The organism is Streptomyces fragilis (genome assembly GCF_003112515.1).
GTDB classification, from domain to species: Bacteria; Actinomycetota; Actinomycetes; order Streptomycetales; family Streptomycetaceae; genus Streptomyces; species Streptomyces fragilis.
In genome coordinates this window covers 115,344-172,296 of the sequence record NZ_BEVZ01000004.1, presented here as the reverse complement: position 1 = coordinate 172,296, position 56,953 = coordinate 115,344, and the positions used below count along the sequence as shown (strand labels likewise).

General features: G+C 74.1%; 49 protein-coding genes and 1 pseudogene (2 of these 50 only partly in view). 35 read left to right on the top strand and 15 right to left on the bottom strand.

Annotated elements, in window-relative coordinates; genetic code table 11:
• From Sfr03f_RS13985 to Sfr03f_RS13955, 7 genes are all read left to right on the top strand, one after another.
• Positions 1 to 345, top strand: the 3' portion of a protein-coding gene (locus Sfr03f_RS13985; protein ID WP_108954228.1) for a lysophospholipid acyltransferase family protein. Its footprint begins 450 nt before the window's first position; the window shows 345 of its 795 coding nt (coding positions 451–795); its start codon lies beyond the left edge, outside the window; its stop codon occupies positions 343 to 345.
• A gap of 23 nt (positions 346 to 368) precedes the next feature.
• A complete protein-coding gene (locus tag Sfr03f_RS13980; RefSeq protein WP_108954968.1) occupies positions 369 to 1,397 on the top strand; it encodes an NAD(P)H-dependent glycerol-3-phosphate dehydrogenase in 1,029 nt (342 codons plus the stop codon).
• A 180-nt stretch (positions 1,398 to 1,577) separates the two neighbouring features.
• Entirely contained in the window at positions 1,578 to 2,747 is a 1,170-nt protein-coding gene (locus tag Sfr03f_RS13975; RefSeq protein ID WP_108954227.1) for a D-alanine--D-alanine ligase family protein, read from the top strand.
• A 293-nt stretch (positions 2,748 to 3,040) separates the two neighbouring features.
• Positions 3,041 to 4,192, top strand: a complete 1,152-nt coding sequence (locus Sfr03f_RS13970; protein ID WP_245967613.1) for a polyprenyl synthetase family protein — start codon at positions 3,041 to 3,043, stop codon at positions 4,190 to 4,192.
• On the top strand, positions 4,189 to 5,760 hold the full coding sequence (gene crtI, locus Sfr03f_RS13965) for a phytoene desaturase family protein (RefSeq protein ID WP_108954225.1): 1,572 nt from the start codon (positions 4,189 to 4,191) through the stop codon (positions 5,758 to 5,760). The genes Sfr03f_RS13970 and crtI overlap by 4 nt, the downstream gene beginning before the upstream one ends.
• Positions 5,747 to 6,754 (top strand): phytoene/squalene synthase family protein, encoded by a 1,008-nt coding sequence (locus tag Sfr03f_RS13960; protein ID WP_108954224.1) that lies wholly within the window; start codon positions 5,747 to 5,749, stop codon positions 6,752 to 6,754. The genes crtI and Sfr03f_RS13960 overlap by 14 nt, the downstream gene beginning before the upstream one ends.
• On the top strand, positions 6,751 to 7,758 hold the full coding sequence (locus Sfr03f_RS13955) for a DUF5914 domain-containing protein (RefSeq protein WP_108954223.1): 1,008 nt from the start codon (positions 6,751 to 6,753) through the stop codon (positions 7,756 to 7,758). Before Sfr03f_RS13960 ends, Sfr03f_RS13955 begins: the two co-directional genes overlap by 4 nt.
• 58 nt (positions 7,759 to 7,816) lie before the next feature.
• Here Sfr03f_RS13955 and Sfr03f_RS13950 read toward each other — a convergent pair whose 3' ends face one another.
• From Sfr03f_RS13950 to Sfr03f_RS13935, 4 genes are all read right to left on the bottom strand, one after another.
• Complete coding sequence (locus Sfr03f_RS13950; RefSeq protein WP_174721605.1) at positions 7,817 to 9,313, bottom strand: FAD-dependent oxidoreductase; 1,497 nt, start codon at positions 9,311 to 9,313, stop codon at positions 7,817 to 7,819.
• 131 nt (positions 9,314 to 9,444) lie between these two features.
• Complete coding sequence (locus tag Sfr03f_RS13945; RefSeq protein ID WP_245967560.1) at positions 9,445 to 10,776, bottom strand: lycopene cyclase family protein; 1,332 nt, start codon at positions 10,774 to 10,776, stop codon at positions 9,445 to 9,447.
• Positions 10,777 to 10,879: 103 nt separating this feature from the next.
• Entirely contained in the window at positions 10,880 to 12,136 is a 1,257-nt protein-coding gene (locus Sfr03f_RS13940) for an NAD(P)/FAD-dependent oxidoreductase (RefSeq protein ID WP_108954221.1), read from the bottom strand.
• Between the two features lie 214 nt (positions 12,137 to 12,350).
• Entirely contained in the window at positions 12,351 to 13,445 is a 1,095-nt protein-coding gene (locus Sfr03f_RS13935; RefSeq protein ID WP_108954220.1) for a MerR family transcriptional regulator, read from the bottom strand.
• A 180-nt stretch (positions 13,446 to 13,625) separates the two neighbouring features.
• Between Sfr03f_RS13935 and Sfr03f_RS13930 the strand changes: the two genes are divergently transcribed.
• From Sfr03f_RS13930 to Sfr03f_RS13915, 4 genes are all read left to right on the top strand, one after another.
• Positions 13,626 to 14,258, top strand: a complete 633-nt coding sequence (locus tag Sfr03f_RS13930; protein ID WP_108954219.1) for an RNA polymerase sigma factor — start codon at positions 13,626 to 13,628, stop codon at positions 14,256 to 14,258.
• Between the two features lie 111 nt (positions 14,259 to 14,369).
• Positions 14,370 to 15,218 (top strand): DUF4397 domain-containing protein, encoded by an 849-nt coding sequence (locus tag Sfr03f_RS13925; RefSeq protein ID WP_108954218.1) that lies wholly within the window; start codon positions 14,370 to 14,372, stop codon positions 15,216 to 15,218.
• Complete coding sequence (locus tag Sfr03f_RS31235; protein ID WP_245967559.1) at positions 15,211 to 15,933, top strand: class F sortase; 723 nt, start codon at positions 15,211 to 15,213, stop codon at positions 15,931 to 15,933. The genes Sfr03f_RS13925 and Sfr03f_RS31235 overlap by 8 nt, the downstream gene beginning before the upstream one ends.
• Positions 15,934 to 15,994: 61 nt before the next feature.
• Positions 15,995 to 16,333, top strand: coding sequence for a hypothetical protein (locus Sfr03f_RS13915; RefSeq protein WP_108954217.1), 339 nt, complete (start codon positions 15,995 to 15,997; stop codon positions 16,331 to 16,333).
• A gap of 18 nt (positions 16,334 to 16,351) precedes the next feature.
• Here the strand turns inward: Sfr03f_RS13915 and Sfr03f_RS13910 are convergent, their stop codons facing one another.
• Complete coding sequence (locus Sfr03f_RS13910; protein WP_108954216.1) at positions 16,352 to 16,870, bottom strand: DUF3515 domain-containing protein; 519 nt, start codon at positions 16,868 to 16,870, stop codon at positions 16,352 to 16,354.
• A gap of 20 nt (positions 16,871 to 16,890) precedes the next feature.
• Positions 16,891 to 17,124 carry an Lrp/AsnC family transcriptional regulator gene (locus Sfr03f_RS13905; RefSeq protein ID WP_108954215.1) on the bottom strand — a complete coding sequence of 78 codons (234 nt, stop codon included), beginning with the start codon at positions 17,122 to 17,124 and terminating at the stop codon, positions 16,891 to 16,893.
• A gap of 274 nt (positions 17,125 to 17,398) precedes the next feature.
• On the opposite strand from Sfr03f_RS13905, the gene Sfr03f_RS13900 reads away from it, so the two are divergent.
• Complete coding sequence (locus tag Sfr03f_RS13900; protein WP_108954214.1) at positions 17,399 to 18,364, top strand: thiamine-phosphate kinase; 966 nt, start codon at positions 17,399 to 17,401, stop codon at positions 18,362 to 18,364.
• A 7-nt stretch (positions 18,365 to 18,371) separates the two neighbouring features.
• Positions 18,372 to 19,190, top strand: coding sequence for a bifunctional hydroxymethylpyrimidine kinase/phosphomethylpyrimidine kinase (gene thiD, locus Sfr03f_RS13895; RefSeq protein WP_108954213.1), 819 nt, complete (start codon positions 18,372 to 18,374; stop codon positions 19,188 to 19,190).
• A 150-nt stretch (positions 19,191 to 19,340) separates the two neighbouring features.
• On the opposite strand, the gene rpmB is transcribed toward thiD, so the two are convergent.
• Positions 19,341 to 19,526 (bottom strand): 50S ribosomal protein L28, encoded by a 186-nt coding sequence (gene rpmB / locus Sfr03f_RS13890; RefSeq protein WP_108954212.1) that lies wholly within the window; start codon positions 19,524 to 19,526, stop codon positions 19,341 to 19,343.
• Positions 19,527 to 19,821: 295 nt separating this feature from the next.
• On the opposite strand from rpmB, the gene Sfr03f_RS13885 reads away from it, so the two are divergent.
• Positions 19,822 to 21,543, top strand: a complete 1,722-nt coding sequence (locus Sfr03f_RS13885) for a DAK2 domain-containing protein (RefSeq protein ID WP_108954211.1) — start codon at positions 19,822 to 19,824, stop codon at positions 21,541 to 21,543.
• 38 nt (positions 21,544 to 21,581) lie between these two features.
• Here the strand turns inward: Sfr03f_RS13885 and Sfr03f_RS13880 are convergent, their stop codons facing one another.
• The 3 genes from Sfr03f_RS13880 to Sfr03f_RS13870 all read right to left on the bottom strand — a co-directional run bounded on the left by Sfr03f_RS13880 (position 21,582) and on the right by Sfr03f_RS13870 (position 27,434).
• A complete protein-coding gene (locus Sfr03f_RS13880) occupies positions 21,582 to 22,271 on the bottom strand; it encodes a DUF4328 domain-containing protein (RefSeq protein ID WP_108954210.1) in 690 nt (229 codons plus the stop codon).
• 139 nt (positions 22,272 to 22,410) lie between these two features.
• A complete protein-coding gene (locus Sfr03f_RS31230; RefSeq protein WP_245967558.1) occupies positions 22,411 to 25,563 on the bottom strand; it encodes a tetratricopeptide repeat protein in 3,153 nt (1,050 codons plus the stop codon).
• Positions 25,560 to 27,434 carry an HSP90 family protein gene (locus tag Sfr03f_RS13870; protein ID WP_108954209.1) on the bottom strand — a complete coding sequence of 625 codons (1,875 nt, stop codon included), beginning with the start codon at positions 27,432 to 27,434 and terminating at the stop codon, positions 25,560 to 25,562. Before Sfr03f_RS13870 ends, Sfr03f_RS31230 begins: the two co-directional genes overlap by 4 nt.
• A gap of 172 nt (positions 27,435 to 27,606) precedes the next feature.
• On the opposite strand from Sfr03f_RS13870, the gene recG reads away from it, so the two are divergent.
• From recG to Sfr03f_RS13825, 9 genes are all read left to right on the top strand, one after another.
• Positions 27,607 to 29,817, top strand: a complete 2,211-nt coding sequence (gene recG / locus Sfr03f_RS13865) for an ATP-dependent DNA helicase RecG (RefSeq protein ID WP_108954208.1) — start codon at positions 27,607 to 27,609, stop codon at positions 29,815 to 29,817.
• 59 nt (positions 29,818 to 29,876) lie between these two features.
• Positions 29,877 to 30,464 carry a 16S rRNA (guanine(966)-N(2))-methyltransferase RsmD gene (rsmD, locus tag Sfr03f_RS13860; RefSeq protein ID WP_108954207.1) on the top strand — a complete coding sequence of 196 codons (588 nt, stop codon included), beginning with the start codon at positions 29,877 to 29,879 and terminating at the stop codon, positions 30,462 to 30,464.
• Positions 30,461 to 30,970: a pantetheine-phosphate adenylyltransferase gene (gene coaD / locus Sfr03f_RS13855; protein WP_108954206.1), complete on the top strand. Its 510-nt coding sequence runs from the start codon at positions 30,461 to 30,463 to the stop codon at positions 30,968 to 30,970. Before rsmD ends, coaD begins: the two co-directional genes overlap by 4 nt.
• Before the next feature lie 122 nt (positions 30,971 to 31,092).
• The gene (locus tag Sfr03f_RS13850; RefSeq protein WP_108954205.1) at positions 31,093 to 32,256 is read left to right on the top strand and encodes a F0F1 ATP synthase subunit B family protein; all 1,164 of its coding nucleotides are present in this window, start codon (positions 31,093 to 31,095) and stop codon (positions 32,254 to 32,256) included.
• Positions 32,257 to 32,386: 130 nt separating this feature from the next.
• The gene (locus Sfr03f_RS13845; RefSeq protein ID WP_108954204.1) at positions 32,387 to 33,040 is read left to right on the top strand and encodes a YceD family protein; all 654 of its coding nucleotides are present in this window, start codon (positions 32,387 to 32,389) and stop codon (positions 33,038 to 33,040) included.
• A 2-nt stretch (positions 33,041 to 33,042) separates the two neighbouring features.
• The gene (gene rpmF, locus Sfr03f_RS13840) at positions 33,043 to 33,216 is read left to right on the top strand and encodes a 50S ribosomal protein L32 (RefSeq protein ID WP_052859918.1); all 174 of its coding nucleotides are present in this window, start codon (positions 33,043 to 33,045) and stop codon (positions 33,214 to 33,216) included.
• Between the two features lie 19 nt (positions 33,217 to 33,235).
• Positions 33,236 to 34,129 carry a ribonuclease III gene (gene rnc, locus Sfr03f_RS13835; protein WP_108954203.1) on the top strand — a complete coding sequence of 298 codons (894 nt, stop codon included), beginning with the start codon at positions 33,236 to 33,238 and terminating at the stop codon, positions 34,127 to 34,129.
• A gap of 150 nt (positions 34,130 to 34,279) precedes the next feature.
• Positions 34,280 to 35,137 carry a bifunctional DNA-formamidopyrimidine glycosylase/DNA-(apurinic or apyrimidinic site) lyase gene (mutM, locus tag Sfr03f_RS13830; protein ID WP_108954202.1) on the top strand — a complete coding sequence of 286 codons (858 nt, stop codon included), beginning with the start codon at positions 34,280 to 34,282 and terminating at the stop codon, positions 35,135 to 35,137.
• Between the two features lie 122 nt (positions 35,138 to 35,259).
• Positions 35,260 to 36,069, top strand: a complete 810-nt coding sequence (locus Sfr03f_RS13825; protein ID WP_108954201.1) for a hypothetical protein — start codon at positions 35,260 to 35,262, stop codon at positions 36,067 to 36,069.
• A 64-nt stretch (positions 36,070 to 36,133) separates the two neighbouring features.
• Here Sfr03f_RS13825 and Sfr03f_RS13820 read toward each other — a convergent pair whose 3' ends face one another.
• Positions 36,134 to 36,577, bottom strand: coding sequence for a VOC family protein (locus Sfr03f_RS13820; RefSeq protein ID WP_108954200.1), 444 nt, complete (start codon positions 36,575 to 36,577; stop codon positions 36,134 to 36,136).
• A gap of 604 nt (positions 36,578 to 37,181) precedes the next feature.
• On the opposite strand from Sfr03f_RS13820, the gene Sfr03f_RS13815 reads away from it, so the two are divergent.
• Positions 37,182 to 37,616 (top strand): type II toxin-antitoxin system HicB family antitoxin, encoded by a 435-nt coding sequence (locus Sfr03f_RS13815; protein ID WP_108954199.1) that lies wholly within the window; start codon positions 37,182 to 37,184, stop codon positions 37,614 to 37,616.
• 531 nt (positions 37,617 to 38,147) lie between these two features.
• On the opposite strand, the gene Sfr03f_RS13810 is transcribed toward Sfr03f_RS13815, so the two are convergent.
• Positions 38,148 to 38,486 (bottom strand): hypothetical protein, encoded by a 339-nt coding sequence (locus Sfr03f_RS13810; RefSeq protein ID WP_108954198.1) that lies wholly within the window; start codon positions 38,484 to 38,486, stop codon positions 38,148 to 38,150.
• Positions 38,487 to 38,849: 363 nt separating this feature from the next.
• Between Sfr03f_RS13810 and Sfr03f_RS30280 the strand changes: the two genes are divergently transcribed.
• Positions 38,850 to 39,311, top strand: a complete 462-nt coding sequence (locus Sfr03f_RS30280) for a hypothetical protein (protein ID WP_159105645.1) — start codon at positions 38,850 to 38,852, stop codon at positions 39,309 to 39,311.
• Positions 39,312 to 39,738: 427 nt separating this feature from the next.
• Here Sfr03f_RS30280 and Sfr03f_RS13805 read toward each other — a convergent pair whose 3' ends face one another.
• The gene (locus tag Sfr03f_RS13805; RefSeq protein ID WP_245967557.1) at positions 39,739 to 40,332 is read right to left on the bottom strand and encodes a hypothetical protein; all 594 of its coding nucleotides are present in this window, start codon (positions 40,330 to 40,332) and stop codon (positions 39,739 to 39,741) included.
• A gap of 44 nt (positions 40,333 to 40,376) precedes the next feature.
• On the opposite strand from Sfr03f_RS13805, the pseudogene Sfr03f_RS31225 reads away from it, so the two are divergent.
• Positions 40,377 to 40,672, top strand: a pseudogene (locus tag Sfr03f_RS31225) (tyrosine-type recombinase/integrase); the annotation flags it as partial.
• 20 nt (positions 40,673 to 40,692) lie between these two features.
• Here the strand turns inward: Sfr03f_RS31225 and Sfr03f_RS13795 are convergent.
• Entirely contained in the window at positions 40,693 to 41,907 is a 1,215-nt protein-coding gene (locus Sfr03f_RS13795) for a CAP domain-containing protein (RefSeq protein WP_108954197.1), read from the bottom strand.
• 141 nt (positions 41,908 to 42,048) lie between these two features.
• Between Sfr03f_RS13795 and Sfr03f_RS13790 the strand changes: the two genes are divergently transcribed.
• The 4 genes from Sfr03f_RS13790 (at position 42,049) to ftsY (ending at position 48,154) form a co-directional block, all read left to right on the top strand.
• Entirely contained in the window at positions 42,049 to 42,333 is a 285-nt protein-coding gene (locus Sfr03f_RS13790) for an acylphosphatase (protein WP_108954196.1), read from the top strand.
• Positions 42,334 to 42,723: 390 nt separating this feature from the next.
• Entirely contained in the window at positions 42,724 to 42,936 is a 213-nt protein-coding gene (locus Sfr03f_RS13785) for a hypothetical protein (RefSeq protein ID WP_108954195.1), read from the top strand.
• 276 nt (positions 42,937 to 43,212) lie between these two features.
• The gene (gene smc / locus Sfr03f_RS13780; protein WP_108954964.1) at positions 43,213 to 46,767 is read left to right on the top strand and encodes a chromosome segregation protein SMC; all 3,555 of its coding nucleotides are present in this window, start codon (positions 43,213 to 43,215) and stop codon (positions 46,765 to 46,767) included.
• A gap of 181 nt (positions 46,768 to 46,948) precedes the next feature.
• Entirely contained in the window at positions 46,949 to 48,154 is a 1,206-nt protein-coding gene (ftsY, locus tag Sfr03f_RS13775; RefSeq protein WP_108954194.1) for a signal recognition particle-docking protein FtsY, read from the top strand.
• A gap of 243 nt (positions 48,155 to 48,397) precedes the next feature.
• Here the strand turns inward: ftsY and Sfr03f_RS13770 are convergent, their stop codons facing one another.
• A complete protein-coding gene (locus Sfr03f_RS13770) occupies positions 48,398 to 49,078 on the bottom strand; it encodes a bifunctional DNA primase/polymerase (protein WP_108954193.1) in 681 nt (226 codons plus the stop codon).
• Between the two features lie 574 nt (positions 49,079 to 49,652).
• Here Sfr03f_RS13770 and nsdA point away from each other — a divergent pair.
• From nsdA to ffh, 5 genes are all read left to right on the top strand, one after another.
• Positions 49,653 to 51,122 (top strand): transcriptional repressor NsdA, encoded by a 1,470-nt coding sequence (gene nsdA, locus Sfr03f_RS13765; RefSeq protein ID WP_108954192.1) that lies wholly within the window; start codon positions 49,653 to 49,655, stop codon positions 51,120 to 51,122.
• 289 nt (positions 51,123 to 51,411) lie between these two features.
• On the top strand, positions 51,412 to 52,737 hold the full coding sequence (locus Sfr03f_RS13760) for an ammonium transporter (protein WP_108954191.1): 1,326 nt from the start codon (positions 51,412 to 51,414) through the stop codon (positions 52,735 to 52,737).
• Positions 52,734 to 53,072 carry a P-II family nitrogen regulator gene (locus Sfr03f_RS13755; RefSeq protein WP_108954190.1) on the top strand — a complete coding sequence of 113 codons (339 nt, stop codon included), beginning with the start codon at positions 52,734 to 52,736 and terminating at the stop codon, positions 53,070 to 53,072. Before Sfr03f_RS13760 ends, Sfr03f_RS13755 begins: the two co-directional genes overlap by 4 nt.
• A 48-nt stretch (positions 53,073 to 53,120) precedes the next feature.
• Positions 53,121 to 55,670: a [protein-PII] uridylyltransferase gene (locus Sfr03f_RS13750; RefSeq protein WP_108954189.1), complete on the top strand. Its 2,550-nt coding sequence runs from the start codon at positions 53,121 to 53,123 to the stop codon at positions 55,668 to 55,670.
• 147 nt (positions 55,671 to 55,817) lie between these two features.
• Positions 55,818 to 56,953, top strand: the 5' portion of a protein-coding gene (gene ffh / locus Sfr03f_RS13745) for a signal recognition particle protein (protein WP_108954188.1). It continues 418 nt past the right edge of the window; 1,136 of the gene's 1,554 nt are visible here — the first part of the coding sequence; the start codon lies at positions 55,818 to 55,820; its stop codon lies beyond the right edge, outside the window.

Genomic DNA, 56,953 nt, shown 5'->3' with positions numbered 1-56,953 from the left:
GTGATCCCGGTCGCCCAGTGGGGCGCCAACGAGCTGCTGCCGCCCTACAGCAAGAAGCCCAGCCCCTTCCCGCGCAAGACCGCCCGCGTGGTGGCCGGCCCGCCCATCGACCTCTCCCGCTTCCACGACCGTGAGATGACGCCCGAACTCCTCAAGGAGTGCACCGAGGCGATCATGGACGCCATCACCCGCGAGCTGGAGCAGATCCGCGGCGAGAAGGCGCCCGAGCGCCGTTACGACCCGCGCGAGGTCCGCCTCGAGCAGCGCCGCCGGGCCGCCGCCCGTCAGGCCGCCGAGCGGACGGGCGGGCCCGCCGCCACGGCGGGGGAGGGGAACGGCAAGTGACCGACCCCGCCGCGAACGACCCCGTGGGCAGCGAGGCCCGCCCGGCCGGACCCGTCCGGGCCGCCGTCTTCGGCGCCGGCTCCTGGGGCACCGCCTTCGCCGTCGTGCTCGCCGACGCGGGCTGTGAGGTGACCCTCTGGGCGCGCCGCCCGGAAGTGGCCGAGGCGATCAACTCCACCCGGGTGAACGCCGACTACCTGCCCGGCGTCGAGCTGCCCGCGGGGATCCGGGCCACCGCCGACCCCGCCGAGGCGGCCCGCGACGCGGACTTCACCGTCCTGTCGGTCCCCTCCCAGACCCTGCGCGGCAACCTGGCCGCCTGGACGCCCCTGCTCGCCCCCGGCACCGTGCTGGTCTCGCTGATGAAGGGCGTCGAGCTCGGCTCCGCGATGCGGATGAGCGAGGTGGTCGCCGAGGTCGCCAAGGTCGGCCCCGAGCGGGTCGCCGTGGTCACCGGGCCCAACCTGGCGCGCGAGGTGGCCTCCCGGCTGCCCACCACCGCGGTGGTGGCCTGCGCCGAGGAGCCGGTCGCCCGCCGCCTCCAGGCCGCCTGCCACACCCCGTACTTCCGCCCCTACACCAACACCGACGTGGTGGGCTGCGAACTCGGCGGCGCGGTCAAGAACGTCATCGGTCTCGCGGTCGGCATCGCCGACGGCATGGGCCTCGGCGACAACGCCAAGGGCTCGCTGATCACCCGGGGCCTCGCCGAGACCACCCGGCTCGGGCTCGCCATGGGCGCCGACCCGCTGACCTTCGCCGGCCTGGCCGGCCTCGGCGACCTGGTCGCCACCTGCTCCTCGCCGCTGTCGCGCAACCACACCTTCGGCACCAACCTCGGCAAGGGGATGACGCTGGAGGAGACCATCGCCGTCACCCGGCAGACCGCCGAGGGCGTCAAGTCCTGCGAGTCGGTGCGCGACCTCGCCCACCGGCACGGGGTGGACATGCCGATCACCGAGATGGTCGTGGAGATCGTCCACGAGGGGAAGCCGCCGGTGGTCGCCCTCAAGGAGCTGATGGGGCGCGACCCCAAGCCGGAGAGGCGCTGACGAGTCCGTCCGCGAAGGTCCGGCCGGCGCCCGGGCGCGGGGCCGGACCGCCCGGCGGGGGGCCCGAAGGCCGCCGCGCCGCCCGGCCGGCACCCGGCGCGGGGCAGACCGGGCGAATCGACCGTGTGCCCGAGCGCGTCCGCCGACCTGGCCGGAAGCAGCGGGTACGCTCAATCCGTTATGAGCACCCAGAACCTCCCCCAGAGCCCTGAGCGGACCGCCGAGGAACCGCAGCGCAAGCCGCGTGTCGCCGTCGTCTTCGGCGGCCGCAGCTCCGAGCACGGCATCTCCGTGGTGACCGCCGGCGCCGTGCTGCGCGCGATCGACCGGACGAAGTACGACGTCCTGCCGATCGGCATCACCCGGGAGGGGCGCTGGGCCCTGACCGCCGACGAGCCGGACCGCATGGCGATCGCCGAACGCGCCCTGCCGGGCGTGGACGACCTCGCCGAGTCGACCGAGGGCGGCGTGGTGCTCCCCGTGGACCCCTCCAGCCGCGAGGTCGTCTACAGCGAGCCCGGGTCGGTCTCCAAGACCCTGGGCGAGGTCGACGTGGTCTTCCCCGTCCTGCACGGCCCCTACGGGGAGGACGGCACGCTGCAGGGCCTGCTCGAGCTCTCCGGCATCCCGTACGTCGGCGCGGGCGTCCTCGCCTCGGCCGTCGGCCAGGACAAGGAGTACATGAAGCGGGTCTTCACCTCCTTCGGCCTCAAGGTCGGCCCGTACGTCGTGATCCGCCCGCGCGAGTGGGAGCAGGACCGGGCCGCGGCCCGCAGGAAGATCGTGGACCTCGCCGGGGACCACGGCTGGCCGCTGTTCGTGAAGCCGGCGCGGGCGGGCTCGTCCATCGGCATCACCAAGGTCGACGACCCGTCCGGGCTGGACGAGGCGATCGCCGAGGCCCAGTTCCACGACCCGAAGATCATCGTCGAGGCGGCGGTGGTGGGGCGCGAGATCGAGTGCGGCGTCCTGGAGTTCGAGGACGGGCCGCGGGCCAGCGTCCCCGCGGAGATCCCGCCCGCGCAGAGCCACTCCTTCTACGACTTCGAGGCCAAGTACATCGACTCCGCGGCCGGCATCGTGCCGGCGCCGCTCACGCCCGAGGAGACCGCGGAGATCCAGCGGCTGGCGATCGAGGCGTTCGACGCGGCCTCGTGCGAGGGCCTGGTGCGGGCGGACTTCTTCCTCACCCGGGAGGGGGAGTTCGTGATCAACGAGATCAACACGATGCCGGGGTTCACGCCCATCTCCATGTACCCGCGGATGTGGCAGGAGACCGGGGTGTCCTACCCCGAGCTGGTCGACCGGCTGATCCAGGCCGCCCTGCGCCGCCGCACCGGCCTCCGCTGACCCACCCCTCACCGCGGCCTCCTGCCCGTGCCCGGCGGGACGGCCCCGCCCCCTCCCACCCCCGGCCCCGTCCTCCTCGGCCCCGCCCGGCGTCACCGCCGCGCGGGGCCGTCGTGCGTCGCCGTCCGGCGAGCGGCCCGCCCCCCGCGGACCGTTCGGACGCGCCCGTACGGCCGGTGGGGTGACGTGGTCCGCCGGAAGGGCCCGGAGCGGGAAGGAATCAGCGCATCCATTCACCATCCCTCGGCCGAAGCACAGGTATGCAGGTGACCGAGAGTGAAGAGGGGTTGCGCATGCTGGGACTGCGGCTCGCGGTGGCCGAACAGGCCAGGCCGCCCGGAGGTCCGCCCACGGCCCGCGAGGCCGTCCGGGCGGTCGAGGCGGAACTCGCGGACGTGCTCGACGACGCGCTGGCCCGCGCCCGCGACACGGACCCCGTGTACGCGCGCGACGTCGCCGACCGTCTCGCCGCGTTCGTCCGGCGCGGCGGCCGCCGGATGCGCGCCGCGTTCGCCTGGTGCGGCTGGCAGGCCGCCGGCGGCACCGGGGACCCGGCGCCCGTCCTGCGCACCGGCGCGGCCCTGGAGCTGCTGCAGGCGTGCGCGCTGGTCCACGACGACGTGATGGACGGCTCCGCGCTGCGCCGCGGCGCCCCGGCGCTGCACGTGGAGTTCGCCGAACTGCACCGCGCCACGACGCCCGGCGGCGACGGCACGGCCTTCGCCCTGTCCGCCGCCGTGCTCGCCGGGGACCTGGCCCTCACCTGGGCGGACGACCTCATGGCCGACACCGCCCTCGACTCCCCGCACGGCCGCCGGCTGCTGCGCGAATGGCGGGCCATGCGCGGCGAGATGGTGGCGGGCCAGTACCGCGACCTGCACGCGCAGGCCACCGGGGCGTCCGGAATGGACGAGGCGATGACCGTCGCCACCCTCAAGAGCGCCCTGTACACGGTCGAGCGCCCCCTCGCGCTGGGCGCCACCCTGGCCGGGGCGGGAGCCGACGCGACGGAGGCGCTGCGCCGCGCCGGCCGCAGCGCGGGACTGGCGTTCCAGCTCCGCGACGACCTGCTCGGCGCGTTCGGCGACCCCGCTCTCACCGGCAAGCCCGCCGACGACGACCTGCGCACCCGCAAGCTCACCTGCCTGCTCGCCGCCGGCGTCCGCCTCGCCGAGGCCACCGGCGACACCGAGGCCGCCGCGGCGCTCGCCGTCGGCGCGCCCACCGGCACCGAGCAGGACCTGCGGCGGATGCGGGCAGCGCTGACGCGGACCGGGGCCCGCAAGGCCGTCGAGTCGAGGATCGGCGAGCTGGCCGAGGACGCCCTGCGGCACTTCGGCAGCACCGGCGCCCACCCCGCCGTCCGGCGGGAGTTCGCCGCCCTGGTCGAGCGGGCCGCGGGCGTCGCCCTCGACCACGGCGACGTCCCCGGGGAGGAGGCGTGAGGACGGTACCGGGTCCCACGGACCACGTCGTCGTGGTGGGCGCCGGCCTGTCCGGCCTCGCCTGCGCCCTGCACCTGCTCGGCGCGGGACGCCGCGTCACCCTCGTCGAACGCGAGGACGGCCCCGGCGGCCGGGCCGGCCGGGTCAGCCTCGGAGGGTACGAGATCGACACCGGCCCCACCGTGCTGACCATGCCGCACCTGGCCGACGAGGCCTTCGCCGCGGTGGGCGACAGCCTGCGCCACCACGTCGAGCTGACGCCCCTGCACCCGGCCTACCGGGCGAGCTTCGCCGACGGCAGCGCGCTCGACGTGCACACCGACGGCACGGCCATGGAGGACGAGGTCAGGCGGTTCGCCGGGCCGGCCGAGGCGGCGGGCTACCGCCGGCTGCGGGACTGGCTGGAGCGGCTGTACCGGGCCCAGATGCGGCGCTTCATCGACACCAACTTCGACTCGCCCTTCCAGCTGCTCCACCCGGACCTGGCCCGCCTCGCCGCCCTCGGCGGCTTCGGCCGCCTGGACCGCCGCATCGGCCGGTTCATCGACGACCCCCGGCTGCGCCGCGTGTTCTCCTTCCAGGCCCTGTACGCCGGGGTCGCGCCCGCCCGGGCCCTCGCGGCCTACGCGGTGATCGCCTACATGGACACCGTCGCCGGCGTCTGGTTCCCCAAGGGCGGCATGCACGCGCTGCCCCGCGGGATGGCCGACGCGGCGGCCAGGGCGGGCGCCGAACTGCGCTGGTCGTCGGAGGTCACCGAGCTGGAACGCACGGCCGGCCGGGTGCGCGCCGTGCGGCTGGCCTCCGGCGAACGGATCGCCTGCGACGCCGTGGTGCTGACCTGCGAACTCCCCGCCGCGCACGACCTGCTGGGAGGCGCCCCGAAGCGCCCGGTGCGGCTGCGGCACTCGCCGTCCGCCGTCGTCCTGCACGCCGGCACGGACCGCACCTGGGACTCGCTCGCCCACCACACCCTGTCCTTCGGGCACGCCTGGGAGGACACCTTCGAGGAACTCACCCGCTCCGGGAAGCTGATGAGCGACCCCTCCCTGCTCATCACCCGGCCCACCACGCACGACCCCGGCCTCGCCCCGCCCGGCCGGCACCTCCACTACGTCCTGGCGCCCTGCCCGAACACCGCCGTCGGCCCCGCCGCGGCCGACTGGCACGCCCTGGGCCCGCGCTACCGCGACAGCCTGGTCGCCGAACTCGAGCGCCGCGGACTCGACGGCTTCGCCGGCAGCGTCCAGGAGGAGATGCTGGTGACGCCGCTGGACTGGGCGGCCCAGGGACACGCGGCGGGCAGCCCCTTCTCGGTGTCCCACACCTTCGCCCAGACCGGCCCCTTCCGGCCGCGCAACCTGGTGCGCGGCGCGGAGAACGTGGTGCTCGCCGGCTGCGGCACCACCCCGGGCGTCGGCGTGCCCACGGTGCTCATCAGCGGCAAGCTCGCCGCCGCCCGGGTCACCGGCCCGGCCGTCCGCCGGACCTCCGTGCACCTCCCCTCCGCACCCCGGGGCGGCCGCGCCGTCCCGCCGACCCCGGCAGGTGTCCATGACGCGCCGTGAACTGGACGCGGCGCGGATCACCGATCCCGCGCTGCGCGACGCCTACACCCGCTGCCGCGCCCTCAACGCCCGGCACGGCAGGACCTACTTCCTGGCCACCCGCCTCCTGCCGGTGGAGCGCAGGCCGGCCGTGCACGCGCTGTACGGCTTCGCCCGGCGGGCCGACGACCTGGTCGACGACCTCGGCGAGGGCGCGACGCGCGAGGACCGCGACCGGGCGCTGCGCCGCCTCGAGGACGACCTCGCGCGGGCGCTGCGCACCGGCGAGGGGGACGACCCGGTGGTCAAGGCGGTCACCGACACCGCCGAGCGGTACGAGATCGGGCACACCCTGTTCGCCGACTTCCTCGCCTCGATGCGCAGCGACCTGCACGTCACCGACTACCCCACCTACGGCGACCTGCGGGCCTACATGCACGGGTCGGCCGCGGTGATCGGGCTGCAGGTGCTCCCCGTGCTCGGCACGGTGGGACCGCGCGAGGAAGCCGCGCCGTACGCGGCCGCCCTCGGTGAGGCCTTCCAGCTCACCAACTTCCTGCGGGACGTCGGCGAGGACCTGGACCGCGGCCGCATCTACCTGCCGGCCGACCTCCTCGCCTCCCACGGCGTGGACCGGCCGCTGCTGGAGTGGAGCCGCCGCACCGGCCGCGCCGACCCGCGGATCCGGGCCGCCATGATCGCCGCCGAGGAGCTGACCAGGAAGGTGTACCGCGCGGCGGAACCCGGCATCGCGCTCCTCGACCCGCTCACCCGGCCCTGCGTGCGCGCCGCGTTCACGCTGTACGGCGGCATCCTCGACGTGATCGCCGGGCAGGACTACCGGGTGCTGCACCGCCGTGCCGTGGTGTCCGCCGGGCGGCGCGCCGCCACCGCGGCCGCCGGGCTCGCGGGCATCGCCGGTGCGCGGGTCCGCGCCCGCACCGCACGCCGCGCGCCCCGCCCGGGCCGCGCGGCGCCGTCCTCCCGAACCCCTCTGAAAGGACCCGTGAGGTGAGCGACCGAGCGGAAGGCGACGGCTGGACGTCCCCCCTGCGGCGCCGTCGCCGGTCGGACTGGGCGTCCCAGACGCCGACCTGGCGCGACGCGCGCCCCGGCCTCATCGCCGAGGCGCTGAAGCGGGCCTCGGCCCGGCCCTCCGGCAACTGGTTCGTCGTCGGCTCCTCCCGCGGCGTGCGCGCCGGGGACCGCCCGTACGGCAGGACCGTCGCCGGGGTGGAGGTGGTGCTGTGGCGCGCCGAGGACGGCGGACTGCGGGCCGGTCCGGGCGTCTGCCCGCACCTGGGCGCCCCGCTGCGGGACAGCCGGGTGGTGTGCGGGACCCTCGTGTGCCACTGGCACGGCCTGGCCCTGAAGGGCGGCCCGACCGCCGGGTGGGAGCCGTACCCGGTGCACGACGACGGCGTGCTGGTGTGGGTCCGGCTCGACCGGGCGGGCGGCGAGGAGCCGACGGAGCTCCCCGTCGTCCCGGTGCGGCCGGCCGACGGCGCCGGGGTGGACTCGGTGTTCACCGCCGTCGGGCGGTGCGAGCCGGAGGACGTGGTCGCCAACCGGCTCGACCCCTGGCACGGCTCCTGGTTCCACCCCTACTCGTTCGTCGACCTGACGGTCGCCCGGCCGCCCGAGGGGGAGGACGACGACGCGTTCGTCGTCGACGTCTCCTTCCGGGTGACCGACCGCCTGGTGGTGCCGGTCCGCGCGGAGTTCACCGCCCCCGAGCCGCGCACGGTCGTCATGCACATCACCGAGGGGGAGGGCAGCACCTCGGTGGTGGAGACCCACGCCACCCCGCTGACCGCCCCCGGCGACCCCCGGCCGCGGACCGTCGTCGTCGAGGCGGTCGTCGCGGCCTCGGACCGGCGCGGTTTCGCCCTGGCCCGGGCCGTCGCGCCGGTGCTGCGCCCGCTCATGCGGCGGACCGCCGGCCGCCTGTGGCGCGACGACCTCGCCTACGCCGAACGCCGCTGGCAGCTGCGCAGCACGGGTCGCTTCCCGGGTTGAGACCCTTCGCTCCGCCCCCCCGCCGGCCGGTGTCCGGGCGGCGGGGGCGGAGCGGTGCTCAGCGGGCGGCCAGGGCGCCCAGGGCCCGCAGGGCGGGGGAGCGGCCCGCGCGGGGCACCGTCCACAGGACCTGCCCGCGCACACCCCGGTCGGCGAGCAGCGCGCCGGCCGCCAGGAACCCGGTGGTCGCGGCGCGCTCCATCAGCGCCACCGGCAGGTCGCAGCGGATCGCGTCACCGGCCAGCGTCACCCGGGGATCGGGTGTGCGCACGGCCGGCCGCCGGTGGTACGAACCGACCGGGAAGAAGGGGCAGTCGGCCCGCCACTCGTGCCGGGCGTCCACCAGGCGGGCGCCCGCCGTCTCCGGGTAGACCCGGTGCAGGGCGGCGAGCAGCCGGTCCTGCGTCTCCTGCCGGTCCGCGCCGGGCGGGACGGCGTAGGCGTGCAGCTCCACCACCGACCCGCCGGTCCGGGCCGACCAGCGGGCCGCCTCGCCCTCGTACCGCTCCAGGACGCTGATGTTGTCGAGGCCGTCGTAGCCGCTGGTGCCGAGGAAACCGGGCCGGTCGGCGCGCACGGGCCGGTCCAGCCAGAGCCGGGAGACCAGGAAGGGCGGCGCGGTCCGCAGCGCGGCCACGTCGTCCCGCCAAGCGGCGGTGCCGAGGCCCGGGGAGGCGTCGACGAGTGTGCGCAGCGCCCCCGGGTCGAGGGCCAGCACGACCGCTTCGTGGCGCTCCGCCTCCTCCCCGGCCAGCACCTGGACCCCCCCGCCGTCGACCGGCCGCACCTCCCGCACGGCCGTGCCGGTGCGGACCCGGGCGCCCAGGCCGCGCAGGTAGTCGCCGAGCGGCTCCCACAGTGCCTGCGGGAAGGGCTCGGCGGGGACGTCGAACAGCAGGCCCTCGGAGGAGCCGAGGAAGTAGATGTGGAACATCAGCAGCAGCTCGGCCGCCGACAGCTCGCGCGGGTCGGCGAAGAAGCTGCGGGAGAACACCTCGAACGCGAGGTGGTGCGCGGCCTCCGGGAAGCGGACGCTCTCCAGGAAGGCCGTCGCGCTCACGCCGTCGAAGCGCTCGTAGACCTCGGGCACCCGCACGTCGAGCAGCGGCAGCGCGGCCCGGGCGTCCATCGACGCCAGGTCGCGCCAGCCGAAGGTGGGGCTCAGGGCGACGAAGCCGAGCGCGCTGAACGGCGGGGTGCGCGGCACCCGGGCGAAGCTGTCCGTCAGCCCGCCGCTGTGCCGCAGCGGGTAGTCGGGCAGCGGCCGGAGGCGGTCGAGGCCCGGATCCGTGCGCCGCAGCAGCCCCCGCAGGTTGTAGTACTGGCGGAAGAAGGCGTGGAAGCCGCGGCTCATGGTGGCCTCGGAGCCGTCGGCGAGGCGGGTGCCCCAGCCGGCGAGGCGGCCGCCGAGGGCCGTGCCCTGCTCGTAGAGGGTGACCCGGGCGCCCCGCTCGGCGAGCAGGGTCGCCGCGGCCAGCCCGGCGATGCCGCCGCCGACCACGGCGACGGCCGGGGCGTCACCGGGGGAGAAGCGGCTCCGGCCCGGCGCGGGCATCAGGACCTCGGCCTTGCGGTCGCGGCCCCGGCGGGCGGCGCGCGGGCGGGCCCGTGCCGGGTGCCGGCCGGGTGAGGGCGCGGCCGGGGCGACGGGGGCGGGGGCGGGGGCCGGGCTCTGGGCGGGGGGCGTCATCGGCGGTGGTCTCCGGTGGGTGGGGCGGACGGCGGGCGGCGGCGCAGGAAGGGCACCTCGAGGGCGGTGCGGAGCATCGGGCCGACGGGGGTGCGCAGCCCGACGCCGAACTCCTCCCACAGGGAGGTGCGGCCGTCGAGGAAGCGCAGCAGGCGTTCGGCCGGCACGCGGCGGAACAGGTCGGTGAAGAAGGCGGGGCCGTCGACGCGGCCGGTGTCCAGGGCCCGCAGCAGCACCGCGTCCATGGCGAGGGCCCGCCGCCCGTGCGGCGGGGGCACGCTCGCCCGGCCCGCGCGCAGGGCGTCCGCGACGGCTCTGCTCTGGCGCTGCACGGCGGCGAAGGTGTAGCCGGTGGCCGGCCGGGTCGCGCCGCCCGCGGTGCCGATCCGGAAGACGGACCTGCCGTGCCGGCGGGGGAAGCGCCCGTCCGTCATCGGGATGACGCCCTGCTCCGACGCCTCCACGGTGAGCGGGCCGAGGCCGAGCACCCGGCGGCAGTAGTGGTCCAGGGCCGCCTCGTAGGCCTCGGTGCTCAGCGGGGCGCGGGAGAACTCGGTGTACTCCACCAGCGCACGGTCGGGCGCCAGCGGCAGCACGTAGCCGAAGGCCAGTCCGTGGCGCGGCTGCGGCACGCGGAAGTCCATCAGGTCGGCCACCGCGGGGTCGAAGCGGTCGCCGGCGGTGCGCACGAACCAGCCGCGGAAGTGCTGCAGCAGGTGGGTGCGGGCCGGCGGCAGGGCGTCCGCGGGGCGGGAGTCGAACACGTGGCGGGCGTGGAGCAGCAGCGTCTGCCCCTCCCGTGTCCTGCAGCGCACCGCCGCGCCGTCGGCGGTCTCCCGCACCGCCTCCGCGGTGGCCCGCACGATCCTCGTGCCGGGGGAGCGGGCCAGCCGGGCGTGCACGAGCCGCTCAAAGTCCGGGGAGCGGATCATCCGGTAGCGCAGCGGGGCCGGGTCCACGGTCAGGGCCCGGCCGTCCGCTCCGTGGACGCGCAGACGGGACCAGGAGGCGGCGACCGCCTCGCGCAGGTCGCCGTCGCCGGTGCGGCCGCCGGTACGGTCGCCCTCGCCCTGGTCACCGCCGGCACGGTCGCTCTCGGTGCGGACGCCGTCGGCCTGCGCGTCGGTGTCGTCGTCGGTGGTCCAGTGGCACCAGGTGCGCTCGGGCGGGCGCAGGGGGCCGTCGGGGGCCTCCACCAGGGTCAGGGTGAGGGAGGGCGCGGTCCGCGACAGCCGGTGCGCCAGGCTCAGCCCGGCCGCGCCGCCGCCGAGGACGACCACCTCGGACGTCAGGGAGGACGCGGCGGAGCGCGCGCCGTCGAGGGTCACAGTCCACTCCCGGAGGTCTCAGGCGGGTCGCCGGCCTTGCACGTGTCATCGTCTCTTCCGCGGCGGGGCCCGTGGTGGATGCGGCACGCGGGCCGGGCCTCCGTCAGCCGGGTGGCGCGGCCGCGTCGGCGAGCACCTCCCGGGCGGCCCGGGTGCCCGAGGCCAGCGCGCCCTGGACGCTGCCGGTGGCCCGGTGGTCGCCGCAGACGTACCGCCCGGCCCCCAGCCGGGTGGTGCGGCTCAGCGGCCACGGCGGCTCCATCACGGGGAGGGCCCCCCGCACGGTGTACGCGGCGACCTGCCGCCAGTCGCCGGTGCCGGTCCCGTACAGCTCGCCCAGGCGGCGCAGCACCTCCTCGCCCCTGCCCGGACGGTCGTCGCCCAGGACCGAGGTGGAGACCAGCGCGGTCCCCGGCGGCGCGTAGGTGGACGTGACCTCGCTCAGCACGCAGGTGTTCAGCACCCGCAGGGTGCTGTCCACCACCAGCGTCGGCTCGTCCAGCGGGGGGCGGGCGGCCGCGTGGTAGTAGGTGGTGACCGTGCGCCCGGCCGGTGCGGCCACTCCCGGCAGCAGCCGCGCCGCGGTGGCCGCGTCGGTCGCCACCACGACGCTCGGGGCGGCCAGTTCGCGGCCGTCCGCGAGGAGCACGCCGTCGTCGGTGACCGCCTGCACCGGTGACTCGAGGCGGAGCACGCCCTCGGGCAGGCCGCCGGCCAGTTGGGCGGGGACGGCGCCGACGCCGTCGGCGGGCAGGCAGAGCGTGCCGCGGACCATCGTCCGCCAGACCAGGTGGAAGAAGCGGGCGGAGGTCTCGAGACGGTCCTCCAGGAACACCCCCGCCAGGAACGGGCGCAGGACGCCGTCCACGGTGCCCGGCGAGACCCCGGCGCGGGCCAGGGCGGCGGCCGTGGACCGGGTGTCCGGGCTCCGGGTGAGGACCCGCGCGGGCAGCACGGCGTCGCGGGCGGTGATCACGCCCAGGGCGGCGAGGTCGCGGGCCGGAAGGACCCGCCCCGGCAGCAGCGCGCCCGCCTCCGCGGGGCGGCGGGTGGGGTCGCAGAGCCGGACGGGGCCGTCCGCGGTGTGTGCCAGCAGGCCGGGGGTGAACGGCCGCAGCCGCAGGGCTTTGAGGTCGAGACGCCGCTTGACCTGGGGGTACGAGGTGTTGAACACCTGGAAGCCGCGGTCCAGCGTGAACCCGTCCAGCCGGTCCGTGCGCACCCGGCCGCCCACACCGTCGGACGCCTCCAGCAGGGCCACGCGCCGGCCCGCGCGGCACAGGTCCAGCGCGCAGGCCAGACCGGCGAGACCCGCACCGACGACCACGGTGTCCGGGGTGTGCGGCGGCTGATCGCTCATGGTGCCTCTTCCCTCCGGGCCTCCCGAGCCACCCCCGCGGGGACGGCGGGCTCCGCCGGGGCCGATGCCCCGGCCGCGTACCGGCCGGCCCGCTCGACGCGGCGGGGCCGGACAGCACCGCCGCCGGGTACCCGCCGCCCGGCCGCCGGCACCTCGGCCACCCGCACCTCAACCCGCGCGCCCTCCGACCGCCCGCGCCTCAGCCGCCCGCACCTCAGCCGCGCGCCGCGGACTCCATCGCCGCGACGGCCTCGGCCAGGCCCGGGGGATGGGGAAGCCCCGCGGCGGTCCGGCCGGCCCAGCCGGGGCCCAGGGTCAGGACGGCCGGTCGTCTGCGGGCCCCGCGCACCCCCCACTCGATGGCCGCCACGTGCAGGGCCAGCGGCCGGCTGGCGGTGGTGCGGGACTGGGCCCACAGCCCCACCACCGCCGGTCCCGTCCGGCGCACGGCGGTCACCAGGGACTCCACCGGCAGCGCCCCGCCGAACATCCGCACCGGCAGCCCCCGTTCGGCCAGCGCCGCCGACAGCGCCTCCAGCGGCAGCGTGTGGTTCTCCCCGGGGACGCAGGCGAGCACCGTGGTCGCGCCGGGCCGGTCGGCGACCACCGGAGGCGCGTGGCGCCGCAGCGCACCGGAGACGTGCCAGGACAGGAAGTGCTCGACCTCCACGTACCGCTCGCCCGAGCTCTCCCACTTGCGGCCGACCGCCTGCAGGGTCGGCATGATCACCTCCGTCCAGGAGGCCACCAGGCCGTGCTCGCGTATGACGTCGTCCAGGAGTCCGTCGAGGGCCACGGCGTCCAGGCGCAGCGCCGCGCGGGCGATGCCCTTGCACTCCTGCCGCACGTCGCCCAGCCGCAGCCCCGACCCGGCCCGGCTGCGCGCACCGCCCTCCGTGCGCACCGGGGCGGGAGCCGCCCCAGCCCTCCGAGGCGCGGGAGCCGCCTCGTCCCCCCGCGGGGCGGAAGCCGTCCCGCCCCCACGAGAGGCGCCGGTCGCCCCGCTCCGACGGGAGGCGCCGGTCGCCGGGCCCCCGCGCGGCGGCGCGGCCGGGGCCGTCCCGGCGAGGACCACCCGCGCGGCCTCGGCCGGCGGCACGCCCGTCGCCGTCAGGGCGCACATCCGCTCCAGCCGGGCCAGGTCCGCGGCCGTCCACCGCCGGTGCCGCCCGCCGTCGCGCGTGGCGGGCCCCAGCCCGTAACGGCGGTCCCAGGTGCGGACCGTGGTCGGGGCCACGCCCAGCCGCCGTGCCACCTCCCCGGTGGTCAGCCCGCCCTCGTCCACCACCTCGCGGAGCTCCTCGTCCATCGTCCGCACCTCCTGTCGCTCGCCCCCCATCTTACGACGCAGAAACGACGCATGTTGAGTGCGTCGTTTTCGCTCACAAGACTGGCGGACACGAGCCGGTGGCGAGGCCGCACGCGCCGTCCTGGCCCGCTCCGCGGGCGGTTTCCGCCCGCACGGCGCAGACGGCAGGAGGAACACATCATGAGCAGCACGTTCACGCGGGACACCGGCGTCCGGCCCACGGGCCCCCCGCCCCGGGCCCGGTCCTCCGCCGAGGACGACGAGGCGGAACTCGTCCGCGGACTGCGCGCGGCCGACCAGGACGCCTTCGCCGCCGTCTACCGGCGGTGGGGCCCCCTCGTCCACACCATGGCCACCCGCTCGCTCGGCGACTCCCACGAGGCCGAGGACGTGACGCAGCAGGTCTTCCTCGGCGCCTGGCGCGGCCGCGACGGCTATCACCCGGAACGCGGGTCGCTGGGCGGCTGGCTCGTCGGCATCACCCGGCGCAAGATCGTCGACGCGCTGGCGGCGCGGACCAGGCGGCCCACCCCCCACGACACCGTCGGGCAGGGCGACGAGGACCTCGTCGGGCGCCCCGCCGCCGCGCCCGACGACGTCCTCGACCGGGTGCTCCTGGTCGACGCCCTCTCCCGGCTGCCCCGCAGTCAGCGCGAGGTGCTCTGCATGGCCTTCTACCAGGACCTGACCCAGGCCGGCATCGCCGAGCGCACCGGCCTCCCCCTGGGCACCGTCAAGAGCCACACCCGCCGCGGCCTGCACCGGCTGCGCACGGCGATAGGCCAGGGAGTCAGGACCGAGCCGCAGGGGTAGTCGGCCGATTTGAGAAAAATGTCCGCCGTGTGCATCCGTCAGGGAAGCCGCGCGCGAACCAAGAGCGAGACCGCGCGAGCCCGCGCGGACCTCCACGAAGGGATGATTGCCATGACCTCCCGCACCCCCTTCCGCATCGCCGCCTCCGCCGGCGCCTGCGCCCTGGCCCTCGGAGTCGCCGCGCCCATGGCCGTGGCCGCCGGGGACAGCGACAAGGCGGCCGAGACGGCCAAGGTGTCCGTCTTCCACGGCGTGCCGGGCTTGACCGTCGACGTCTACGCCAACGGCGACCGGCTGGTGGGCGACTTCAAGCCCGGCACCGTCACCCAGCCGCAGGACCTGGCTGCCGGCACCTACGACATACAGCTCTTCAAGGCCGGCCAGGGGCCCGACGGCACCCCCGCCCTGGAGAAGACGGTCAAGGTGCCCGAGGGAGCCAACGCCACGATCGCGGCGCACCTGACCGCCGACGGCAAGCCCACGGTCAGCACCTTCACGAACGACACGTCCACGATCGACGCCGGCAAGACGCGGCTGACCGTGCGGCACGTCGCCGCGGCCCCGGCCGTGGACGTCCGGGCCGGCGGACAGGCCGTCTTCAAGGGCCTGACGAACCCGAACCAGGACTCCACCGTGGTGGACGCCGGCACCGTCTCGGCCGACGTGACGCTCGCCGGCACCGACACCGTGGCGATCGGTCCCGCCGACCTGAACCTCAAGGAGGGCAGCGACAACATCGTCTACGCCTGGGGCAGCGCGAACGACAAGAACCTTGCCCTGGCGACCCAGACGCTCAGCGGGATGGGCAGCACCCCGAAGGCCGTCCCCGCGGGCGGCGCGCAGGCCGCCGGAGTCACGCAGAACTCCCCGGACGCCTGGCTGGCCTGGGCCGCGGTCACCGGCGCGGTCACCCTGACCGGCGTCCACCTGGTCCGCCGCGCCGCGGAACGCCGTGGGTGAGCGGACGGGCCGACTCGTCGCCCTGGCCACGACGATCGCCGCGCTGGCGGCGGTCGTCGGGGTCGACGAGGGGACCGGACAGGCGGTGGCGGTCCCGGATTTCGGGCCCGCCCTCGCCGACCCGTCCACCCTCGCGCCGACCGCCGCCGCCCAGGCTCCCGCCGCTGCGGCTCCCGCGGGGTCTCCCGCGCCGTCCCTGGCTCCCGCTCCGCCCGGCACGGCCGCACGGCCGGACCGGCCGGCGCGGGAGGAGGACGAACGTCGTGCGCACGCTCCGCTGCGCGTGCTGGTGCGCGCGATCGGGCTGGACGCGCAGGTCCTGCCGGTCGGCGTCACCCGGGACGGGGACATGCGCGTGCCGTCCGACCCGGCCGTCGCGGGCTGGTACCGCTTCGGCCCCGCCCCGGGCGGCGACCGCGGCTCCGCCGTGCTGGCCGGGCACCTCGACGACGCCACCGGAGCCCTCGGCACGTTCGCGCTGCTGCGCGAGGCGGAGCCCGGCGACCAGGTGGAGGTGTGGCGCGAGGGGGCCGAACCGGTCCGCTACCGCGTCACCGCCCGCACCACGGTGCCCGACGACGCGCTGCCGCCCGCGGTGTTCCGCCGCGACGGCCCTCCCGTCCTCACCCTGATCACCTGTGCCCCGCCCTTCGTCCCCGGCGAGGGCGGCTACCGGGCCAACCTGGTCGTCGTCGCGGAGCCGGTCCCCGCGTGAGAGCGACGACGGCACCGGGCGGCGCGGAACGCGGCACGGCACAGCGACAAGGAAGACTACGGTGGCGCACGTCGACCCGACCCGCCTGATGGAACTCGCCCAGGGCCACCGGGCCCCGCCCGGCGACCCCGTCGTGTGCCACCTCGCCCGCTGCGCGCCCTGCCGGGAGGAACTGCGCCGGACCGCGCTTGTCGTCGCGGCCGCGCGCGGGGTGCGGGAGCCGGACCTGCCGGCCGCGCCCCCGGAGCGGGTCTGGCGGCGCATCGCCGAGGGCCTCGGCGATCCGGAGGCGCCCCCCGCGCCGCGGGCCGGCCCTCCGCACGGGCCCGCCGCCGTCCTCCGGCAGCGCCTGCGCGGCATCCTCCGGCGGGTCCGCGGGCTCCGAGGGCTCGGCGGTTAGGGCCTGTGCCCGGGGCGGTCAGTCCGCGATGCCGCGCGGCACCGTCCGCTTGATCGCGGGCGCCAGGTCGACCAGCGCGAAGGACCCGCTCTCCGCGGCCACCTCCTCGGGGAGGGTGACCTCGACGTACGCCCGGCGCAGCGCCGTGGTGAAGCGGTGCCCGCCGCCCTCCAGCTCCTCCATGACGTACGACACCCCCTCGATCTGTACGGGCACCTGATCCGGATCGCTCATCACGGGGGGTCGCGGAATGCCGCAGCGGAGTATGATCGCCGGGCTTCCCCAGCCCGCCGTGAACTCGGACTGCGGCTCGGGGTCGGACCGGTCCTCGTCGACCACCGTCCCCGGCAGCGCCTCGTCCAGCGCACGGCAGAGTCCGGCCACTTCCTTGCCCGGAGCGGGAACCGCCGCTTCGGCCCGGTCGTCTGCCGAGGAGCAGGCGGCAGCCAGGAGCAGCAGCAGCCCGGCCGCGCCCGCCGACGCGAGCGGACGGGCCCGACGGGCACGGGAGGCAGGCCGGTGACGGGAGGAGTTCACCGGCCCAGGGTAGACGGGGGCTACAGATGCACGACCGGGCAGGTCAGTGTCCGCGTGATGCCGTCCACCCCCTGGATCTTCGCGACGACCATGCGACCGAGCTCGTCGACCGACTCGGACTGCGCCCGCACGATCACGTCGTACGGGCCGGTCACGTCCTCGGCCTGGATCACACCGGAGAACTTGCTGATCGTGTCGGCGACGGAGGACGCCTTGCCTACCTCCGTCTGGATGAGGATGTACGCCTGTACCACGGAACCTCCAGGGCGGCTTCGAGGATCGTGTGGGGAAAAGGAACGCCACGGTATCGCGTAGCCCCACCCCGGGGGGAGACCTCGCCGATCAAGGGCTCTCGCGCCAGGGTGCACTCCCCGGCGCGGGTTGACGCCGTCCGCGGCCGCCGTGACGCCCGTGACCTGCGAACCGGGAGGCCCCGCGCGCAGGCGGACCCCGCCGACATGTACACAGGGGGATACGCATGACACTGATACCCGGCACAACGACGGCTGAAGGGAACGGTGAGACGCGGTGAAGGGAACCGTGGGGGAACTGGGGGAGTTCGGGCTCATCAGGGAGCTCACCTCCCGGCTCACCACCACCCCGGCGGTCCGGCTCGGTCCGGGCGACGACGCCGCCGTGGTCTCCGCACCCGACCGGCGCGTGGTGGCGAGCACCGACATCCTGATCGAGGGCCGCCACTTCCGCCGGGACTGGTCGACCGCCTACGACGTCGGCCGCAAGGCCGCCGCGCAGAACCTGGCCGACATCGCCGCGATGGGCGCCGTGCCGACGGCCCTGCTGCTCGGCCTGGTGCTGCCTGCCGACCTGCCGGTGACCTGGCCGACGGAGCTGATGGACGGCCTGCGCGACGAGTGCCAGGTGGCCGGCGCGGCCGTGGTCGGCGGGGACGTCGTGCGAGGCGACACCATCACCGTCTCCATCACGGCCCTCGGCGACCTGCGCAACCACGAACCGGTGACCCGGGCCGGCGCGCAGCCCGGCGACCTGGTCGCGGTCACCGGCTGGCTGGGCTGGTCGGCGGCCGGCTACGCGGTGCTCTCCCGCGGGTTCCGCTCGCCGCGCGCCTTCGTGGAGGCGCACCGCCGCCCCGAGCCGCCGTACCACGCGGGTCCCGCCGCGGCCTCGCTCGGGGCGACCGCCATGTGCGACGTCAGCGACGGCCTGATCGCCGACCTCGGGCACATCGCGGAAGCCAGCAAGGTCCGCATCGACATCCGCTCCGGCGCGCTGGACATCCCCACCCAGATGCACGACATCGGCTCCGCGGTCGGCGTCGACCCGCTGCAGTGGGTGCTCACCGGGGGCGAGGACCACGCCATCGTGGCCACCTTCCCGCCCGACGTGAAGCTGCCCGCCCGGTGGAAGGTGATCGGCGAGGTCCTCAACCCGTCGGCGCTGCCCCAGGTCACCGTGGACGGCGCCCCCTGGACCCGCAAGGGCGGCTGGGACCACTTCGCGGACATGGAGGACTGAGAAGCACGTGGGGGACCAGGAGACGACCGGCGCCCAGGCGCCGCCGCTGGTGCTGACCGTCGCCGGATCCGACTCCGGCGGCGGCGCGGGCATCCAGGCGGACCTGAAGACGATGCTCGCGCTCGGCGTGCACGGCATGAGCGTGCTGACCGCCGTCACCGCGCAGAACTCACGCGGCGTGCACGGCGTGTGGGACCTCCCCGCCGAGGCGGTGCGCGCCCAGTACCGGGCGGTGGCCGACGACATCGGCGTGCACGCCGTCAAGACCGGGATGCTGTCCTCCGCCGAGCTGGTCGAGCTCGTCGCCGAGCTGATCGGCTCGACCGCCGCGCCGGCGGTGGTCGACCCGGTGAGCGTCTCCAAGCACGGCGATCCGCTGCTGGCCGCCTCCGCCCTCGACGCGGTGCGCGGCCGGCTGCTGCCCGCGGCCACCGTGGTGACCCCCAACCTGGACGAGGTGGCCCAGCTCACCGGCGTGCGGGTGGAGGACGAGAGCGGCATGCGGCGGGCGGCCGCCGCCCTGCTGGAGTTCGGGCCGCGCTGGGTGCTGGTCAAGGGCGGTCACCTGGCGGGCGAGGCGGTGGACCTGCTGACCGACGGCGCCGAGGAGCACTGGCTCCGGGCACCGCGGCTCGACAACCGCCACACCCACGGCACCGGATGCACCCTCGCCTCCGCGATCGCCTCCCACCTCGCGCTCGGGCTGCCGGTGCCGGAGGCGGTGGCCGGGGCGAAGGAGTACGTCACGGGCGCGATAGCCGCCGGGTTCCGGCTCGGGTCGGGCATCGGCCCCGTCGACCACGGCTGGCGCACGCGCGGACGGTGACGGGCCTGCCCCGCCCGGGGCGGCGCGTCCGGACGGACAGCAGAAAGCCGGTCCACGGGAATCGTGGACCGGCTCAATGCAGCGAACCAGCAGTGGCCGCGCGTGATGTCCCCACAACCCGGGGAGTCCCGGGAGAGTGGGTGATGGACGTCAGCGCGAGACCTTGCCGGCCTTGATGCACGAGGTGCAAGCGTTCACGCGCTTCGGCGTCCCGCCCACCACGGTACGAACGCGCTGGATGTTGGGGTTCCAGCGACGGGGCGTACGGCGGTGCGAAAACGAGATGTTGTTGCCGAAGCTCGGGCCCTTGCCGCAGACGTCGCAGTTGGCAGCCACGGGTCACTCCAAAGACTTCAGATGCACTTACGGTGGACCCCGGCATGCCAGGGGTCGGATCGAAGGGATCTGAGTGGCCTTGCCAGGGGAATGGCCCGAACGGATCGGGCAACCGGAACAGCATACAACGGCTGTGTCCGTTCGACGAAACTACCACGGAGCCTCCGTCCGCCCGCCCGGAGCCCTCGCACGGGGCGGTGCCGCCGGGGTCGGGGAGACAGGGTGGAACACCGGCCGCGGGCGGGGACTACGCTGCCTTCCGGTCCAGCAGACCATCACATCAGGGAGGCGCAGGGTGCCGAAGGTGCCGGAGACGTTCTTCGACGCATCCACGGTGCGCGCCTGGTGCGCTCTGGCGCTCGCCGCGCTGGGACGGGCGCGCGAGGAGATCGACGCCATCAACGTCTACCCGGTGCCCGACGGCGACACCGGGACCAATCTCTACCTGACCCTCGAGGCGGCCGCCGCGGGCGTCGAGGACGCCTTCGCCGCCGGGGCCCTCCCCTCCCACTCCGAGGCGATGCGGGCCATGGCCCACGGCGCGCTGGTCGGCGCCCGGGGCAACTCCGGCACCATCTGCGCGCAGCTGCTGCGCGGCCTGGCCGACGGCCTCGACGACAAGGCCCCCCACGCGGACGCCGACGGGCTGTGCGCGGCGCTGCGGCGGGCCGCCGACTCCGCCTGGGACGCCGTGGCGCGCCCGGTGGAGGGCACCGTGCTGACCGTCGCCTCGGCCGCCGCGGCGGCCGCCACCGCGGCCTCCGCCGCGTCCGCGGCCTCGGCCGGAGCCGACGCGGACTGCGGCACGGTGGCGCGGGCCGCGTACGAGGGAGCCTGCGAGGCCCTCGCCCGGACACCGGGACAGCTGGAGACCCTGGGCCGGGCCGGCGTCGTCGACGCGGGCGGGCGCGGGCTGGTCGCCGTCCTGGGCGCGCTGGTCGAGGCGCTCACCGGGGAGCGGCCCCGGGTGACGCCGGTGACCCGGCCGGCCGGATCGGCGACGGCCTCGGCGGCCGCGCAGCACCCCGCCGCCGAGGCCGCCACCGGGTGCGCGACGGGTGGGCACGGGGAGGGCGGCGACGGCCCGGCCTACGAGGTGATCTTCCTCCTCGACGGGTGCGACGACGCCGCCGTGGACCGGCTCCGCGGGCGGCTGGACGCCCTCGGCGACTCCCTGGTGGTGGTCGGCGGCGACGGGCTGTGGAACGTCCACGTCCACGTCGACGACCCGGGAGCCGCGGTGGAGGCCGCGGTCGAGACGGGGCGGCCGCACCGGATCCGCATCACGCACTTCGCCGCCGACGCCGCCGCGACCGCGGGGCGGGCGGGCGGGCACGGCGCCCCGGCGGAGCCGAGCCGGCGGGCGGTCGTCGCGGTCCTGCCCGGCGAGGGGCTGGCCGCGCTGTGCGCCGAGACGGGCGCGGCCACGGTGCTGGCGCCCTCCGGGCGGCCGGTCTCCACCGAGGAACTGCTGGATGCCGTCCGCGCCGCGCACGCCCGCGAGGTGGTGCTGCTCCCCAACGACGACGAGCTGCGCCGCACCGCCGCGGCCGCCGCGGAACAGGCCCGGGCCGAGGGGATCCGCGTCGCCCTGATCCCCACCCGCGCCGCGGTCCAGGGGATCGCCGCGCTCGCCGTCCACCAGCCGGAGCGCAGCTTCGACGAGGACGTGGTGTCCATGACCTCCGCGGCCGGCGCGACGCGGTTCGCCGAGGTCGCGGTCGCCGACCGGCAGGCGTGGACCATGGCCGGCATCTGCCAGCCGGGTGACGTCCTCGGCATGGTCGAGGGCGACGTCGCCCTCATCGGCTCGGACGTCACCGCGGTGGCGCTCGACGTCCTGGACCGCATGCTCTCCGCGGGCGGCGAACTCGTCACCCTGGTCCTCGACGACACCGCCCCCGCCGCCCTCGCCGCCACCCTCGAGGCGCACGTCCACGACCACCACCTCGCCGTCGACACCGTCGTCCACCACGGCGGCGCCCAGGGAGCCCCCCTCCTCATCGGCGTGGAGTGACATCGGCGTGGACTGACGCCGTCGGCGTGGTGGGGCCGTTACCGGGACGCCTTCGCGCGGTGCATGGCCGTCAGGCGGACGGCGAAGTACGCGGCCGAGGCCGCGGAGGCGACGGCCAGCAGGTCGCTCGCGGTGGACAGGGCCACGGCGGTCCTCGTCCGCTGGAGGGTGTCGGCCAGGTCGAGGCCCGCGGCGCCGCATCGGCCGATCAGGACGGCCCCGAGGAACAGGCCCCACCAGAGGTGCACCGGCCACAGCGGTGTGCGGGGCGGCGTCCGCTCCTCGGACGGCGTGGGGGAGCAGGCCCGCCACATGTCGACGGCGACCCGGTGGGGGAGGACGAGGTTCGCCACCGGGACGAACCAGGCGGCGAGCGCCCAGCCGGGGCCGTTGCGGAAACGGTCCGGCGCCAGGGGCCCGGCGGCGCGGCGCATCGCGACGAACCAGACGAGGAAGGCGACCGCGCAGAGGAGATGGGCCGCCGCCTGCAGACGCCCCGCGGTGGTCCCGTACAGCTCGTGCGCGGAGCGCAGTTCGTCCACGGGCACGGCGACGAAACCCTGGTCCCCGCCGAGCAGCGTGAGCAGCCGGACGCCGGCGTGGACGGCGAACAGGTCGCTGAGCGCCGCTGCCGCCAGCAGGACCGTCAGAACGACGAGCGGGCCCCGCGAGGCAGGCCGCGCACCGCGCGGGACGACGGGCGGACGAAGGGCGCCGGGCGCGGACATGGTGAGGATCCTGAGGGCTGGACGGTGAAGGAACGCGAGGACGGGTTCGAGGGCGGGCGCACGCCGGGCCGCGGGTCGGCGGCGTGTCCGTCCCGCCCCACGGGGCGCGCAGACGCGCGGCTCGCGGGGCGGGCGGCGGTCAGGAGGCCGTCTCCTGGAGGAGGGCCTCGGCGTCCGAACGGCGGGCGTGGAGGGGGCCGGAGGGGTCGGGGTCCGCGTCGCAGGCGGCGAGGACCGCGCGGGCACGGGCGGCCGCGTCGGCGGGCCGGCCGAGCGCGGACTCCAGACGCCCCAGGGTGAGGAGCGCGTCCGCGTGGGCCGCCCGGGCGGCCTCCCCGAGGGCGGCGAACCCCGACACCGCCTCCGTGAGGTGCCCGCGCGCCTCCTCCGAGGGCCCCTCGTGGTCGGCGAGCAGCCCGCCGAACTGATGGTGCGTGCCCGCGAGTTCCGCCTGCGCGGGCAGCCGCCCGGCGTCGTCCTCCGCCACGGTCACCGCCTCCCGGCACGCGGCCAGCGCCTGCTCCATCAGCTGCCGCGCCGCGGGAGCGTCGTCCTCGGCCGCCAGCCACGCCCGTGCCCGCAGCGCCCGCACCTGCCCCGGCAGGTCGCCCAGCTCACGCCAGAGCTCCCCGGCCCGCGCGTACGCGGCGTCCGCCTCGGACGGCAGCTCGGCCCGCGAGAGCGACTCGGCGGCGAGGTGCGCCAGCGTCGCGTGGTCCCACTGCTCCGGCCAGTGCGCCGCCAGCTCGGCCGCCCGCAGCCGGCGCTCCGCCGCCTCACGGTGGTCGCCGAGCGCCGCCAGGCAGTCGCCCAGCCACCACAGCGTCTGCACCACCACGCCGTCGCCGTGCGTCTCGGGCGACAGGTCCGGCAGCGTGGACTCCATGACCTCCGCCGCCTCCGCCCAGCGCCCCTGCCGGTGCAGCAGCCCGCCGAGACGGTGCCGCGCGTAGGCGCCCAGCGTGGCGCCCTGGCCGGCCTCGTCGGCCCAGTGCGCGGCCTCCAGCGCGTGGTCGGCGGCCTCGGCCACCACCGCGCCGCCGTCCGCGCACTCCGTCAGCACCTCGCACAGCTGCAGGTGGAGATGGGCGTGCCCGGCCGCGGGCAGTGCCTGGCCGCCGTGCTCCAGCGCGGCCCGCAGGTGCAGCGCCGCGGTCTCCGGGTCGTCCAGGTGGTGGGCGATCGCGGCCAGCCGCGACTCGTACTCCACCGTGTACCAGGGCAGCCCCGCATCCAGGAACTGCCGCACCGCGAGCGTCAGTTCGGGCACCGCCTCCTCGGGGGACCCGGCCAGGTCGCCGAGCATCGCGTGCGCCTCGGCGGTCCGGGAGACCAGGTGCGGGTCCTCGGTGCCCGGGGCGTGCTCCGCGACGAAGGCCAGCACCTCGCGGGCCGCCTCCCGGGTTCCCTCGGCCGCCTCGGTCTCCGCCGCCGGGTCGGGCTCCTGCCCGTCGGCGCCCTGGGTGAGCCGCAGCAGCACGCGCGCCCGGGCCATCAGCACGGAGGCGGTCTGCCGCACCCCGGTGTCCCCGGCCGCGAACAGCGCCAGGCACTGCCGGTACGGCGCGGTCACGTCCTCCAGCGCCCCGTCGAGCTTGCCGGACAGCGTCCGCGCGTACACCCCGCGGGCCCGCGCGGCCAGCGCCTCGCCCAGGTCGCCCGCCTCGGCGTACAGGGTGGCCGCGGTGGCGAACAGGTCCAGGCCGTCGGGGCCCAGCGCCATCGCCCGGTGCTCGGCGATCTCCGCCCGGTCCCGCGCGGTGAGCACCACGCCCGCCGCCGCGTCGTCCGCACCCACCGGGCCGTCCGCACCCGCCGCGTCGTCCGCACCCACCGGGCCGTCTGCACCCGCCGGGCCGTCCGCGTTCGCCGTGCTGCCTGCGCCTGCCGCGCTGCCGGGGGTCACCGCCCCGCCTGCGTTCGCCGTGCTGCCTGCCCCGGCCGGGCTGTCCGCGTTCGCCGCGCTGCCGACGCTCGCCGCGCCGCCCGACGCCACGGTGGCCCCGGCGGACCCGGCGGCCCGCTCCACCGCCTCCCACGCCTCCACCGCGCTCGGCAGCAGCGCCTCCGACCGCCGCCGTGCCTCGGCCAGCAGCGCCGCCAGGTCCTGCCGCCCGTCGGACGACCCGGAGGACGCCGCCCCGGCCGCCGAGGCCGGCCGCGGCCCCACCGTGGCGACGGAGACCCGCACACCCAGCGGCAGGCGCTCCACCAGCGGCTCGCGCGCCATCCGCTCCCGCACCTGGTCGCTGACGTACGAGGTGCCGTTGCGCCGGTCGAAGGCCTCCGCCAGCGACAGCGCCTCCTGCCGCGCGTGCGCGGCGAGCTCCGCGGCCGTCCAGTCACGGCCGGCCGGCCCCGGCACCTGCCGCGCGCCCATGCCCAGCGCCACCAGCCGGTCCATGACCAGCGCGGTCACCGCCAGGTAGTCCTTCTTGCTCGACGGGTGCCCGTCGTCGGTGAAGTACGCCGGCCGCTGCGCCAGCAGCTCCAGCGCCCGCGCCTCATTGCCGGTCAGCGCGCAGAACTCCACGTGCTCGGCGTAGGAGGACCGCATGCTCTCCGTCGCGCGCACCAGGCGGAAGCCGCGCAGGTGGTGGGCCTTCGCCTCGTCGAGGCGGCCCAGCCGCAGCAGCGGCAGCAGCGAGGACGCCAGCACGTTGTGCGGCTCGTGGGCGCAGGTGAAGCGGCCCTCCAGGACCGGACCCCACACCTCCAGCGCCTCCGCGTCACGGCCGGCCATCACCTGCCACCAGCCCTGCCCCTGCAGCTCGCAGGCGTAGCAGTCGGCCATCCGGTCCCGGTCCGCCGCCAGCCACGCCTGGTAGGCGCGCTCCGCCCGCTCCAGGTCGCCGACGTGACTGGCGACGTGGAACTCGCAGGACCGCACGGCCCGCTCGGAGTGGCCCGCCAGCCGGTAGCGGCGCTCCATCTCCTCCAGCCAGTTCTCCATGGCGTCCAGCGGGATGTGCGGCTGTCCCAGCATCCCCGTCGACATCCACTTGAAGCGCCAGAACAGCGAGTGCGTCTCGTACGCGTCGAAGTCCTCCGGCCGCTCGTCCCACATCCGCAGCAGCCGGGCGAACGGCACGAACGCCTTGTCCTTCTCCGAGCTGTAGTTGTAGACGGTCAGCTGGTGGCCCAGCGCCTCGATCACGGCCAGAGGTATGCCCAACGCCTCGGCGTCCGCGAGCAGTTGCTCGGCCCGCGCGTTGCGCGACGGTCCCTCCGGCCGCTCGCCGTTCTCCGCGATCGCGCGGCGCAGCTCGTCCAGGCTGGTGACGGAAGTCAACGGACGTCCTCCTCGTTGTCGCCGGGCATGGCGTCGCCGGGCGTGGCGCCGCCGTGCGTGGCCCACTCCAGCAGGCCGAGGAACGCACGGTTGAGCAGCGCGGTGTCCGCGGGCCGCAGCGGCCGCTGCGCCATGAGTAGCGCCTGCCCGTACAGGGACTCCGTCGCCGTGCCGACCAGCTCCTGGTCCGTCAGCGAACCCAGGCGCCGGACCAGCGGGTTGAGGTGGTTGAGCACCAGGCGGGCGCGCGGCGCCCCGCCTCGCAGCGAGCCGAGGATGCCCGACCACAGGTCGTCGGCCTGCTCCTCGGCCTCCGCCCGCGCCTGCTCGTGGCGCGCGGAGCGGTCGTCCAGGTGGAGCGCCGGCACCGTCATCGGGTGGAAGGCCCGCAGCACCACGTCGCAGCCCAGGGCGTCCAGCCGGGCCCGCGCCGCCGCCAGGAACGGCTGCAGCGCCAGCTCCACCGACGGGTCCACCGAGTCCAGGTGGGCCGTCACCACGTCCGCGTCCAGCTCCGCGACCACCGTCCCCGGCCGCACCGAGGGCAGCGCCTCCACCAGCTCGGTGTCGTAGGTGTAGCCGCCGTTGACCACGCCGACGCCCTGCGCCGAGGCGATCGCCGACACCTGCCGGTACTCCTCCACGGTCCGCGTGAAGTGCACGATCTTGTGCCGCTGGGCGAACTCCTCCAGCGACAGCCGCCCGTCCGTCGTCTCGAACGGCAGCCAGGGCAGCATCACCCGCAGCATCTCCGCGTCGTGCCGCGCCAGCGCCTTCACGCCCAGGTGGTGCACGGCCAGGAACGCCGTCAGCCGGTCCGGGTCGCCCGCCGCCAGCCCCGTCAGCCACGACCGGATCCGCTCGCCGAGGGCCTCGCGCACCGCCGCCAGCGTCTCGTCCTCGTACAGCGACTCCCGCGAGGCGGTCGGCCGCAGGGTGTCCGTGTCCAGCACGCACCGCACGAAGAACGCCCAGTCCGGCAGCAGTTCGTCGGCCCGGTCGGTCAGCAGCATGCCCTTGAGGTGCACGCGATGACCGGCCCGCTGCGCCGGGCTGACCGCGGCCGGCAGCACGTACGCCACGCCCCGCACCCCGGCCACCGGCACGTCCAGGTCGATCGAGTCCAGCGGGGTGAAGCCGAACAGCTCACGGCAGTGCCGCGCCAGCGCCACCCGCCGGGTCGACGGGCTCTGGTACGAGCGGTCCCAGGGCGCCGGCAGGTCGGTGACCGCCTCGTCGTTCACCCGCACGTCGTACGGCAGCAGCGAACCGAAGTCGCGGGCCAGCTTCAGCACCCGCTCCTCCTCCAGCCACTGCCCCGCCCCGGCGCGCGCCCGCAGGTGCACGGTGGTGCCGGGCTCGGCGCGGGCCTCGTCGGGCAGCGTCCGCACGGTGTACGAACCGTCGTCGGTCGCCAGCCACTCCACCGGAGGAGAGCCGGGCGAGCGGGCGCTGCGGCTGACCACCCGGATCTCCTCGGCGACCAGGAAGCAGGCCAGCAGACCGATGCCGAACTGTCCGAGGAACCCCGAGCGCGCCGACTCCAGCGAGGCCGCGTCGCCGCGCTTGGAGCTGCGGCCGATGGTCGCCAGCAGCTGGTGGACGTCCTCCTCGGTGAGGCCGACGCCGGTGTCCTCCACCCGCAGCGTCCCGCCGCCCGCGTGCAGCCGCACGCGGGCCGGGGCGTCCGGATCCTCCGCGCGCCGCGCGGTGACGGCGTCCACCGCGTTCTGCAGCAGCTCGCGCAGGTAGACCTTCGGGCTGGAGTACAGGTGGTGGGAGAGCAGGTCCACCAGACCGCGCAGGTCGACCTGGAAGGAGTGCGGGGCGGCGGGTGCGGGCTGGGACGGCTTCGGGGTCTGGGAGTCCATCGTCACGGCGCCGGTGGGGGATGCGAGGGCTCGGCGCGGGGTCGGGCGGCACCGTATGGGGCGGTGGACCGCGGGGCGGGGTTGCGGGACGCGCCATCCTAGAAGCTGAAGAACACACCTGACCAGGAGTTTCCACAGGCATTCCGCGGTGCTGTCGCACCCGTGGTGTGGAATGGAGGACGTGCCCGCACTGGAAGAACCCCTGAAGAAGGTGCTCGGCCCCGCCACCGCCAAGGTGATGGCCGAGAACCTCGGCCTGCACACGGTCGGCGACCTGCTGCACCACTACCCGCGCCGCTACGAGGAGCGCGGCCGCCTCACCCGGCTCGCCGAACTCCCCATGGACGAGCACGTCACCGTGGTCGCCCAGGTCGCCGACGCCCGGCTGCACACCTTCGCCTCCAGCCGGGCCCCCCGCGGCAAGGGGCAGCGCTTGGAGGTCACCATCACCGACGGCAGCGGCCGCCTGCAGCTGGTGTTCTTCGGCAACGGCGTCCACAAGCCGCACAAGGACCTGCTCCCCGGCACCCGCGCGCTGTTCGCCGGCAAGGTCTCCATGTTCAACCGGCGGCTCCAACTGGCCCACCCCGCCTATGAGTTGCTGCGCGGTGAGGACGCCGTCGAGACGGTCGACAGCTGGGCCGGGGCGCTCATCCCGATCTACCCCGCCACCGCCAAGCTGGAGTCCTGGAAGCTCGCCAAGGCCGTCCAGACGGTGCTGCCCAGCGCCCAGGAGGCCGTGGACCCGCTCCCGGACGGCCTGCGCGAGGGCCGCGGCCTGGTCCCGCTGCCCGAGGCACTGCTCAAGATCCACCGGCCGCAGACCCCGGCCGACGTGGAGGACGCCCGCTCCCGCCTCAAGTGGGACGAGGCGTTCGTCCTGCAGGTCGCCCTCGCCCGCCGCCGCCACGCCGACGCCCAGCTGCCCGCCGTGCCCCGCAGGCCCACCCCGGACGGCATCCTCGCCGCCTTCGACGACCGCCTCCCGTTCACCCTCACCGAGGGCCAGCGGAAGGTGTCGAAGGAGATCTTCGACGGCCTCGCCGCCGAACACCCCATGCACCGCCTCCTGCAGGGAGAGGTCGGATCGGGCAAGACGCTGGTCGCGCTGCGGGCCATGCTCGCCGTGGTCGACGCCGGGGGACAGGCCGCGATGCTCGCGCCCACCGAGGTGCTCGCCCAGCAGCACCACCGGTCGGTCACCGAGATGATGGGCGACCTCGCCCAGGGCGGCATGCTGGGCGGCGCCGAGCACGCCACCAAGGTGGTGCTGCTCACCGGCTCCATGGGCGCCGCCGCCCGCCGCCAGGCCCTGCTCGACCTGGCCACCGGCGAGGCCGGCCTGGTCATCGGCACCCACGCCCTGATCGAGGACAAGGTCCAGTTCCACGACCTCGGCCTGGTCGTCGTCGACGAGCAGCACCGCTTCGGCGTGGAGCAGCGCGACGCCCTGCGCGGCAAGGGCAAGCAGCCGCCCCACCTGCTGGTGATGACGGCCACCCCGATCCCGCGCACCGTCGCCATGACCGTCTTCGGCGACCTGGAGACCTCCGTCCTGGACCAGCTGCCCGCCGGACGCTCGCCGATCGCCAGCCACGTGGTGCCCGCCGCCGACAAGCCGCACTTCCTGGCCCGCGCCTGGGAGCGGGTCCGCGAGGAGGTGGAGAACGGCCACCAGGCCTACGTGGTCTGCCCGCGCATCGGGGACGAGGAGGACGACCCGAAGAAGGCCTCGCGGAAGAAGGAGGAGGCGGAGACGGCGGACCGGCGGCCGCCGCTCGCCGTCCTGGAGGTCGCCGAACAGCTCGCCAGGGGCCCGCTCGCCGGACTGCGCGTCGAGGTGCTGCACGGCAGGATGCACCCGGACGACAAGGACGCCGTGATGCGCCGCTTCGCCGCGGGCCACACGCACGTCCTGGTCGCCACCACGGTGATCGAGGTCGGCGTGAACGTCCCCAACGCCACCGCCATGGTGATCATGGACGCCGACCGCTTCGGCGTCTCCCAGCTCCACCAGCTGCGCGGCCGGGTCGGCCGCGGCTCCGCCCCCGGCCTGTGCCTGCTGGTCACCGACGCGCCCGAGGCGAGCCCCGCCCGGCAGCGGCTGGGCGCGGTGGCCTCCACCCTCGACGGCTTCGAGCTCTCCCGGATCGACCTGGAGCAGCGCCGCGAGGGCGACGTGCTCGGCCAGGCCCAGTCCGGAGCCCGTTCCTCGCTGCGGGTCCTCGCCGTCATCGACGACGAGGAGGTCATCGCCCAGGCCCGCGAGGAGGCCGCCGCCGTCGTCGCCCGGGACCCCGAACTCACCGCCCACCCGGGGCTGCGCGCCGCCCTCGACGCCCTCCTCGACGAGGACCGCGAGCAGTACCTGGAGAAGGGCTGAGAGACTGGAGCCCCAACGTCACATCCACCGTCGGACCGCGAAGAGGACCTGAGCAGCAGATGAGCCGCGTGATCGCCGGGACCGCGGGAGGGCGCCGGCTGGCCGTCCCCCCGGGCAACGGCACCCGTCCCACCTCCGAGCGGGCGCGTGAGGGCCTGCTGTCCACCTGGGAAGCACTGCTCGGCGGCCCCCTGGAGGGCGAGCGCGTCCTCGACCTGTACGCCGGCTCCGGCGCGGTCGGCCTGGAGGCGCTCAGCCGCGGGGCCTCGCACGCCCTGCTGGTGGAGGCCGACCACCGCGCCGCCCGCACGGTGCGGGAGAATGTCCGCTCGCTCGGACTGCCCGGCGCCGAGGTCCGCCACGCCAAGGCCGAGCAGGTGATCCAGGGCCCGCCTCCGGGCGCCCCCTACGACCTGGTCTTCCTCGACCCGCCGTACGCGGTCACCGACGACGATCTCCGGGAGATCCTGCTCACACTCCGCTCCGGAGGCTGGCTCGCCGACGAGGCGCTCGTCACCGTGGAGCGCAGCACCAGAGGCGGCGAATTCAGCTGGCCGCACGGTTTCGAACCGCTGAGGTCCCGCCGTTACGGAGAAGGCACCTTTTGGTACGGTCACGCCGCCTCCACCAGCGAGGACGCGCCATGACCGGACCGGAGAGCGAGGGATCTCACGTGCGCCGCGCCGTCTGTCCCGGGTCGTTCGACCCCATCACCAACGGACACCTCGACATCATCGCCCGGGCCTCCCGCCTGTACGACGAGGTCTACGTGGCCGTGATGATCAACCAGAACAAGTCGGGCCTGTTCACCGTCGACGAGCGGATGGAGCTGATCCGCGAGGTGACCTCGGACTGCCCCAACGTGATCGTCGAGTCCCACCACGGCCTGCTGGTCGACTTCTGCAAGCAGCGCGACATCCCCGCCATCGTCAAGGGGCTGCGCGCGGTCAGCGACTTCGACTACGAACTGCAGATGGCCCAGATGAACAACGGCCTCTCCGGGGTGGAGACGCTCTTCGTCCCCACCAACCCCACGTACAGCTTCCTGTCCTCCTCGCTGGTCAAGGAGGTCGCCGCGTGGGGCGGCGACGTCGCCCACCTGGTGCCGCCGACCGTCCTGACGGCGCTGGCCGGGCGGCTGCGCAGGAGCTGAGCCGCACGGCGCCGACGCGCCGGGGACGCAGCGACGTCCCGCCAACCGTGCCGGACGGGCCGCCGGTCGCCGTACAGTCGTCCCGTCCGTCTCCAACCAGCTGTAGAGAGTGGCGAGTCCAGGTGGACGTGCAGAACAAGCTCGACGAGATCGTCGGCATGGTGTCAGGTGCCAGGTCGATGCCGATGTCGGCCTCGTGCGTGGTCAACCGCGCCGAGCTCCTCGCCCTGCTGGAAGAGGTCAGGGACGCCCTGCCCGGCTCCCTGGCCCAGGCCCAGGAGCTGATCGGCGGCCGCGAGACGATGGTCCAGCAGGCCCGCGAGGAGGCCGATCGGATCGTCGAGAGCGCCCACGCCGAGCGCGCCTCCCTCATCTCCGGCACCGAGATCGCGCACCAGGCCCAGCAGGAGGCCGAGCGCATCCTCACCGAGGCGCGCGCCGAGGCCGAGGAGATCCGGGCCGAGGCCGACGACTACGTCGACTCCAAGCTCGCCAACTTCGAGGTCGTCCTGACCAAGACCCTGGGCTCGGTGGGCCGCGGCCGCGAGAAGCTGCTCGGCACCGGCCCCGGCGTGGACGAGAACGGCTACGAGGACGAGGACGCCCCCGAGCGCAGCCACGACCCCGAGACCCTGCGCCGCGACGCCGACAGCTACGTCGACGCCAAGCTGGGCGCCTTCGAGGCGGTGCTCGCCAAGACGCTGGAGGCGGTCGGCCGCGGCCGGGACAAGCTGCAGGGCCGGATCGCCTCCGACGCGCTGGCCGACCTGCCGCTGGGCGAGGACGGCATGCCGCTCGCCCACGAGAGCGACGAGGACTTCCTGGCAGGGCTCGCCGACGCCGCCCAGGCCCCGGAGCGCCGCCCCGAGCGGCCGCAGCCCCAGCTTCCGCAGCAGCCGCAGCACCAGCCGCAGTACGACCAGCAGGCGCCGTACGAGCAGCAGCCGCAGCACCAGCACCCCTACGAGCAGCAGGCGGCCCAGGACCCCTACGGCTACCAGCAGCCCCAGCCGGCCGCGGCCTCCTACGGCTACGACCAGCAGGGCGGGCACGCGCAGGGCTACGGCTACGACTACCAGCAGGGGGACCCGTACGCCGCCTACGGCCAGCAGCCGCAGCAGCCGCAGCAGCAGCCCGCGCAGCAGGCCCAGCCGGGCTACGACCAGGGCTACGGATACGCGGAGCCCGCCCCGGCCGCCCGCGCGCTGGACGAGACCAGCTTCTTCGACACCGGCATGATCACCCCCGAGCAGCTGCGGGCCTACGAGCAGGGCCGCGGGCAGTAACCGCCCGCGACGGACCGTGGGATCGAGGGGGGCAGGTTGGGTGCCGGTCGAAACGTCCAGTATCCTGGCTCTTCGGTCGTGCCCTCTGGGCGCGATTCCCCCCTCTTCACCTCGCAGATCTAAGGCTGGAATGGCTCAGAACGCCCGCCTCGACCACCGCGACCCTCTCGTGTTCGACACGCATGAGCTGGGGCGGCGGCCCGGTGCGCTGCGGCGCCTGACCAGGACGGTCGAGGCGCCCCGTGACCTCGGCATCGCCGACGTCATCGGTGTGCCGGAGGGCAGGCCGCTGGAGCTCGAGCTCCGGATGGAGTCGGTCCTGGAGGGCGTCCTCGTCACGGGGACCGCCCGTGCGAAGGCCGAGGGGGAGTGCGTAAGGTGTCTGGAGCCGCTCGAGCGTCAGCTCGTGGCGGACTTCCAGGAGATGTTCTCGTACCCTGACGCCGACGACCGGGGCCGCCCCAAGGCGGACGCCGGCGACGACGCCGAGGACGACGAGGACACTCTGTATCTCGAGGACGGCATGTTCGACCTCGAGCCCGTGCTGCGTGACGCGGTGGTACTCGCACTGCCGATGCAGCCGGTGTGCCAGGAAGACTGCCCTGGTCTGTGCCCCGAGTGCGGGGTGCGGCTGGCGGACGACCCGGACCACCACCATGACGCCGTCGACATCCGTTGGGCGGCTCTGCAGGGACTCGCAGGTTCACTCGAACCCGGCGAGAAGGACGAGATGAGCGGCGGCGCGCCTCAGTCAGCACGCGCCGACGAGAAGCAGGAGAAGTAGCCGTGGCTGTTCCGAAGCGGAAGATGTCGCGCAGCAACACGCGTCACCGCCGGTCGCAGTGGAAGGCTGCGGTCCCCACCCTGGTGTCGTGCGAGCGCTGCCACGAGCCCAAGCAGCAGCACATCGCGTGCCCGTCTTGCGGCACGTACAACAAGCGCCAGGTCCTCGAGGTCTGAGCGGCTGGTGAGAGGCTCCATGTCCAACGCCAAGAAGGCGGACACGGCCTCGTCCCACACGCTTCTGGAAGGGCGGCTCGGGTACAAGCTCGAGTCCGCCCTTCTGGTGCGTGCACTGACCCACCGTTCCTACGCGTACGAGAACGGCGGTCTGCCCACCAACGAGCGGCTGGAGTTCCTCGGGGACTCCGTGCTCGGTCTGGTGGTCACGGACACGCTGTACCGGGCCCACCCCGACCTCCCGGAGGGCCAGCTGGCCAAGCTCCGGGCCGCGGTGGTCAACTCGCGTGCGCTGGCCGAGGTGAGCCGTGGGCTCGATCTCGGTTCCTTCATCCGGCTGGGCCGCGGTGAAGAGGGCACGGGTGGCCGGGACAAGGCATCCATCCTCGCCGACACCCTCGAAGCGGTGATCGGCGCGGTCTATCTCGACCAGGGCCTGGACGCGGCGGCGGAGCTCGTGCACCGCCTCTTCGACCCGCTGATCGAGAAGTCCTCGAACCTGGGCGCCGGCCTGGACTGGAAGACCAGTCTCCAGGAGCTCACCGCGACCGAAGGGCTCGGCGTTCCCGAGTACCTGGTCACGGAGACCGGCCCCGACCACGAGAAGACCTTCACTGCTGCCGCCCGCGTCGGAGGCGTCTCGTACGGCACCGGCACCGGCCGCAGCAAGAAGGAAGCGGAGCAGCAGGCCGCGGAGTCCGCCTGGCGGGCCATCCGGGCCGCCGCGGATGAGCGGGCCGAGGCGGAGGCCGCCGAGGCCGCCGCCGCGACCGCCTCCTCCGGCGACACCTCCGCCTCCGGTGACGTCTCCTCCTCCGGCGGCGTCGCGGACGGGGGCTCCCAGGAGGCCCCGGGTGAAACCGGTGCGCCGCGCGAGGGCGGGACGGCCGACGCCGAGCAGGCGTCCGCCTGACCCGCGTCCGCCTGACCCGCGTCCGCCGGGTCCGGCCGTGCCCCCGGTACGGTCGGGTCCGGTCCGCCGCAGTACATCCGTGAGCGCCCGCCCCCGACCGACCGGGGGCGGGCGCTCGCCCACTCCTCAGGGGAAGACGGAGATCCGGCCATGCCCGAACTGCCCGAGGTCGAGGTCGTCCGGCGCGGCCTCGAACGCTGGGTCGCCCACCGCACCGTCGACGCCGTCGAGGTGCTCCACCCGCGCGCCGTGCGCCGGCACCTGGCGGGCGGGGAGGACTTCGCCCGCCGGCTGACCGGTCACCGGATCGGCGTGCCGAGCCGCCGCGGCAAGTACATGTGGCTTCCGCTGGAGGACGCCGGCCAGGCCGTCCTGGCCCACCTCGGCATGAGCGGGCAGCTCCTGGTCCAGCCGCACGCCACCCCCGACGAGAAGCACCTGCGCGTCCGCGTCCGCTTCGACGACGACCTCGGCACCGAGCTGCGCTTCGTCGACCAGCGCACCTTCGGCGGGCTCTCGCTGCACCCCACGGACGCCGAAGGGCTGCCCGACGTGATCGCGCACATCGCGCGCGACCCGCTGGACCCGCTCTTCGACGACGAGGCCTTCCACCAGGCGCTGCGGAGGCGTCGCACCACCGTCAAGCGAGCGCTGCTGGACCAGTCGCTGATCAGCGGCGTCGGCAACATCTACGCCGACGAGGCGCTGTGGCGCGCCCGCGTGCACTACGAGCGCCCCACGGCCGGCTTCACCCGCCCCCGCACGGCGGAACTGCTGGGACACGTGCGCGACGTGATGACCGCCGCCCTCGACGTGGGCGGCACCAGCTTCGACAGCCTCTACGTCAACGTGAACGGCGAGTCCGGCTACTTCGACCGCTCGCTCGACGCGTACGGCCGCAAGGGCCTGCCGTGCCGCCGGTGCGGCACCCCGATGCGGCGCCGCCCGTGGATGAACCGTTCCAGCTACTTCTGCCCCCGCTGCCAGAGGCCGCCCCGGGCCGGGTGACGGTCCGCACCCCGCCGCCGGGAGGCGAGCGGGTGCGGGTCGGGAACCATTGACGTGCCCCTGGCGTGAATGACTTCGCCGTCGCACGTCGCGTACGGCGTGTCCGGGGGGCGGGGACCGACATGGACGGCAGCGGTGTCGAGGACGGCGTTCCGGGCGGGCGGGTGCGCCCGTGCCCCGGCTGCGGGCTCGCCGACCGGGTGGCGGGCGTTCCCGCCGTGCACCAGGAGGGCCGGGGGAGCGTCCTGGAGATGTCGGGGGTCGGCGACCGCCGGACGCTGCGCCCGGCGGACACCGGACTCAGCCGCGCCCTCGCACCGGCGCCCGCCCGGTCGTACGCCCCGCTGGGCTTCGCCTGCGCGAGCGTGATGACCCTGCTGGCCACCGTCGTGCTGGCGGCGTTCGGCCTGTTCGGCACGGTGGCGGAGCACGGTTACGAACGGTTCCGGGGCGCCGTGGCCGAGCGGAACGCCGCGGGTGAGGAGGAACCGGAGCCGTCGTCGACCTGGATCACCGGCGAGGACGGCACGCCCCTCCTGGTGACCGGCCCCGACGAGGGCCTGTGGGGCGAGGACGGGAGCGTGACGGAGGAGGGGTCGACGTTCGAAACGGTGCCGGTGCCGCCGTCGGCCGAGGACAGCGGCCTCGACGATCTCCTCGTCCTCCCCTGGGCGGCGGCGGGCGTCATGGGCGCCGGGACGGTGCTGCTGACCGTCCTGGCCGTGCGCAAGCAACGCGAGAACGCGCGCGTCCGGGCCGGCCGTCCCGTCGCGGAGCGGATCTGGGCCCGCGGCTGGTACTGCCGGCGCTGCGGCACGGTCCACTTCCCCGACGCCGAGGGGGCGCAGGCCGAACCCCTCCAGCTGGCGGAGTTCCGCCACCTGGTGTGGAGCGAGGGCGGCTACGGACACCTCGCCGCCCGGCGCGGCTGAGTCCCGGCACGGCCGCCGGGGAAGGCGCCCACCTGTTCCGCCGGGGCCCCGCCGTTCCCGGGCGTCACCCCTGGGCGACGAAGACGCAGAACGGGTGGCCGTCCGGGTCGCGGTAGACGCGGAAGGACTCGTCGTCCTCCTCGTCGGGCTCCTCGCGGTCGGCCAGCAGGCTCCCGCCGAGGGCCAGGACGCGTTCGTGCTGGACGTGCAGTTCCGACCGCGACGCCACGCTCAGGTCGAGGTGCATCTGCTGCGGCACCGGGCCGTCCGGCCAGGTCGGCGCGTCGAGGCGCTCGACCTGCTGGACGGCGAGCTGGGGCAGGCCCTCCGGTGTCCTCAGCACCAGCCAGTCACGTCCGCGCTCGTCGGGCTCCCCCTCCGGGGGCGGCTCGTCGCCCTCCCGGTAGACCAGGCCCAGCAGCGAGCGGTAGAACTCCGCCAGCCGGCGGGCGTCCGTACTGTCGAGCACCGTCTGCACCAGCCGAAGACCGCCGCCCTGCCCGGACACGTTTCCCCTTCCGCTCGACCGCCCCTGCGGGTGACAGGATGCCAGGCGCGACGAGGCCGGGCCGGTCACGGTCCCGTGCCCACCGTTGTTCCCGGCCGGCCCCCGGACGGCGGTCGGCTCAGTAGCCGAAGAAGTGACGCGCCGGATCTCTGACCTGCGGGCATGCAATCGATCACCGCCACGATCTGCGGCTTAGCCGTCGGTGGTGGTCAGCGTTGGTCGTCGTTGAGCACCCTTCCGCGGCCCGAGGACGGCCCGGGAGGGCGCTCGTGCGTGAGCGCCGCTTTACAAGTCGATGCTCTTGTCGCCTAGATTAGACACGATGCGTCGCCTATGGTAGACAGGGGGAGTGGATAAGCGAACCTTGATTCAGAAATTGCGGCAGATCGCCGCAAACAAGGACGCTGATCTCGTACTCACGCGACAGGGAGCAAACCATGAGATTTACACCCTCAGGGGCGTATCTCTTCCTGTCCCGCGACATAGGGAGATCGCTGAAGGAACCGCCAAGACTTTGATCAAGGCGGCGGAGGGAGCGTGATCGACTGGGGGGCCGAGTGCAGGTCGGCCCCCTCCGATCAGGGTCTCACGCCTTCGGCTGTGCATGCAGAACAAGGAAGAAGGAAGAAAGGAGAAAGGAGACGTGGCCGACACTAGGATTTACCACGCAGTTGCCACCCAAGACGGGGCGCACTGGGTAGTTACCATTGACGACCTCCCTGAGGGACTCGTCGGTGTCACCCAGGGGCGCACATGGAGCGAAGCACGGAAGATGGCTACCGACGTAGTAGCCATGCTGCTGGAGGTGCCTGAGGAGGCATTTGAGGTTGTGATGCGGCCGGCCGATCAAGGCATGGCCAACGCCATCATCACGGCCGCGAAGGCCCGAGAAGAAGCCGAGCTGGCCAATAAGGCCGCCGCTGAAGCATTGGCGGCAGCCGCGCGAACCCTAACCGCTAAGACCACGGTCAGGGATGCAGGCTCGATGCTCGGCGTCTCACATCAGTACATCGCCAAGCTCGCTCCGAAGAAGAGTTAATCCAACTCTGCACTGTGCGCCGCTCGGGCCCCTGTCAGCTTGCAGGCTGGCGGGGGCCCCGCTTATGCACTGAGACGGCCCAGCCTATGACTGGGCCGTCTCAGGAGCTCCGCGTTTGCTGGTCCGTAGCTCTACACAGATCGGTCGATGGCGGTCACGCCAGTCGCAACACGGCCGGGTAGGTTCAACAAGGGACGGGGGCGGTAACCGAGGTTGCTGTACTGCGAGCATCCCCGTCCTCGTGCTGCTGGGTGGCGCCTAGTCCCCGAGTACGGGTCAGGTTGGCTCGGGTCGACGCAGCGGCTCAGCGCCTTCTGACCAGATCCGAGTGCACCATGGCATGCCGGTGATCGCCCCCACGGTTGCACCAAATCGTCGACCATCTGCGTGGACGAACTCAATGTCGTGACGCTGCGCTTCCATGTCAACGTCAGAGCGAGCAACTGTCAGCTCATCTATCGCCACCTCGTAGTGCTGGTGGATGCGAGCTCTCGCCAACTCAACTACTCGTTCGAGCGTTGGGGCCTGACTTCATGCCTCGCCGCGCGAACGGGACTTCAGCTTTTCATAGGCAAGCTTGGTGGCTCCTATGATGGCCGCAGCGCCAACGCCCCCTGCTGTGCCAGTCGATACCTGCATCAGAAGTTCAGAGAAAGAACCTGACGCGCCCCAGTTGTGAACCCCTGACCGAGCCGAGATGCTGCTGTAGCTGGGGTACTCCTTGTTCTCAGCCCAGGCGATGGCCTTGAGCTCCTCCAGGACTTCCTCGGTGTACATGTCAAGATGGTGCAGTGCCACATCCCAGACCTCGTCCGGGTAGCAGCCGGGATCATGCTGAAGCGCAACCGCTATGTGCGTTTCTTCTTGCATCGCCCCTCCGTGCCAGTGACCTGAATGATCGCAGCTCGAGTACCGTTGGGCAGCCGTTTATGTGTAGGTCGGGGAACCAGTTTGGACTGGAGTTGCAGTGGCCGCGTCAGGTGACGGGCGCCAGCGTGCCTGGCCCCGCCTCGGTCTCGGCTTTGAGGTGTTGCCACACTGTCAGGTCGATCGCGGGCCTTGGCTGCCCGTGCTCAGGAGCACTGAGCGCCGGACTAGCAGGCCGCCTGCGTTCGCTGGTGTTGATGTCAGTCGATGTGTCAGCTTTTGCCCGCTGCGTGAGCTGCGAAGTCCGGCTAACTCAACTAGGCAGTTCATGGAGCGTGTGATCCGTCAGGCTCCTACGATCCGCATATGTCTACAGTGATAGCCATCATCGCCTTGGTGCTTAGTGTTGTGTCGCTTCTATGGCAGGCATGGAGCTGGTGGCGTTCGGGACCAATCATCGAGGTTGCCGCGGGCATTGACAGTCCCGTCTTCGAAGGTCAGCGAAGCGATCTTGCCTACCACTACATCCAGGCCATGAACAATGGGCGGGCCGCTGCAACGATCGAAGCCTTCGGCGTTGCTCTGCCCAGCGGCATTAGGCCGATTTCCCACACCCAAGAGGATTTGCCAGCCGTCGAGCCTTGCAGGCTCCCTTACCGACTTGAACCGCACTTCTCGGCGCGTTGGTACTTCACCCCCCAGATGCTCCAAGGGGAGGAAGTGCGCCAGACCTGCCGTTCGTGGTGGTATCAGGCAAAGGTGAGCGCAAAGGTAGAAGTTTTCCGAATGAGTTCGACCAGCCCACTAGGAGCTTCAACACTCGCCTAACCCCACTACCCGCCCTAGCTGTCATCCCGTCTGCCGTCGACCCACGCTCCGTGGAGCAGGCGCGGTGCCTGGCGTCCAGGTGGAGCGTCCCACTGGACGAACGACCTGGACGCCAGGTGCCGTGTCTGCTCGGCTCTGCCTGGGTCGACGGCAGACGGGATGGGAGCTCCCCTCGCCCGCCACCTTTGGCCGGCACTCGCCCGCGGTGCCCCCGCCATCTCGAAGCCTGAGCGCCCCCGCCGGAGGCATGTCCTTCACCGCGGCCCCCGTGATGCGGTACTCGCCTCACCGCCTGGTCCAACTCCTCGCGTGGGCGCGCGTCGGCGCAGCGGGCGCGGAGCGGGCCGAAGGCAGGAGCGCAGCCAGGCTTGATGAAGTAGAGAAACCCGTAACAGCTCTAGATGAAGTAGAGAAACCCGTAACAGCTCTAGTTGGCGCGGCTGAGCGCGGTCAGGTGATCGAGGTACTCACGACCGGTTGGTTCAGCGGCGAAGTCCCGATTGATGATGGCTGCAAGCTCACGGCTGACCATGAGCAGGGACGGCAGAGACTGGCGGTCGCCCTTCAGCGCCCACTCGCCATAGTTCACCGCCTGGTCCAAGTCGCCCTGCCGCGCGGCCACCACGCCGAGGGTGATCCTTGCCTCTGCCATGCGCATCGGTGAACGCTCGGACCCATCGAAATCTGTGCCCGAGCGAATCACCTCGTGGGCAAGGTTCTCGGCAAACCGGTCCTCTCCGAGCAGCCGATAGCAGTCCATGGCATAGAAGTCGAACTTCGCTGGGTCCACCACGAAGTGGTGATCGAGGTTCTCGGGGTAGGGCATCCCTTCAAGCAGCTTTCGCCCTCGGTCCAGCGCGACTTCCGTCTGTCGCCGGTCTCCCAGCCTGGCCCATCCCTTCGCCTCTTGGGCGGCAAGCTGTACGGCTACGCCGTGCGAGGGAGCTGCCTCCGTACCGGCCTGCGAGGCGGCAAGGATGCCCCGGTAATCGCCCGTGGTCAGCGCGAACCAGGCACACATCTCGTGAGCCCAGCCGGGGGTCTCCGTGTTGCCGGCCTCACGGGCTAAACCGCTTTAACGATCGCGTATGGCGGCCGGCGCTTCGGGCCGCGGGCGTGGAGAAAGGTCGAGACAACGGAATGCACGCACTGCGGCACTTCTATGCCTCGGTGCTGCTGGACGCGGGGAGAGCATCAAGGCTCTCAGCGAGTACCTGGGCCACCACGACCCTGGTTTCACCCTGCGGACGTACACGCACCTGATGCCGTCGAGCGGAACCCGGACTCGGGCCGCCGTGGACCGCATCTTCGGTGAAGGGCCTGCACAAGACGGCCCCGGGACGGCCCAGCGGTCAAATTAGGTCTCTGACCTGCGGCTATCTCAGTAGCCGAAGTCCTGGGTCCACCAGGGGCCGCCGGAGGCGAAGTGGACGCCGACGCCGAGGGTCTTGAAGTCGCAGTTCAGTATGTTCGCCCGGTGGCCCTCGCTGTTCATCCAGGCGTCCATCACCGCCGCCGCGTCCGCCTGGCCGCGGGCTATGTTCTCGCCGCCCAGGTTGTCGACGCCGGCCGCGGCCGCGCGGTCCCACGGGGTGGCGCCGCTGGGGTCCGTGTGGTCGAAGAAGTCCTGCTCGGCCATGGCCCGGCTGAAGTCGTCGGCCAGGTCGGTGAGCCCGCTGTCGGCCTTGACCGGGCTGCACCCGGCGGAGGCCCGCTCCTGGTTGACCAGCTGCAGGACCCGCGCCCGGGCGGCGTCCTCCTGCGAGAGGTCCGCGTTGCCGCCGGACGCCGGCTTGCGGGGCTCGGACGTCTTGGTGGTGGGTGCCGGCTTCTCCGGCGCGGCGGTCTTCTCGGCCGTGCGTGACGGGGAGGGCTCGGCCTCCTTCTGCTTCTTCTTCTCCTCCTTCGGGGCGGAGGGGGACGCGGTCGGCGAGGGCTCCGCCGCACCGGTCCCGGCGCCGCCGCCGGCGGAGGTGCCCGGGTCGACCCGGCCGCCCGCGCCGCCCTGCTGGGTCTCCGCGTTGTCCGGGCCGTCGAACGCGCGGATCGCACCGTCGCCGCCCAGCCGGTAGGTGTCCAGGCCGGGCACCATGCCCGTGGCGGCCGCGACCACACCGATCGCCAGCGCCGCGGAGACGCCCAGCAGCCCGGTGCGCACCGGGTGACGGGTCCGCCTCCCCTTGGCCCGGTGGCCCGAGGGTGCGGTGCGCCGCACGGGCTGCGCGGGCCGCACGGGCTGCGCGGTGGTCGGGGCGTCCTGGCGGACACCGGCCGCGGACTCCTCCGTGCCGAAGAGGTAGGCGTGGCTGCGCGCGTAGGGATCCCCGCCCGCCGAACCGTCGTGGCCGTGCTGCCGGTCCCAGCCGTCGTGGCCCCCGTCGTACCCGTATCCCTCGGGGCCGTCGTACCCGTGGGGCCCGTCGTAGCCGTAGGGGCTGTTGGAGCCCTGGGGGTACGAGCCGTAGGAGTCGTGCGTCGTCCGGTACTGCTGCTCGTGGCCCTGGTGGGGCCCGGCGGAGTGCGGGGCCGCGCCGGTGGCGCGGGGGGTGCCGCTGCTGCCCTCGGGGCCGGCGGCGGAGCGTCGGTGGCGTCCCATTCTGCTGGCCTTTCTCGGTGCTGCGGTCCACGCGACTCACTCGTACGGGTGAGTTTTGCTGGGGGTCGAGGGGGGACGCTACCGCATCGCTCCAGGGGGTGTGGGCGTCCGGTGAGACTTTTGCTCGATTAGCGTGCACACATGAACGACGACGACGCACGGCTGGTCGCCTGGGTCCGGGGCACGGTGCAGCGAGTGGGCTTCCGCTGGTTCACGCGCGCGAAGGCGCTGGAGCTCGGCGGGCTGAGTGGCTTTGCCCTCAACCTGCAGGACGGCCGGGTCCAGGTCGTCGCCGAAGGCCCCCGCGAACGGTGCGAGCGGTTGCTGGAGTGGCTCACGGGGGAGGACACGCCGGGTCGCGTGGACGGCGTGACCGAGATTTGGGACACACCCCGCGGTGGCTACACGGGCTTCGAGATCCGCTGAACGAGGCCCTCGGCAGCCCCGCGGACGTCGTCCCGCGGCGGCGGAGGCGCGGCGCGGAGGAGGAAAAGTCCAGGTGACCGCCGCGAGAGGGTTGTCACGGCAGCCCGCACAGGCCAGGATGATCCGCACGCCCCCGGGCCCCGAAGGAGACGCCGCGCGAAGTCGTCAGCGCAGAGCGCCCCGGGGACACCGCCGATACGGGGCGTGATCGTGTTGACCGTCAAACTTTTTGGTGAGACTCTGAAAGCCCCGCGCACCCTAGCTGTTTGGCATGAGGAAACAGCGGCATGAAGTCACCGGTCTGATACCGCAGTGTCGGGCATCAGGGTGCGATTCCCTCACGACCCACCACCGCTTCGGTCGGTCACTCAGTGTGGAGGACCATCCATCATGGCAAAGGCGCTTCTCGGTTACGTCGGCGGCTCCGACCCGCGACTCCTCGCCGAGATGCGACGGCTGCAGCAGCGCGTCCAGGACCTGGAATCCGAGCTCGTACGGATCCAGGCGGAGAAGGACGCGCTCGCGGCTGCCGCTTCTCGCGACCGGATGTTGGAAAGCATGGAGAGCATCGACGCACACCAGGCGGAGCCCGCGCTCACCTGATTCCGGCTCGTCGGCGGGCCGCCGCAGCGCCCGCACCTCGCCGGTGCCTCAAGGGACGCCCTCGGCGTCCCTTTCGCCTTCACCGCTCCTGCGGCCCTCCCCGCCGCTGCCGCCGTGTGCCTGGGCCCTGCCCCGGACCGTGCTCGCCCCGCCCCCGCCGCGATCCTGTAGCTCTGATCTGCCCGCCGCCCCACCGCGCGAAACCGGGCCGCGCGAAACCGGATCGCTCCGCCGGCTCGTGGAGTGCGGCAGGACCGGCCGGTAGAGTCCACCGGCGTGCACCTCAAGGCCCTGACCCTCCGCGGCTTCAAGTCGTTCGCATCCGCGACCACGCTCCGCTTCGAGCCGGGCATCACCTGCGTCGTCGGCCCGAACGGTTCCGGGAAGTCCAACGTCGTGGACGCGCTGACCTGGGTCATGGGCGAGCACAGCGCCAAGTCGCTGCGCGGCGGCAAGATGGAGGACGTCATCTTCGCCGGGACCACCGGCCGCCCTCCCCTGGGGCGCGCCGAGGTCTCGCTGACCATCGACAACTCCGACGGCGCCCTGCCCATCGAGTACGCCGAGGTCACCATCACGCGGATCATGTTCCGCAACGGCGGCAGCGAGTACCAGATCAACGGTGACACCTGCCGCCTCCTGGACATCCAGGAACTCCTTTCCGACTCCGGCATCGGCCGCGAGATGCACGTCATCGTCGGCCAGGGCCAGCTCGACTCCGTGCTGCACGCCGACCCCATGGGCCGCCGCGCCTTCATCGAGGAGGCGGCCGGCGTCCTCAAGCACCGCAAGCGCAAGGAGAAGGCGCTGCGCAAACTGGACGCCATGCAGGCCAACCTGGCCCGCGTCCAGGACCTCACCGACGAACTGCGCCGCCAGCTCAAACCACTGGGCCGGCAGGCCGCCGTGGCGCGCAGGGCCGCCGTCATCCAGGCCGACCTGCGCGACGCCCGGCTGCGCCTGCTCGCCGACGACCTGGTGAAACTGCGCGAGGCCCTGAGCGCCGAGGTGGCCGACGAGGCCGCGCTCAAGGAGCGCAAGGAGGCCACCGAGGAGGAGCTGCGCAAGGCGCTGCGCCGCGAGGCGCTCCTGGAGGACGAGGTCCGCCGCCTCACGCCGCGCCTGCAGCGCGCCCAGCAGACCTGGTACGAGCTCTCCCAGCTCGCCGAACGCGTCCGTGGCACCGTCTCGCTGGCCGACGCCCGGGTGAAGAGCGCCACCGCCGCCCCCGTCGAGGAGCGCCGCGGCCGCGACCCCGAGGACATGGAGCGCGAGGCCGCCCGCATCCGTGAGCAGGAGGCCGAACTCGAGGCCGCCCTGGAGGCCGCCGAGCGGGCCCTGGAGGACACCGTCGCGCACCGCGAGGAGCTGGAGCGCTCCCTCGCCGCCGAGGAACGCCGCCTCAAGGACGTCGCCCGCGCCATCGCCGACCGCCGCGAGGGCCTGGCCCGGCTCAGCGGCCAGGTCGGCGCCGCCCGCTCCCGGGCCGCCGCCGCCCAGGCCGAGATCGACCGCCTCGCCTCCTCACGGGACGAGGCCCAGGCGCGTGCCATGGCCGCCCAGGAGGAGTACGAGGAGCTGAAGGCCGAGGTCGACGGCCTCGACGCGGAGGACACCGAACTCGCCGAGCGGCACGACGAGGCGAAGGGCGCCCTCGCCGAGGCCGACGCCGCACTGACCGCCGCCCGCGAGGCCCTCACCCGCGCCGAACGCGAGAGCGCTGCCACCCGGGCCCGGCACGACGCCCTCGCTCTCGGCCTGCGCCGCAAGGACGGCACCGGCGCCCTGCTGGAGGCCCGGGACGCCCTCACCGGCATCCTCGGCCCCGCCGCCGGACTCCTCACCGTCGCCCCCGGCCAGGAGGCCGCCCTCGCCGCGGCCTTCGGCGCCGCCGCCGACGCGGTGGCCGCCGCCTCGCCCGCCGCGGCCGCCGAAGCCCTGCGGCTGCTGCGCAAGCAGGACGCCGGGCGCGCCGCGCTGCTGCTCGCCGGGGTGGCCGAGGAACCGGACCCGGCCCCTCGCCACGAGCGGTGGCCGCACGCCGCCGGCCTGGTGAGCGGCCCCGACCAGCTGATGCCCGCCGTCCGCCGGCTGCTGCGCGGCGTCGTGGTGGTGGACACCCTGGACGACGCCGAGGAGGTCGTCCGCTCACGCCCAGACCTCACCGCCGTCACCGCCGAGGGCGACCTGCTCGGCGCCCACTACGCGCACGGCGGCTCGGCCGCCGCGCCCAGCCTGCTGGAGGTGCAGGCCTCCGTCGACGAGGCCGCCGCCCTGCTCGAGGACCTGGAGGCGCGCTGCCGGGAACTCGCCGGGACCCAGCGGGCGGCCGCCGCGCGGCGGACCGGGTGCGCCGCCCTGGTGGAGGAGCTGGGCGAACGCCGCCGGGCCGCCGACCGCGAGAAGTCCGGCGTCTCCCAGCAGCTCGGCCGCCTGGCCGGCCAGGCCCGCGGCGCCGCCGGGGAGGCCGAGCGCGCCGCCGCCGCCACCGCCCGCGCCCAGCAGGCCCTGGAACAGGCGCTCACCGACGTCGAGGAACTGGCCGAGCGGCTGGCCGTCGCCGAGGAGATGCCGGTCGACGAGGACCCCGACACCTCCGTCCGCGACCGGCTCGCCGCCGACGGCGCCAACGCCCGGCAGACCGAGATGGAGGCCCGGCTCCAGCTGCGCACCCACGAGGAGCGGGTGAAGGCCCTGGCCGGCCGCGCCGACTCGCTGGACCGCGCCGCCCGCGCCGAACGCGAGGCCCGGGCCCGCGCCGAACGCCGCAGGGCGCGGCTGCGTCACGAGGCCGCCGTCGCCTCGGCGGTCGCCTCCGGCGCCCGGCAGCTGCTCGCCCACGTCGAGGTGTCGCTGGAGCGCGCCGACCGGGAACGCACCGCCGCCGACGCCGCCCGGGCCCGGCAGGAACGCGAGCTCGCCGCCGCCCGCACGGCCGGACGGGACCTCAAGGGCGAGCTGGACAAGCTCACCGACTCCGTCCACCGCGGCGAGGTGCTCGGTGCCGAGAAGCGGCTGCGGATCGAGCAGCTGGAGAGCAAGGCCCTGGAGGAGCTGGGCGTCGAGCCCGAGGCGCTGGTCGCCGAGTACGGTCCCGCCCAGCTCGTCCCGCCGTCGCCGCCCGCCGAGGGCGAGGAGCTGCCCGAGGACCCGGAGCACCCCCGCAACCGGCCAAGGCCGTTCGTCCGCGCCGAGCAGGAGAAGCGGCTGCGGGCCGCCGAGCGGGCCTACCAGCAGCTCGGCAAGGTCAACCCGCTCGCGCTGGAGGAGTTCGCCGCGCTGGAGGAGCGCCACCAGTTCCTCAGCGAGCAGCTGGAGGACCTGAAGAAGACCCGCGCCGACCTGCTCCAGGTGGTCAAGGAGGTCGACGAGCGGGTCGAGCAGGTCTTCACCGAGGCCTACCGGGACACCGCACGCGAGTTCGAGGGCGTCTTCGGCCGGCTCTTCCCCGGCGGAGAGGGACGGCTGCTCCTCACCGACCCCGACAACATGCTCACCACCGGCGTGGAGGTCGAGGCCCGGCCGCCGGGCAAGAAGGTCAAGCGGCTCAGCCTGCTGTCCGGCGGCGAGCGCTCGCTGACCGCCGTGGCGCTGCTGGTCTCCATCTTCAAGGCGCGGCCCAGCCCGTTCTACGTGATGGACGAGGTCGAGGCCGCCCTCGACGACACCAACCTGCAGCGGCTGATCCGGATCATGCAGGAGCTCCAGGAGTCCTCCCAGCTGATCGTGATCACCCACCAGAAGCGCACCATGGAGGTCGCCGACGCGCTGTACGGCGTGTCCATGCAGGGCGACGGCGTCTCCAAGGTGATCAGCCAGCGGCTGCGCTGAAAGCCGGGGCCCGGGCGGTTCGTCCGGTCCGGCCGGTTCATCCGGTCCGGGCGGTCCGCCCGATGCGGTCGGTTACGTCCCCGCGGGCGGGGGTGCGTGAGGCCCCGGTGCGGCCTCATCGGGAAGAAGCCCGGCGCGCGCCCCGGGTGGCGTGCGCCCCATGGCCGATACTGGGACCGTTATGGACACCCTCATCCTTGCCGTAGTCATCGCGGTGGTGGCCCTGGTCGCCCTCGCCGGCCTCGTCGTCGGCACCCGGCGCAGGAAGCCGCCGCCCCCGCCCCCGTCCGCTCCCGACATCACCGCCCCGCCGGCCGAGCCCACGGTCGGGGAGGAGGCGGAGACCCCACGGGACGAAGGGCGCCGCACGATCGAGGAGGTCGACCTCCCCGGATCGCCCAGCGGCGCCACCCTGGTCGAAGAGGTCCCCGTGGAGCCCGCCGCCCCGGCGGTCGAGGTTCCCGAGCCCACCGCCGGCCGGCTGGTCCGGCTGCGCGCCCGCCTCTCGCGCTCGCAGAACGCGCTGGGCAAGGGCCTGCTGACCCTGCTCTCGCGCGAGCACCTCGACGAGGACACCTGGGAGGAGATCGAGGACACCCTCCTCACCGCCGACGTCGGCGTGCAGCCCACCCAGGAGCTCGTGGAGCGCCTGCGCGAGCGGGTGCGGGTGCTGGGCACCCGCACCCCGGACGAGCTGCGCGTCCTGCTCCGCGAGGAGCTGCTGCAGCTGCTGAACCCCGAGTTCGACCGTTCCGTGCGGACGGACGCGAAGGAGGGCACCCCGGGCGTGGTCATGGTCGTCGGCGTCAACGGCACCGGCAAGACCACCACCACCGGCAAGCTCGCCCGCGTCCTGGTCGCGGACGGGAAGACCGTCGTCCTGGGCGCCGCGGACACCTTCCGCGCGGCCGCCGCCGACCAGCTGCAGACCTGGGGCGAGCGCGTGGGCGCCCACACGGTGCGCGGCCCGGAGGCCGGCGACCCGGCCTCGGTCGCCTTCGACTCCGTCAAGGAGGGCATCGTCACCGGCGCCGACGTGGTGCTGATCGACACCGCCGGCCGTCTGCACACCAAGACCGGCCTGATGGACGAGCTGGGCAAGGTCAAGCGGGTCGTCGAGAAGCAGGCCCCGCTGGACGAGGTGCTGCTGGTGCTGGACGCCACCACCGGGCAGAACGGCCTGGTCCAGGCCCGGGTGTTCGCCGAGGTCGTGAACATCACCGGCATCGTGCTGACCAAGCTGGACGGCACGGCCAAGGGCGGCATCGTGGTCGCCGTCCAGCGGGAGCTGGGCGTGCCGGTCAAGCTGATCGGCCTCGGTGAGGGGGCCGACGACCTCGCGCCCTTCGAGCCCGGCGCCTTCGTCGACGCCCTGATCGGCGACTGAACCCACCCCACGCAGCGCGGACCGCCAGACGCCCGCCCCGGCCACCGGCCTGGCGGGCGTCTGCCGTTCCGGGGGCCGGACCGCTCAGGCGCCGGGGCGCGTCGGGGGCCGCGTCGCGTCAGGAAGGGCGGGCCGGTCAGGAAAGGCGGGCCGCGTCAGGTGCCGGGCCGCGTCGGGGGCCGGACAGGTCAGGCAGGGTGGGCCGGGTCGGGAACGCCGGGCCGCGTCACGCGCCGGGCCGCGTCAGGAGCGGTGGGCGGCGTAGGCGAGGGTGCCGAGGAGGAGCCGCGCCGCGGGCAGCCCGCCGGCGGAGTCGAGGCCCGGCTCGCGCAGCCACCGCACCGGCCCCCGCCCGCCCCGGTCCGACGGCGGAGCCGTCACGTACGCCCCGGCCCCGAGCGCCCGCACCACGGCGGGCCCGACGTCGTCCAGGCCCATCCGGTACAGCAGCGACGGCAGCTCCTCGGCCGCGCCCACGGCCACGAAGAACTGGGCCCGCCCCTCGGGGGTGACCGTCACCGGCCCCACCGGCAGCCCCATCCGCTCCAGCCGCACCACGGCCAGGCGCCCGGCGGCCTCCGGGACCTCGAGCACGTCGAAGGCCCGCCCCACCGGCAGCATCACCGCGGCCCCGGGGTGCTCGGACCAGGCCTCTGCCACGTCGTCGAGGGTGGAACCGGCGGGAACCTCCGCAGCGAGCTCCAGCGGATGCGCCCCCGGCGCGGAACAACCCGCGCGCCCGCACGAACAGCCCCCGCCGGGCGCTGCCGCGCGCGCCCCGGGCGCCACGTCCCAGCCCCAGAGACCGGTGAACTCGGCGACCGCGGTGCAGTCGGAGGCCCGGCCCCGCCGGCGCACGCCGCCGCGCGCCCCGGACCGCGTGCCGGAACGGAGATCCCGCATACCGCCGATCGTGAAGCCCATGCCCCCTCCAACGGGTCCGCCGCGTGGCTGGTTACGTGCCGGAGGTCTGTCGTGACGCTGCGTTGCGACTACCCGCCGTCCCGTCCCGACTCGCCCGGTTCGCACCGCGCATGGAGGTGCGCGAGGCGGCACGGCCGGCTTTTCGCGCCCCCTCCGCGCATCGGGCTCCGATTCGGTTTCCCGGACAGGTTTCCGATGTCGCGGGTCAAGTGAATCGCGGGTGACCGGCTCAGAGTTCACCCGTAGGGGTGGCGAAAGGTGGCGTTTCCCGAACCAGCGTGGTTGAAGCGGTGACCGTGAGGCTACGTTGAGTGTGCAAAGCTTGCGGCACATGCCCGATCGAACTTGCCAGAAGCACCTTTCCGACGGCTCGCCGGACCTCCTGTGACCGCTTCGCGGTGACGGAGAGTGACGGTGGGCTCCCCCGTGGAAGGCGCGGCGGCGGAACTCCCCGCGGCTCGGGGAATCCGCCGAATCGAAGGACGGTCCGGCGGCATTCTGATAGGGCTGTTGGCAGACACGACCGTGCCCGGGCAGGGTCCGGCAGGTCTCAGGGATGGATGGGGGCGTTCCGGTGAGCGGCAACGGCGAAGGCGGGACGAACGCTGAGAAGCGCCCCAACGAGCTGCTCAATTCGTGGTTCGTCCGCAGCGGCTGGTCCAAGGGCGAGCTCGCCCGCCAGGTGAACCGCAGGGCCCGCCAGCTCGGGGCCAACCACGTGTCCACCGACACCTCCCGGGTCCGCCGCTGGCTGGACGGCGAGAACCCGCGAGAACCCATTCCGCGGATCCTGTCCGAGTTGTTCTCCGAGCGTTTCGGCTGCGTCGTCGCCGTGGAGGACCTGGGCCTGCGCGCCGCGCACCAGGCGCCCTCGGTGGCCGGCGTCGACCTGCCCTGGACCGGCCCGCAGACGGTCGCGCTGCTCGGCGAGTTCTCCCGCAGCGACCTGATGCTGGCCCGCCGCGGCTTCCTCGGCACCTCCCTGGGGCTGGCCGCGGGGCCGTCCCTGATCGAGCCGATGCAGCGCTGGCTGGTGCCCTCGCCCGCCTCGCCCCTGGAGCCGGCCGCCCACTCCTCCGGCCGGCGCGGCGGCCTGTCCGGGCCGGAGCTCGACCAGCTGGCGAACACCATCGAGATGTTCCGCCAGTGGGACGCCCAGTGCGGTGGCGGCCTGCGCCGCAAGGCGGTCGTCGGCCAGCTCCACGAGGTCACCGACCTTCTCCAGGAGAGCCACCCCGAGCCGACCGCGCGCCGGCTGTTCGGCTTCGCGGCCGAGCTCGCCGAGCTGGCCGGCTGGATGAGCTACGACGTGGGCCTGCAGCCCACCGCGCAGAAGTACTTCGTGCTCGCCCTGCACGCGGCGAAGGAGGCGGGGGACAAGCCGCTCGGCTCGTACATCCTGTCCTCGATGGGCCGCCAGATGATCCATCTCGGCCGGCCGGACGACGCGCTGGAGCTCATCCACCTCGCCCAGTACGGCAGCCGCGACTGCGCCAGCCCCCGCACCCAGGCGATGCTGTATGCGATGGAGGGCCGCGCCTACGCGAACATGGGCCAGCCCGGCAAGTGCAAGCGCGCGGTGCGGATGGCCGAGGACACCTTCGCCGACGCCCAGGAGTGGGGCGAGCCGGAGCCCGACTGGATCGGCTTCTTCACCGAGGCGGAGCTGAACGGCGAGAACTCGCACTCCTTCCGCGACCTCGCCTACGTGGCGGGCCGCAGTCCGATCTACGCCTCGATGGCGGAACCGCTGATGAAGAAGGCCGTCGAGCTGTTCGCGCAGGACCCCGACCACCAGCGTTCCTACGCGCTGAACCTGGTCGGGATGGCGAGCGTGCACCTCCTGCAGAGCGAGCCGGAGCAGAGCACCGTGATGCTCGGACAGGCCATGAGGGTGGCCAAAAAGGTCCGCTCCGAGCGGGTCAACACCCGCATCCGCAAGACCGCCGACACGGCCGCGCGTGACTACAAGGAACTCCCCGCCGTCCGGGACATCACCCGCCAGCTGTCGGAAGAGCTTCCCGAGGCCGCCGCGGCCGTCTGACCTGCTCCTGGAGCAGCCCTCCCGTACCCCGGCCGCGGCCGGCCTTCCCGAACCGCCCGACTCGGCTCCCCCCGCCAGGTCGTCGGAAGGCCGCCGCGGCCGGCCCCTGTGCGCCGTCCCCCAGTTCATGGACGCGTAACACGCACGGCTTCTTCGTCACCGGTGCGAAACAACGAGGGGTCATGGCCGAAACGGCGCTGCGTCAATCTCGTGGCGAACGACAGGCCCACCACCTCCCCACCCGCCCAGGTAGCCCGCACGGGCCGCGACCCACGACGAGGAGACGCCGATGGCACCAGCCATCACCTTTGCGGCTGACAAGATTTCGTCAGCCGACACAGGCTTCATGCTCATCTGTTCCGCCCTGGTGATGCTCATGACCCCGGGTCTGGCCTTCTTCTACGGAGGCATGGTCCGGGTCAAGAGCGCCCTCAACATGCTGATGATGTCCTTCATCAGCCTTGGGATCGTCACCGTCCTGTGGGTGCTGTACGGCTTCTCCCTCGCCTTCGGCACCGACAGCGGCGGCCTCATCGGCTGGGACTCCGGCTACCTCGGGTTCAGCGGCATCGACAAGGGGGAGGTGTGGAGCGGTTACACCATCCCCACCCTGGTCTTCGCGGTCTTCCAGCTGATGTTCGCCGTCATCACTCCCGCCCTGATCAGCGGCGCCCTCGCGGACCGCGTCAAGTTCGCCGCCTGGTCCCTGTTCGTGGTGCTGTGGGCCAGCGTCGTCTACTTCCCGGTCGCGCACTGGGTCTGGGGCACCGGCGGCTGGGCGTTCGAGCTCGGAGTGATCGACTTCGCGGGCGGCACGGCCGTCCACATCAACGCGGGCGCCGCGGCGCTCGGCGTCATCCTGGTCATCGGCCGGCGGGTCGGCTTCAAGAAGGACCCGATGCGGCCGCACAGCATGCCGCTGGTCATGCTCGGCGCCGGCCTCCTCTGGTTCGGCTGGTTCGGCTTCAACGCCGGCTCCTGGCTCGGCAACAGCGACGGCGTCGGCGCGCTGATGTTCGTCAACACGCAGGTGGCCACCGGCGCGGCCGTCCTGGCCTGGCTCGTCTACGAGAAGATCCGGCACGGCGCGTTCACCACCCTGGGCGCGGCCTCCGGCGCCGTCGCCGGCCTGGTCGCCATCACCCCGGCGGGCGGCGCGGTCTCCCCGCTCGGCGCCATCGCCGTCGGCGCGATCGCCGGCCTGCTCTGCGCCATGGCCGTGGGCCTGAAGTACCGGTTCAACTACGACGACTCGCTCGACGTGGTCGGCGTCCACCTGGTCGGCGGTATCGTCGGCTCGCTGCTGATCGGCTTCTTCGCCACCGGCGAGGGCCAGTCCGAGGTGGCCGGCCTCCTCTACGGCGGCGGCCTCGACCAGCTCTGGAAGCAGGCGGCCGGCGTCTTCGGCGTCCTCGCCTACTCGCTGGTGGCCTCCGCGGTCCTCGCCCTGCTGATCCACAAGACCATCGGGATGCGGGTCGAGGAGGACCAGGAGATCTCCGGCATCGACCAGGCCGAGCACGCCGAGACCGCCTACGACTTCAGCGGAGTCGGCGGCGGCTCCGCCAAGAACCCCGTCCCCGCCCGCGCCGAGAGCAACAAGGTTGACGCATGAAGCTGATCACCGCGGTCGTCAAGCCGCACAAGCTCGACGAGATCAAGGAAGCCCTCCAGGCCTTCGGAGTGCACGGCCTGACCGTCACCGAGGCCAGCGGCTACGGCCGGCAGCGCGGTCACACCGAGGTCTACCGGGGCGCCGAGTACACCGTCGACCTGGTCCCCAAGATCCGCATAGAGGTCCTGGTGGACGACGCGGACGCCGACCAGCTCATCGAGGTCGTGGTCAGCGCCGCCCGCACCGGCAAGATCGGTGACGGAAAGGTCTGGGCGGTCCCCGTCGAGACCGCCGTCCGCGTCCGCACCGGTGAGCGCGGACCGGACGCCCTGTAAGGCAGCGAGCGGAAGCCCTGCGGGGCAGCCAGAGGAACGGAGTCGCCGGTGACGAGCACGGACACGCGTGAAGAGACCGAGAACTCGGGACCCGGCGGCTACGCGGCGGCCCGGCTGGGCCTCCTCCAGGAGGAGGCTCGGTCCGGGCCGTCGCGCCGTAAGGCCCTGGCCGACATCACCGACCGCTGGCTGGCCGGACTGTTCGCCGCCGCCGCGCCCGGCGCCCGGGGCCTCGCCCTGGTCGCCGTCGGAGGCTACGGCCGCGGGGAGCTCTCCCCGCGCAGCGACCTCGACCTGCTGCTCCTGCACGACGGCTCCGACCCGGACGCGGTCGCCGCCGTCGCCGACCGGCTCTGGTACCCCGTCTGGGACCTGGGCCTCGCCCTGGACCATTCGGTCCGCACCACCTCCGAGGCGCGCAGGACCGCCGCCGACGACCTCAAGGTCCAGCTCGGCCTGCTCGACGCCCGCCACCTGGCCGGCGACCTGACCCTCACCACCGGCCTGCGCACCGCCGTCCTCGCCGACTGGCGCAACCAGGCCGCCCGGCGCCTGCCCGAGCTGCGGGACCTGTGCGCCGAGCGCGCCGACCGCGCCGGCGAACTCCGCTTCCTCCTCGAACCCGACCTCAAGGAGGCCCACGGCGGCCTCCGCGACGCCACCGCGCTGCGCGCCGTCGCCGCCTCCTGGCTCGCCGACGCCCCGCGCGAAGGTCTCGACGCGGCCCGCCGCACCCTCCTCGACGTCCGCGACGCCCTCCACCTCACCACCGGGCGGGCCACCGACCGCCTCTCCCTCCAGGAGCAGGACCAGGTCGCCGCACGCCTCGGCCTGCTCGACGCCGACGTCCTGCTGCGTCAGGTCTACGAGGCCGCCCGTGTCATCTCCTACGCCGGTGACGTCACCTGGCGCGAGGTCGGCCGGGTGCTGCGGGCCCGCTCGTCCAGGCCCCGGCTGCGCACCCTGCTGGGCGGCGGCCGCCCGGCCCCGGAGCGCACCCCGCTCGCCGAGGGCGTCGTGGAACAGGACGGCGAGGTCGTGCTGGCCCGCGCCGCACGGCCCGACCGCGACCCCGTCCTCCCGCTGCGCGCCGCCGCAGCGGCCGCCGAGGCCGGGCTGCCGCTGTCGCTGCACGCCGTGCGGCGGCTGGCCGCCGACACCGCGCCGATGCCGGTGCCCTGGCCCGCCGAGGCCCGGGAGCAGCTGGTCACCCTGCTGGGCTCCGGCCGTCCCGCCGTGGACGTCTGGGACGCCCTGGACGCGGAAGGGCTGATCACCCGGCTGCTGCCGGACTGGGAACGGGTCCGCTGCCGCCCCCAGCGCAACGCCGTCCACGTCTGGACGGTCGACCGCCACCTGATCGAGACCGCCGTCCGCGCCTCCCGGACCATCCGCCGGGTCGGCCGCCCCGACCTGCTGCTGGTCGCCGCGCTGCTCCACGACATCGGCAAGGGCTGGCCGGGCGACCACTCGGTGGCCGGCGAGACCATCGTCAAGGACGTCGCCGCGCGCATCGGCTTCGACCGGCAGGACGTCGCCGTGCTGGGCACCCTGGTCCGCCACCACCTGCTGCTCGTCGAGACCGCCACCCGCCGTGACCTCGACGACCCGGCCACCATCCAGCTGGTCGCCGACGCGGTCGGCTCGCAGAGCACGCTCGAGCTGCTGCACGCGCTCACCGAGGCGGACGCGCTGGCCACCGGGCCGGCCGCCTGGTCGTCCTGGCGGGCCTCGCTGGTCGCCGACCTGGCGGCCCGCGTCTCGGCGGTCCTGGCCGGCGAGCCGCCGGCGGGCCCGCAGCACGCCGCGCCCACAGCCGAGCAGGAACGGCTCGCCCTGGAGGCGGTCGTCACCCAGGGCCCGGTGCTGTCGCTGCGCGCCCAGAGGGGGGCGGGGGCGGACCGGGAGGAGACCGGGACGCCGGAACGGCGGGACCAGGGAGACCGCCGGGACCAGGCGGGCCGGGCGGGCCCTGTGGACCGGGCGGACCGGGCGGACCGGGAGGACCGGGAGGACCAGCCGGAGCCGTTGGGGGCCGAACTGCGGATCGCGGTGCCCGAGCGCGGCGGCGTGCTGCCCGCCGTGGCCGGGGTGCTGGCCCTGCACCGGCTGACCGTGCGCACCGCCGAGCTGCGGCCGCTGGAGCTGCCGGACGGCGTCGACGCCGCGGTGCTGCTGCTCGACTGGCGGGTCGCCGCCGAGTACGGCTCCCTCCCGCAGGCCGCCAGGCTCCGCGCCGACCTGGTCCGCGCGCTGGACGGCTCCCTCGACATCGCGGCCCGCCTCGCCGAGCGCGACGCCGCCTACCCGCGGCGCCGCGGGGGACCGGCGGCGCCCCCGCAGGTCACCGTCGCCCGGGCGGCGTCCCGGCACGCCACGGTGATCGAGGTCCGGGCGCACGACGCGCCGGGACTGCTGCACCGGATCGGCCGGGCCCTGGAGACGGCGGGGGTGCGGGTCCGCAGCGCCCACGTCAGCACGCTGGGGGCCAACGTGGTCGACAGCTTCTACGTCACGGACGTCAAGGGAGAACCCCTCCCCGACGCGGAGGCCGCCGAGGTCGCCCGCGACCTCGAACGCACCCTCCGCACCACCTGACCCGCACGGCCCCGGGCGCGGTCGGCCCGAGCGCCCGCGCGGTGCACGCGCGGGCGGGAAGGTACCGGCAGGGACCGGGAGGGGTCCGGGGCGGATACCCTGGACACCACATTCATCCGCCCCCGACACCGAGGACCGACGAGCGCCGTGTTCGATACCCTCTCCGACCGCCTCAGCGCGACTTTCAAAAACCTCCGCGGGAAAGGCCGGCTCTCCGAGGCTGACATCGACGCCACGGCGCGCGAGATCCGCATCGCGCTCCTCGAGGCGGACGTCGCCCTGCCGGTCGTGCGCTCCTTCATCAAGAGCGTCAAGGAGCGTGCCCTCGGCTCCGAGGTCTCGAAGGCGCTGAACCCGGCCCAGCAGGTCATCAAGATCGTCAACGACGAGCTGGTCACCATCCTCGGCGGCGAGACCCGCCGGCTGCGCTTCGCCAAGACCGCGCCCACCGTGATCATGCTGGCCGGTCTGCAGGGTGCCGGTAAGACCACCCTCGCGGGCAAGCTCGGCAAGTGGCTCAAGGACCAAGGCCACTCCCCGCTGCTCGTCGCGGCCGACCTCCAGCGCCCCAACGCCGTGAACCAGCTGAGCGTCGTCGCCGAGCGCGCCGGCGTCGCGGTCTACGCGCCGGAGCCGGGCAACGGCGTCGGCGACCCGGTGAAGGTCGCCAAGGACTCCATCGACTTCGCGCGGACCAAGGTCCACGACATCGTGATCGTGGACACCGCCGGCCGCCTCGGCATCGACGCCGAGATGATGCAGCAGGCCGCCGACATCCGGGACGCGGTGAGCCCGGACGAGATCCTCTTCGTCGTCGACGCGATGATCGGTCAGGACGCGGTCAACACGGCCGAGGCCTTCCGCGACGGCGTCGGCTTCGACGGCGTGGTGCTCTCCAAGCTCGACGGCGACGCCCGCGGCGGCGCGGCCCTGTCGATCGCGTCGATCACCGGCAAGCCGATCATGTTCGCCTCGAACGGCGAGAAGCTGGACGACTTCGACGCCTTCCACCCGGACCGGATGGCCTCCCGCATCCTCGACATGGGTGACCTGCTCACCCTGATCGAGCAGGCGGAGAAGACCTTCGACCAGGCCGAGGCCGAGAAGATGGCCTCCAAGCTGGCCTCCAAGAAGGGCCAGGAGTTCACCCTCGACGACTTCCTGTCCCAGATGGAGCAGGTCCGCAAGATGGGGTCGATCTCCAAGCTGCTCGGCATGCTCCCCGGCATGGGCCAGATCAAGGACCAGATCAACAACCTGGACGAGCGCGAGGTCGACCGCAC

Excerpts from the sequence above, each read along its gene's own strand:
- recG (WP_108954208.1), top strand. The coding sequence starts at position 27,607 with ATGGAGGACGTGCCCGCACTGGAAGAACCCCTGAAGAAGGTGCTCGGC.
- Sfr03f_RS13770 (WP_108954193.1), bottom strand. The coding sequence starts at position 49,078 with ATGGGCTTCACGATCGGCGGTATGCGGGATCTCCGTTCCGGCACGCGG.
- Sfr03f_RS13845 (WP_108954204.1), top strand. The coding sequence starts at position 32,387 with ATGGCTCAGAACGCCCGCCTCGACCACCGCGACCCTCTCGTGTTCGAC.
- Sfr03f_RS13760 (WP_108954191.1), top strand. The coding sequence starts at position 51,412 with ATGGCACCAGCCATCACCTTTGCGGCTGACAAGATTTCGTCAGCCGAC.
- Sfr03f_RS13950 (WP_174721605.1), bottom strand. The coding sequence starts at position 9,313 with ATGCCCGCGCCGGGCCGGAGCCGCTTCTCCCCCGGTGACGCCCCGGCC.
- rsmD (WP_108954207.1), top strand. The coding sequence starts at position 29,877 with ATGAGCCGCGTGATCGCCGGGACCGCGGGAGGGCGCCGGCTGGCCGTC.
- Sfr03f_RS13935 (WP_108954220.1), bottom strand. The coding sequence starts at position 13,445 with ATGGACGAGGAGCTCCGCGAGGTGGTGGACGAGGGCGGGCTGACCACC.
- Sfr03f_RS13880 (WP_108954210.1), bottom strand. The coding sequence starts at position 22,271 with ATGTCCGCGCCCGGCGCCCTTCGTCCGCCCGTCGTCCCGCGCGGTGCG.
- Sfr03f_RS13940 (WP_108954221.1), bottom strand. The coding sequence starts at position 12,136 with ATGAGCGATCAGCCGCCGCACACCCCGGACACCGTGGTCGTCGGTGCG.
- Sfr03f_RS13805 (WP_245967557.1), bottom strand. The coding sequence starts at position 40,332 with ATGTGTGCCTGGTTCGCGCTGACCACGGGCGATTACCGGGGCATCCTT.
- Sfr03f_RS13810 (WP_108954198.1), bottom strand. The coding sequence starts at position 38,486 with ATGCAAGAAGAAACGCACATAGCGGTTGCGCTTCAGCATGATCCCGGC.
- Sfr03f_RS13795 (WP_108954197.1), bottom strand. The coding sequence starts at position 41,907 with ATGGGACGCCACCGACGCTCCGCCGCCGGCCCCGAGGGCAGCAGCGGC.
- Sfr03f_RS13970 (WP_245967613.1), top strand. The coding sequence starts at position 3,041 with ATGCTGGGACTGCGGCTCGCGGTGGCCGAACAGGCCAGGCCGCCCGGA.
- Sfr03f_RS13870 (WP_108954209.1), bottom strand. The coding sequence starts at position 27,434 with ATGGACTCCCAGACCCCGAAGCCGTCCCAGCCCGCACCCGCCGCCCCG.
- Sfr03f_RS30280 (WP_159105645.1), top strand. The coding sequence starts at position 38,850 with ATGTCTACAGTGATAGCCATCATCGCCTTGGTGCTTAGTGTTGTGTCG.
- Sfr03f_RS13825 (WP_108954201.1), top strand. The coding sequence starts at position 35,260 with ATGGACGGCAGCGGTGTCGAGGACGGCGTTCCGGGCGGGCGGGTGCGC.
- rnc (WP_108954203.1), top strand. The coding sequence starts at position 33,236 with ATGTCCAACGCCAAGAAGGCGGACACGGCCTCGTCCCACACGCTTCTG.
- Sfr03f_RS13755 (WP_108954190.1), top strand. The coding sequence starts at position 52,734 with ATGAAGCTGATCACCGCGGTCGTCAAGCCGCACAAGCTCGACGAGATC.
- ftsY (WP_108954194.1), top strand. The coding sequence starts at position 46,949 with ATGGACACCCTCATCCTTGCCGTAGTCATCGCGGTGGTGGCCCTGGTC.
- mutM (WP_108954202.1), top strand. The coding sequence starts at position 34,280 with ATGCCCGAACTGCCCGAGGTCGAGGTCGTCCGGCGCGGCCTCGAACGC.
- Sfr03f_RS13790 (WP_108954196.1), top strand. The coding sequence starts at position 42,049 with ATGAACGACGACGACGCACGGCTGGTCGCCTGGGTCCGGGGCACGGTG.
- Sfr03f_RS13975 (WP_108954227.1), top strand. The coding sequence starts at position 1,578 with ATGAGCACCCAGAACCTCCCCCAGAGCCCTGAGCGGACCGCCGAGGAA.
- Sfr03f_RS13815 (WP_108954199.1), top strand. The coding sequence starts at position 37,182 with ATGCAGAACAAGGAAGAAGGAAGAAAGGAGAAAGGAGACGTGGCCGAC.
- Sfr03f_RS13930 (WP_108954219.1), top strand. The coding sequence starts at position 13,626 with ATGAGCAGCACGTTCACGCGGGACACCGGCGTCCGGCCCACGGGCCCC.
- Sfr03f_RS13785 (WP_108954195.1), top strand. The coding sequence starts at position 42,724 with ATGGCAAAGGCGCTTCTCGGTTACGTCGGCGGCTCCGACCCGCGACTC.
- coaD (WP_108954206.1), top strand. The coding sequence starts at position 30,461 with ATGACCGGACCGGAGAGCGAGGGATCTCACGTGCGCCGCGCCGTCTGT.
- Sfr03f_RS13960 (WP_108954224.1), top strand. The coding sequence starts at position 5,747 with ATGACGCGCCGTGAACTGGACGCGGCGCGGATCACCGATCCCGCGCTG.
- Sfr03f_RS13925 (WP_108954218.1), top strand. The coding sequence starts at position 14,370 with ATGACCTCCCGCACCCCCTTCCGCATCGCCGCCTCCGCCGGCGCCTGC.